General features: G+C 39.6%; 49 protein-coding genes (1 of these 49 running past the window's edge). 19 read left to right on the top strand and 30 right to left on the bottom strand.

All coding sequences use genetic code 11. The features are described 5' to 3' along the window. From SYJ56_RS22455 to SYJ56_RS22435, 5 genes are all read left to right on the top strand, one after another. On the top strand, positions 1 to 660 hold the 3' portion of the coding sequence (locus tag SYJ56_RS22455) for a hypothetical protein (RefSeq protein ID WP_323838144.1). It extends 108 nt beyond the left edge of the window; the window shows 660 of its 768 coding nt (coding positions 109-768); its start codon lies off the left edge, out of view; its stop codon occupies positions 658 to 660. A gap of 113 nt (positions 661 to 773) precedes the next feature. Next, the gene (locus tag SYJ56_RS22450; RefSeq protein WP_323838142.1) at positions 774 to 1,217 is read left to right on the top strand and encodes a hypothetical protein; all 444 of its coding nucleotides are present in this window, start codon (positions 774 to 776) and stop codon (positions 1,215 to 1,217) included. Between the two features lie 471 nt (positions 1,218 to 1,688). Continuing rightward, positions 1,689 to 2,657, top strand: coding sequence for a serine hydrolase domain-containing protein (locus SYJ56_RS22445; RefSeq protein WP_323838153.1), 969 nt, complete (start codon positions 1,689 to 1,691; stop codon positions 2,655 to 2,657). A gap of 210 nt (positions 2,658 to 2,867) precedes the next feature. Continuing rightward, positions 2,868 to 3,170, top strand: a complete 303-nt coding sequence (locus SYJ56_RS22440) for a nucleotidyltransferase domain-containing protein (RefSeq protein ID WP_323838140.1) — start codon at positions 2,868 to 2,870, stop codon at positions 3,168 to 3,170. Between the two features lie 38 nt (positions 3,171 to 3,208). Continuing rightward, on the top strand, positions 3,209 to 3,487 hold the full coding sequence (locus tag SYJ56_RS22435) for a HepT-like ribonuclease domain-containing protein (protein WP_323838138.1): 279 nt from the start codon (positions 3,209 to 3,211) through the stop codon (positions 3,485 to 3,487). 84 nt (positions 3,488 to 3,571) lie between these two features. Here the strand turns inward: SYJ56_RS22435 and SYJ56_RS22430 are convergent, their stop codons facing one another. Next, positions 3,572 to 3,769 (bottom strand): T9SS type A sorting domain-containing protein, encoded by a 198-nt coding sequence (locus SYJ56_RS22430; protein ID WP_323838151.1) that lies wholly within the window; start codon positions 3,767 to 3,769, stop codon positions 3,572 to 3,574. 89 nt (positions 3,770 to 3,858) lie between these two features. Here SYJ56_RS22430 and SYJ56_RS22425 point away from each other — a divergent pair, with 89 nt between their 5' ends. From SYJ56_RS22425 to SYJ56_RS22415, 3 genes are all read left to right on the top strand, one after another. Continuing rightward, positions 3,859 to 4,221, top strand: a complete 363-nt coding sequence (locus SYJ56_RS22425) for a VOC family protein (RefSeq protein WP_323838136.1) — start codon at positions 3,859 to 3,861, stop codon at positions 4,219 to 4,221. 374 nt (positions 4,222 to 4,595) lie between these two features. After that, on the top strand, positions 4,596 to 5,726 hold the full coding sequence (locus SYJ56_RS22420) for a hypothetical protein (RefSeq protein WP_323838134.1): 1,131 nt from the start codon (positions 4,596 to 4,598) through the stop codon (positions 5,724 to 5,726). Between the two features lie 346 nt (positions 5,727 to 6,072). Beyond that, positions 6,073 to 6,783 (top strand): CPBP family intramembrane glutamic endopeptidase, encoded by a 711-nt coding sequence (locus SYJ56_RS22415; protein ID WP_323838132.1) that lies wholly within the window; start codon positions 6,073 to 6,075, stop codon positions 6,781 to 6,783. A gap of 163 nt (positions 6,784 to 6,946) precedes the next feature. Here SYJ56_RS22415 and SYJ56_RS22410 read toward each other — a convergent pair whose 3' ends face one another. Both SYJ56_RS22410 and SYJ56_RS22405 read right to left on the bottom strand, forming a co-directional pair. After that, a complete protein-coding gene (locus SYJ56_RS22410) occupies positions 6,947 to 10,444 on the bottom strand; it encodes a T9SS type A sorting domain-containing protein (RefSeq protein WP_323838130.1) in 3,498 nt (1,165 codons plus the stop codon). Positions 10,445 to 10,525: 81 nt separating this feature from the next. Beyond that, on the bottom strand, positions 10,526 to 11,620 hold the full coding sequence (locus SYJ56_RS22405; RefSeq protein ID WP_323838128.1) for a DUF1573 domain-containing protein: 1,095 nt from the start codon (positions 11,618 to 11,620) through the stop codon (positions 10,526 to 10,528). Between the two features lie 70 nt (positions 11,621 to 11,690). Between SYJ56_RS22405 and trpS the strand changes: the two genes are divergently transcribed. Then, a complete protein-coding gene (trpS, locus tag SYJ56_RS22400; protein ID WP_323838126.1) occupies positions 11,691 to 12,665 on the top strand; it encodes a tryptophan--tRNA ligase in 975 nt (324 codons plus the stop codon). Between the two features lie 303 nt (positions 12,666 to 12,968). Here the strand turns inward: trpS and fabF are convergent, their stop codons facing one another. The 3 genes from fabF to SYJ56_RS22385 all read right to left on the bottom strand — a co-directional run bounded on the left by fabF (position 12,969) and on the right by SYJ56_RS22385 (position 15,818). After that, entirely contained in the window at positions 12,969 to 14,222 is a 1,254-nt protein-coding gene (gene fabF / locus SYJ56_RS22395; RefSeq protein ID WP_323838124.1) for a beta-ketoacyl-ACP synthase II, read from the bottom strand. Positions 14,223 to 14,341: 119 nt separating this feature from the next. Continuing rightward, positions 14,342 to 14,764, bottom strand: a complete 423-nt coding sequence (locus tag SYJ56_RS22390; protein WP_323838122.1) for a hypothetical protein — start codon at positions 14,762 to 14,764, stop codon at positions 14,342 to 14,344. Between the two features lie 73 nt (positions 14,765 to 14,837). Next, entirely contained in the window at positions 14,838 to 15,818 is a 981-nt protein-coding gene (locus SYJ56_RS22385; protein ID WP_323838120.1) for a zinc-dependent alcohol dehydrogenase family protein, read from the bottom strand. Positions 15,819 to 16,024: 206 nt separating this feature from the next. On the opposite strand from SYJ56_RS22385, the gene SYJ56_RS22380 reads away from it, so the two are divergent. Together SYJ56_RS22380 and SYJ56_RS22375 are read left to right on the top strand one after the other, a co-directional pair. Beyond that, a complete protein-coding gene (locus SYJ56_RS22380; RefSeq protein WP_323838118.1) occupies positions 16,025 to 16,792 on the top strand; it encodes an SDR family NAD(P)-dependent oxidoreductase in 768 nt (255 codons plus the stop codon). 21 nt (positions 16,793 to 16,813) lie between these two features. Further along, positions 16,814 to 17,692 carry a 3-hydroxyacyl-CoA dehydrogenase gene (locus SYJ56_RS22375; protein WP_323838116.1) on the top strand — a complete coding sequence of 293 codons (879 nt, stop codon included), beginning with the start codon at positions 16,814 to 16,816 and terminating at the stop codon, positions 17,690 to 17,692. Between the two features lie 93 nt (positions 17,693 to 17,785). Here SYJ56_RS22375 and SYJ56_RS22370 read toward each other — a convergent pair whose 3' ends face one another. Both SYJ56_RS22370 and topA read right to left on the bottom strand, forming a co-directional pair. Continuing rightward, positions 17,786 to 18,823, bottom strand: a complete 1,038-nt coding sequence (locus SYJ56_RS22370) for a carboxypeptidase-like regulatory domain-containing protein (RefSeq protein ID WP_323838114.1) — start codon at positions 18,821 to 18,823, stop codon at positions 17,786 to 17,788. A gap of 40 nt (positions 18,824 to 18,863) precedes the next feature. Further along, positions 18,864 to 21,194, bottom strand: coding sequence for a type I DNA topoisomerase (gene topA, locus SYJ56_RS22365; RefSeq protein WP_323838112.1), 2,331 nt, complete (start codon positions 21,192 to 21,194; stop codon positions 18,864 to 18,866). A gap of 154 nt (positions 21,195 to 21,348) precedes the next feature. Here topA and SYJ56_RS22360 point away from each other — a divergent pair, with 154 nt between their 5' ends. After that, positions 21,349 to 21,816 carry a SixA phosphatase family protein gene (locus SYJ56_RS22360; RefSeq protein WP_323838110.1) on the top strand — a complete coding sequence of 156 codons (468 nt, stop codon included), beginning with the start codon at positions 21,349 to 21,351 and terminating at the stop codon, positions 21,814 to 21,816. 503 nt (positions 21,817 to 22,319) lie between these two features. Here the strand turns inward: SYJ56_RS22360 and SYJ56_RS22355 are convergent. Further along, on the bottom strand, positions 22,320 to 23,093 hold the full coding sequence (locus tag SYJ56_RS22355; RefSeq protein ID WP_323838108.1) for a 3-keto-disaccharide hydrolase: 774 nt from the start codon (positions 23,091 to 23,093) through the stop codon (positions 22,320 to 22,322). Between the two features lie 215 nt (positions 23,094 to 23,308). Between SYJ56_RS22355 and ypfJ the strand changes: the two genes are divergently transcribed. Beyond that, positions 23,309 to 24,196, top strand: a complete 888-nt coding sequence (gene ypfJ / locus SYJ56_RS22350) for a KPN_02809 family neutral zinc metallopeptidase (RefSeq protein WP_323838106.1) — start codon at positions 23,309 to 23,311, stop codon at positions 24,194 to 24,196. Between the two features lie 6 nt (positions 24,197 to 24,202). Here ypfJ and SYJ56_RS22345 read toward each other — a convergent pair whose 3' ends face one another. After that, complete coding sequence (locus SYJ56_RS22345; protein ID WP_323838104.1) at positions 24,203 to 25,567, bottom strand: exonuclease domain-containing protein; 1,365 nt, start codon at positions 25,565 to 25,567, stop codon at positions 24,203 to 24,205. A 379-nt stretch (positions 25,568 to 25,946) separates the two neighbouring features. Here SYJ56_RS22345 and SYJ56_RS22340 point away from each other — a divergent pair, with 379 nt between their 5' ends. Further along, the gene (locus SYJ56_RS22340) at positions 25,947 to 28,253 is read left to right on the top strand and encodes a TonB-dependent receptor (protein ID WP_323838102.1); all 2,307 of its coding nucleotides are present in this window, start codon (positions 25,947 to 25,949) and stop codon (positions 28,251 to 28,253) included. A 10-nt stretch (positions 28,254 to 28,263) separates the two neighbouring features. Continuing rightward, the gene (locus tag SYJ56_RS22335; protein ID WP_323838100.1) at positions 28,264 to 28,863 is read left to right on the top strand and encodes a hypothetical protein; all 600 of its coding nucleotides are present in this window, start codon (positions 28,264 to 28,266) and stop codon (positions 28,861 to 28,863) included. Between the two features lie 65 nt (positions 28,864 to 28,928). Here SYJ56_RS22335 and SYJ56_RS22330 read toward each other — a convergent pair whose 3' ends face one another. Then, complete coding sequence (locus SYJ56_RS22330) at positions 28,929 to 29,441, bottom strand: hypothetical protein (RefSeq protein ID WP_323838098.1); 513 nt, start codon at positions 29,439 to 29,441, stop codon at positions 28,929 to 28,931. A gap of 235 nt (positions 29,442 to 29,676) precedes the next feature. Between SYJ56_RS22330 and SYJ56_RS22325 the strand changes: the two genes are divergently transcribed. Then, positions 29,677 to 32,136: a ligase-associated DNA damage response DEXH box helicase gene (locus SYJ56_RS22325; RefSeq protein WP_323838096.1), complete on the top strand. Its 2,460-nt coding sequence runs from the start codon at positions 29,677 to 29,679 to the stop codon at positions 32,134 to 32,136. On the opposite strand, the gene SYJ56_RS22320 is transcribed toward SYJ56_RS22325, so the two are convergent. From SYJ56_RS22320 to SYJ56_RS22305, 4 genes are all read right to left on the bottom strand, one after another. Continuing rightward, positions 32,133 to 33,578, bottom strand: coding sequence for a TrkH family potassium uptake protein (locus SYJ56_RS22320; protein WP_323838094.1), 1,446 nt, complete (start codon positions 33,576 to 33,578; stop codon positions 32,133 to 32,135). The genes SYJ56_RS22325 and SYJ56_RS22320 overlap by 4 nt on opposite strands. A gap of 3 nt (positions 33,579 to 33,581) precedes the next feature. Next, positions 33,582 to 34,928, bottom strand: a complete 1,347-nt coding sequence (gene trkA / locus SYJ56_RS22315) for a Trk system potassium transporter TrkA (RefSeq protein WP_323838092.1) — start codon at positions 34,926 to 34,928, stop codon at positions 33,582 to 33,584. A 164-nt stretch (positions 34,929 to 35,092) separates the two neighbouring features. Then, on the bottom strand, positions 35,093 to 36,337 hold the full coding sequence (locus SYJ56_RS22310) for a DNA recombination protein RmuC (RefSeq protein WP_323838091.1): 1,245 nt from the start codon (positions 36,335 to 36,337) through the stop codon (positions 35,093 to 35,095). After that, positions 36,327 to 37,337, bottom strand: coding sequence for an alpha/beta fold hydrolase (locus tag SYJ56_RS22305; RefSeq protein WP_323838089.1), 1,011 nt, complete (start codon positions 37,335 to 37,337; stop codon positions 36,327 to 36,329). The genes SYJ56_RS22310 and SYJ56_RS22305 overlap by 11 nt, the downstream gene beginning before the upstream one ends. Before the next feature lie 97 nt (positions 37,338 to 37,434). Here SYJ56_RS22305 and SYJ56_RS22300 point away from each other — a divergent pair, with 97 nt between their 5' ends. Further along, entirely contained in the window at positions 37,435 to 38,664 is a 1,230-nt protein-coding gene (locus SYJ56_RS22300; protein WP_323838087.1) for an Nramp family divalent metal transporter, read from the top strand. A gap of 89 nt (positions 38,665 to 38,753) precedes the next feature. Here the strand turns inward: SYJ56_RS22300 and SYJ56_RS22295 are convergent, their stop codons facing one another. Then, positions 38,754 to 39,308, bottom strand: a complete 555-nt coding sequence (locus SYJ56_RS22295) for a GNAT family N-acetyltransferase (RefSeq protein ID WP_323838085.1) — start codon at positions 39,306 to 39,308, stop codon at positions 38,754 to 38,756. A gap of 299 nt (positions 39,309 to 39,607) precedes the next feature. Here SYJ56_RS22295 and SYJ56_RS22290 point away from each other — a divergent pair, with 299 nt between their 5' ends. After that, the gene (locus tag SYJ56_RS22290) at positions 39,608 to 40,399 is read left to right on the top strand and encodes a hypothetical protein (protein WP_323838083.1); all 792 of its coding nucleotides are present in this window, start codon (positions 39,608 to 39,610) and stop codon (positions 40,397 to 40,399) included. A 128-nt stretch (positions 40,400 to 40,527) separates the two neighbouring features. Here the strand turns inward: SYJ56_RS22290 and SYJ56_RS22285 are convergent, their stop codons facing one another. The 14 genes from SYJ56_RS22285 to holA form a co-directional block, all read right to left on the bottom strand. Next, the gene (locus SYJ56_RS22285; protein ID WP_323838081.1) at positions 40,528 to 41,712 is read right to left on the bottom strand and encodes an MFS transporter; all 1,185 of its coding nucleotides are present in this window, start codon (positions 41,710 to 41,712) and stop codon (positions 40,528 to 40,530) included. After that, complete coding sequence (mgrA, locus tag SYJ56_RS22280) at positions 41,709 to 42,728, bottom strand: L-glyceraldehyde 3-phosphate reductase (protein WP_323838079.1); 1,020 nt, start codon at positions 42,726 to 42,728, stop codon at positions 41,709 to 41,711. Before mgrA ends, SYJ56_RS22285 begins: the two co-directional genes overlap by 4 nt. 166 nt (positions 42,729 to 42,894) lie before the next feature. Then, positions 42,895 to 44,016: a serine hydrolase domain-containing protein gene (locus tag SYJ56_RS22275; RefSeq protein ID WP_323838077.1), complete on the bottom strand. Its 1,122-nt coding sequence runs from the start codon at positions 44,014 to 44,016 to the stop codon at positions 42,895 to 42,897. A gap of 83 nt (positions 44,017 to 44,099) precedes the next feature. Continuing rightward, positions 44,100 to 45,035, bottom strand: coding sequence for a DUF5996 family protein (locus SYJ56_RS22270; protein ID WP_323838075.1), 936 nt, complete (start codon positions 45,033 to 45,035; stop codon positions 44,100 to 44,102). A 49-nt stretch (positions 45,036 to 45,084) separates the two neighbouring features. After that, a complete protein-coding gene (locus tag SYJ56_RS22265) occupies positions 45,085 to 45,783 on the bottom strand; it encodes an SIR2 family NAD-dependent protein deacylase (protein ID WP_323838073.1) in 699 nt (232 codons plus the stop codon). Positions 45,784 to 45,824: 41 nt separating this feature from the next. After that, positions 45,825 to 46,484: a tRNA (guanosine(46)-N7)-methyltransferase TrmB gene (gene trmB, locus SYJ56_RS22260; RefSeq protein ID WP_323838071.1), complete on the bottom strand. Its 660-nt coding sequence runs from the start codon at positions 46,482 to 46,484 to the stop codon at positions 45,825 to 45,827. Continuing rightward, the gene (locus SYJ56_RS22255; protein ID WP_323838069.1) at positions 46,485 to 47,837 is read right to left on the bottom strand and encodes a bifunctional folylpolyglutamate synthase/dihydrofolate synthase; all 1,353 of its coding nucleotides are present in this window, start codon (positions 47,835 to 47,837) and stop codon (positions 46,485 to 46,487) included. Between the two features lie 3 nt (positions 47,838 to 47,840). Further along, positions 47,841 to 48,797, bottom strand: a complete 957-nt coding sequence (locus SYJ56_RS22250; RefSeq protein WP_323838067.1) for an energy transducer TonB — start codon at positions 48,795 to 48,797, stop codon at positions 47,841 to 47,843. A gap of 6 nt (positions 48,798 to 48,803) precedes the next feature. Beyond that, positions 48,804 to 49,193, bottom strand: coding sequence for an ExbD/TolR family protein (locus tag SYJ56_RS22245; protein ID WP_323838065.1), 390 nt, complete (start codon positions 49,191 to 49,193; stop codon positions 48,804 to 48,806). A 4-nt stretch (positions 49,194 to 49,197) separates the two neighbouring features. Beyond that, on the bottom strand, positions 49,198 to 49,884 hold the full coding sequence (locus SYJ56_RS22240; protein WP_323838063.1) for a MotA/TolQ/ExbB proton channel family protein: 687 nt from the start codon (positions 49,882 to 49,884) through the stop codon (positions 49,198 to 49,200). 1 nt (position 49,885) lies between these two features. After that, on the bottom strand, positions 49,886 to 50,659 hold the full coding sequence (locus tag SYJ56_RS22235; protein WP_323838061.1) for a hypothetical protein: 774 nt from the start codon (positions 50,657 to 50,659) through the stop codon (positions 49,886 to 49,888). A 68-nt stretch (positions 50,660 to 50,727) separates the two neighbouring features. Continuing rightward, positions 50,728 to 52,443, bottom strand: a complete 1,716-nt coding sequence (locus SYJ56_RS22230) for a TonB-dependent receptor (protein ID WP_323838059.1) — start codon at positions 52,441 to 52,443, stop codon at positions 50,728 to 50,730. A gap of 3 nt (positions 52,444 to 52,446) precedes the next feature. Beyond that, positions 52,447 to 55,434 carry a tetratricopeptide repeat protein gene (locus tag SYJ56_RS22225; protein WP_323838057.1) on the bottom strand — a complete coding sequence of 996 codons (2,988 nt, stop codon included), beginning with the start codon at positions 55,432 to 55,434 and terminating at the stop codon, positions 52,447 to 52,449. Positions 55,435 to 55,541: 107 nt separating this feature from the next. Beyond that, a complete protein-coding gene (holA, locus tag SYJ56_RS22220; RefSeq protein WP_323838055.1) occupies positions 55,542 to 56,570 on the bottom strand; it encodes a DNA polymerase III subunit delta in 1,029 nt (342 codons plus the stop codon). A 247-nt stretch (positions 56,571 to 56,817) separates the two neighbouring features. Between holA and SYJ56_RS22215 the strand changes: the two genes are divergently transcribed. Continuing rightward, positions 56,818 to 57,558, top strand: coding sequence for a tetratricopeptide repeat protein (locus SYJ56_RS22215; RefSeq protein WP_323838053.1), 741 nt, complete (start codon positions 56,818 to 56,820; stop codon positions 57,556 to 57,558). Positions 57,559 to 57,671 lie beyond the last annotated feature (113 nt).

The following is a 57,671-nucleotide window of genomic DNA, read 5'->3' as shown; positions in this document are numbered from 1 at the left end:
TACGATACTTTAAGCAAAGATCCATTCAAAACAAACTTTAAGGAAGTCCTGCTTGAAGAGCAAAATAATTTATGCTGTTATTGCATGAAAAATCTATCTAATAACAATACTACCACCTTAGAACACATAATTCCACACAAATCAAAAAAAGAAGAGTTTGATATATACAACCATCCTAATTTAAATGATAACGTTTTACATATGGATGAATTTAGAAGAGATTTAAATATTATTCCACCTAATAAATACCCACATGATATTGCCTACCATAACTTGATTGCATCTTGTGATAGTAATACACACTGCAATCACGGGCGAGGAAATAAACCAATTAAAGTTTTAATTTATAATCCTAACATTCATGATGAGATCGAATACAACAGAAAAGGGCATGCATATTCGGAAGAATATTTAGATGACTTAGCAACATTAGGAATTTCAACTAACAAGAATTTGATTTTGTATAGAATGATATGGTCAGAAATTGCAAATAACACAACCATTAACCCGAAAGATCTGACAGATAATAAAATAGAAGAAATAATTTTGAATATGGATTATGCTGACAACTTTTCAAAAGTTATTGATATTTTCTTTGACAGCCCATCAAAAAAACCTGAACTCTTAAAATATATTTGGTTCTTTACATATTATAAATAAATTATCTTATAAATTGGATTAATTGTAGCATTAATTAAACTCGTACAATTACTTATAAATATAGCATATTTGATCTTTAGACAAGACCCTCCACAAATTTAAAACACCCATAAATGAGTGATATAAAACAGATACTAATATTGAAAGAAATAGATCAACTCGATTCAGCGATTCTTCAATTCTCTAAAAACACATTAGCTACTAAAAAGATTTGTGCATCTCTATTAGCTGGAATTGCAGCTCTGATACTTAAGTTAACTGATAACCATCTCGACATTTCCATTTTCATAAGTAGCTTTACCACACTCCTAATTTTTTGGACAATTGATTCTAATTCTTACTATTATCAAAGAAAATTAAGAATTAGAATGACTGAAATTGTTAACGAGTTAAAAGAAAATCAATTGGTTACAAATGGGTATGGCATGCCTTTAGGCAATAAAGACAAATCATCTAGGGTAAGATCTTTTTTTAATGAATCTCAACTATTTTATCTACTTGGAGCAAGTATAATGATCATATTAATATTTATTGATTTGGCGGGATGGATTAAATGAAAAAGATAATGACAAAAATATTTGTGAGTTATACTATTAGAGACGGGAAAATAAATATAAGTTTTCTGAATATGCTTTTGAACTCCATTCGAAGTATTTGTGTCGTCTATATTGACATGATTCATAATGATTCCGTACACAAACAAGACCGAGTTATAGATGAACTAAATAGCTCTGATTTCATCTTTCTTATCAGAACTGTAGATATTGACAGCTCTGAATGGGTTGACAAAGAAATATCACTAGCAAAAAAAAGAAACATTCCCATAATAGAATTTGAATATGAAGACCTCTTGGAAAAAAATTTCCTGCCCATTCAACAAGCTATCTATGATATCAACTTACAGAATGACACTTTAAATAACTGATTTTTCAATCTAAATTTTTACTCATTCCAAAAAAACCGTACCCAAAACCAAACAAACCCTCCGAATCCTATTTATTCTTGCAAGCATAGGTTCGTTGTATTTTGTGCCTTGGATTTTGGTGAAGGCTTGGATCTTACCCCTACCCGATACCGTTCAGGAACAGTTGGAAGATGGCATTGCAGATGGGTTTGACGGCATGATTGTTTACGTGGATCAGGGAGGGAAAGCACCTGAGTTTTATGCTGCTGGTTGGCATGACCGAGAAAAGAAAATACCTGCTTATCCGCAAGCTTTGTTTAAGATTGCCAGTATCACCAAGCTTTATGTGGCTGTTGCGACCACGAAACTAGTCAAGGAAGGTCGTTTATCCTTGGATAAAACTCTGGCTGAGTACTTTCCTGAATTGGCAGGTAGAATAGAGAATTCAGATAGAATCACCCTAAGAATGATGGTGCAGCATAGATCGGGCATTCCTAATTTCACAGACCATCCTGATTACTGGATCAAGCCACCAACAAACAAGCAGGAGACTTTAAATTACGCATTAGATTCACCAGCAGACTTTGAACCGGGTGAAGGCTATGGCTATTCCAATACGAACTACATGCTGATCTCTGACCTGATTGATAAAACGGTAGGCTATCCCCATCAGCAATATATTCGAGAAGAAATTTTAACACCACTTGGGCTAAAAAACACCTATACTTCGCTGAGTGAAGTCGACATGGATGAGGTCATGAGCGGGTATTATGTGGGGATTGACAAAGACTTCAAGACGGAAGACACAGGCTTAATGCTTGCCACCGCTGAAGATGTCGGGATATTCCTACGGGCGCTAAATGATGGTTCAATTTTCGATGAAGGGGAACAGGAGATCTATTCCTCCATTTACGCTTACGAACATACAGGTTTGCTTCCTGGCTATCAGAGTATCGCCAAGTACCATAAAGACATAGATATGGTTGTAATCCAGTTTAATAACACCACCAATTTTGATGGGTACGACTGGAACTTGGCGGAAATCATTTATAACCGTGTTGTTAAAATTGTGAAGCGGGGTAGAGAGAAATAAGCCCCNTCCAGTTTAATAACACCACCAATTTTGATGGGTACGACTGGAACTTGGCGGAAATCATTTATAACCGTGTTGTTAAAATTGTGAAGCGGGGTAGAGAGAAATAAGCCCCCTTAGTCTTATAAAGCTATTTGTTCATTAAGCCAATTCAATCCACCAAATGCATGAAAAAATCAGAGGATAACAAATTTTAAGTATTTTTGGAAGATGAAAATAAGCGACAATAATATAAACCTTATCAAAAAACTTTGCGAAAAATACAGAGTTCGCACATTTTCAGCATTTGGCTCAGTAACTCGCGATGATTTTAGTGATGATTCTGATATAGACTTTGTTGTGGATTTTGATGAAAATGACCCATTCAAATACACCGATTTATACTTTGAGCTCAAAGAAAATCTTGAGGATTTACTAAAACGCCAAATTGATCTAATTGAAGAAAGGGGAATAAAAAATCGATTTTTTAAAAAAGAACTTGACGCAACAAAAGTTCTAATTTATGGACAATAAGATTAATGCTTGGCTGGAGGACATCAATAGATCTATCGATGAGATTTTCGATTTCCTCCCAGAAAAAAAGAGATTTCTTCGAATATCAAGCTGACTTAAAAACGAAGAAAGCAGTCGAAAGAAATATCGAGATAATTGGAGAAGCCATAAATAGGATTTCTAAAAACAAGAGTAGTCAAATTGAAATAAAAAACGCTCAGAAAATAATAGGAACAAGAAATAGGATCGCTCACGAATATGATAATATTTCGGATGAACTTATCTGGACTATTATTTTAAGAGAGTTACCCAAGCTTAAAAAGAAGTGGTTGGATTAATTAAATAAGCCTTTCAAAATGTCTTATTATATAGGCTATGACTTGGTGTTTCCTCAAGAGTCTTTTGCACCTGATACCCTACCCTCACCGCTTTATCAACTTCCCAACAAACTCTCTGTTATCAGGACTTTCTATCGTAATCAGATAAGTTCCGGCAGCAAGACGACTTATTGCCAAAGTCACTTTACTTGGGCTTTGATGCACTACCTCCACACTGGAGCTGACTTCCTTGCCGTCGGAATTATAAATGCTCATAGAATTCTCAGCAAATTCTAAATCAATTAGATATGAAAAATAAACAACTGGCTGCGTATATTTAACTGTTGGCGTTAACTGTCAAGAAACTCACTAAAATTTTAAAATCTTAGTATATGACTTTTGAAAAACTAGTTCCAAATATTTTTTATGCAAATATTGCCGATGGATTGAAATTCTTTGTCGACTGTCTGGATTTTAGCATAGGTCATGATGAAATAAAATCTTCCCAACCATTTTGTGTAGTGGAAAAAGACGGGTTACGTATAAATCTTTTTGAAAATGCAAAACTGGCTAAAGAGCATAATCCTGAGTTTAGGCTAGTGACTAAAAATATTGAAGAAGTTTATGCTAAAGTTTCTAAGTCCCATCCCCAATTTCTTCATCCAAATCTTAAAGAAATTACCCTTCGTCCATGGGGTGCGAAGGAATTTGCTTTGAAGGATAACCAATTGGGAGTTATTATTCAACAATGGTAAACTTAGCAACTATCGATAATAGGAGTTGAATCAATTTGAGGTTGACATATAATTTTCATAAGCGGTTCGCTCTCATCAAATTCTCAGCTAATTCCAAATGTCCCTGAAATTGGTATACGCTCATCTACATGACTTATTCATAGCGACTTAGTATCATTGGTATTTATAAATACTTCGTGTTTCGCCCATTGGATCGATCATCTTTTTGGTCTATATTCACTATTCAAGACACACACGGCATCTATCCAAAATGGCGATTTAGTGGTTAATCCATTTTTATACTTCTGTGAAAATTTGCGCCTGATTTAAAGTGAAAATCTAAATCGTCACCTGCGGGGAAGCCAAATCATTATAAACAATTAAAACTTGAAATAATGGGACTTGAAATTGAAAAAAAATCTTTAACAGATGAGGAAAAAAAATGGTTAACCAATGAGTTTTGGCCGGTGCCTAAGTGGTTGGAAAAAGATGAGAGTTCCGTTCAACTAAAGGATTATGATTCGTACTATAAGTATAACTTGAGAACAAGATATTTGGAATTAGAAGGAGATTTCAGGACTGCATATAACAATTTTTATGATAAATATTTTTTCGATATTGTCACAGCAAGCAGGATTGTTGATTTCTTGCTTATTGCAAAAAAAGCATTAGAGGGCAAAGATGTGAATTTGCTAAACGTTGCAAATGTTCTTGACCTAATTGAGAGGTATTTAATATGGATTTTTCCTCATTATGTGGTTCGGCAAAGAATAATTATTAGGGCAAATAAATTGAAATCAATCAATGCTGATTACTCTTCTATTTTAGAAGATACAATAAAGAAATATGATAATCCAGATGAACTTGGCTACTTAAGGGCTATATATGATGAGGTTACTGGAGAATTAAATAGAATTACAACACAAAATCATATTAGCTTCGGCCTTCAAATTGAAAGGTTGTCTTTATTAAGATTTTGGGGAATCTTTATCTTATTAATTTCTATACTTGTTTTGCCATTAGTAGTAAATTTTGATGAATTATCAATAACAGGAACTTTTTTATCCAACATATTTAATGCGTCATCATCAGATACAATTTCCCTTTTTATAAATTGGGTATTATTACTTGTATTTGTTTTAATGGGGGCAACTGGAGGATTTATTAGTGGCCTTCTACAAATAAGAAATACAAGGGTTAATTTAATTGAATTTAGGGAAAGTCTTTTAAAATTTCAGCTCAAGCCCATAGTCGGTGGACTTACTGCAGCTCTCATAACAGTTTTACTTTCTTGGCAAATTCTTCCAGGCATAAAAATAGAAAGTATTGGATCATTCTTATTAATAGCTTTCCTAACAGGTTTTTCAGAAAGATACTTTTTAAAATTGTTAAAGATTGAAAAAGAGGATAGCCTTCAATCAAATGAAATAGAAGACATAAGGGATTTAAAAATGTCGAAGAAAGATTTAAGTGAATTGCCTGATCCAGAAAACCAAAAGATCGATCACCAATCACTAACCAAATAATTCAAATACTTATAATCGAAAGACGGCCTCACTAGAATTTATGACAAGGTCAGTCAGATAACAGATTTTCCCGATTTATTATGGGAACTCACACCCCTTAGGGACTTTAGTCATGAAGTATTGGTACCAATGGTATTTATGATTACTTCGTGTTTCACCCATTGGAACGATCATCTTTTTGGTCTATATTCACTATTCAAGACACACACATTGCTTTTTAGCTTAGGTTGACTGGCTCAAATCAAGATTTTCAGGTTTAGTCAGATTTGTTTAGAGTGGAAAGTTAAGGGGGCTGAAAACCGCCTTAAGCGAGACAGTTAGCCATCATTTTATAAACAATATGAAAATGATACAACATTCAAAACTTAAATCTATTGTTTATCACCTTTATCCAGGTATTCTGATCACCCTATTTTTTGGAGTGACAACCCCCTATTTTGTGACAATGGGTTTCCCACCACAACTTTCCATGTTGATAGCAATAGTGGTAATAGTAGTACCAATTATTTTATTTCATCTGAATAATGCAAAGAAAAACGAAAATGTAAAACGCATATATGATTTGGTAGAATATACAGAGACACTTCCTACCTATAAACTTATTTTATATACACTTGGACTGATTATTTTTGCCTTTCTAGTCTATGGTTTAACACAACCTATAAATGAGATAATCACAGACAAATTCCTCTATTGGCTTCCTGATTGGTATAAAGCCCGTGATTTTGAAGGATATTCAAAATCAATAATTCTGGTAACGTTAATTGTGAATTTAATTCTCAATGGCTTATTAGCCCCATATTTAGAAGAGTTATATTTTAGAGGATATTTATTGCCAAGAATGAAAACTTGGGGAAAATTTGCTCCCTTGATGAGTGCAATTCTATTCTCATTATATCACTTTTGGCAGCCACAGATTTATTTGACTTTAGTGATAGCATTATTCCCAATGACATATTTAGTATGGAAAACAAAAAATCTGAAGCTTGCAATATATACCCATTGCGGATTAAATATTGTAGGGGCATTATTATCGTTTGGAATGATTAACCAGTGACGGATGGTAATCTATTAGGTAAAGGGGAATCTACCCCTAAACCTCTCACATAACCGCACATGAACCTCTCGATTTATACGGCTTATGATGCTATCGGTTAGTATAGGCCATTGAGCAGGACTAATTTGCACCTTTACTCTCATTGATAGAATACAAAATATTTTTACCGCTTAACCAGCTTCCCAACAAACACTCTATTATCCGGACTTTCTATCATAATCAGATAAGTTCCAGCAGCAAGACGACTTATTGCCAAGGTTACTTTATTTGGACTTTGGTGTACTACCTCCACACTGGAGCTGACTTCCTTGCCATTCGAATTATAAATGCTCATGGAATTCTCAGCAAATTCCAAATCTCCCAACGCTTGTATTTCAACTTCGGAGGAAGCTGGATTTGGATAGATTTTCAGTTCCTCAGAGATCAGAATACCTGGATTGAAAAGACCTGATATTGTCACGGTTACTGCTGCCAACCTTGCCATACAGCCTGCTTCGTTGATCAATTCTACTGCATATTCTCCCATTTGATTCACTGTCAGCGTTCTTTGGGTGGCATCATCAAGTTTATCCCCATTTCTAAACCATTGGTAAGTGAAATTACCCTCAGGGGCCCTAAGAATATTTCCATCCTCTTCGATTTCTCCGCTAGGTTTAGCAAGCGATTCCACCTCGAATTTGGCCGTTTCAAAAAGACAACCTCCAGCATACCTGACGATGGCATGATAGCTCCCACCCTCTTCTATCGCCAAGGTTTTGCCAGTTGCGCCATTGATCTCCGTTCCATTCCTTCTCCATCTTACTACTTCAAATTCAGCTTCTGACTCCAGCGTGAGTGTTTGATCATTACCAATACAGATAGATGCAGGGCCACTAACTGTCACAGGCCTAGAGTTGGTAGATTTCACCGTCACTTTTGCTAGTCTCTGCATGATATTCTCAGCCTTGTCTACAGCTCCCACTTCTACTGTTATTTCCTTTCCTATATCTTCACAGCCCACAGACTGTCGGCTTAAAGTGATTTCTTTGATTCCACAGTTATCCGTGAGAGAAGCTATAAAATCCTCCGGGTTCAAATCTACTTTCCCAATAGACAAGTCAACAACCACCTCCACATTTTTGGTGACTAGAACTGGGTTTGATTTATCCCTAACTATCACCTCAATTTCCTTTTCTTCAACTGTTCCCTTTGAATCAGTTATCTTGACAACAACAATATTTGACCAAAGGTCATCGCAGGTAAAATCCGATTTGCTCAATTCCACGGTGAATTCAGAACTAATTGGCCACTTCGTAAATACCTGCTCAGGTTTTAGAGTTGCCTTCCCCTCTTTAACGAGCTCCATCTCAATTTTATCTTTCACCACAGGCCATTCAGCAGCATCTTCGAAGGTCACTTCAATTGGTTTTGAAAATACCTCACAGCCGTTTACAGGCTTAAGCTTAGCTTTATACACACCTGATTTGGTCACTGTAAACTGCTTATCTGAGCTGGACGATAACAGCTCTTCTCCTCTATACCAACCTAACACTTCAAATGCGAACTCTGAGCCTAATGATAATTTTACAGGATCTCCTTCTTGGGATTCAGAATTAGCAGTCAACGAAACCTTGACAGATTCAATGACATTGAGTGTGATGAATGAGCGTACTGTGAACTTATTTTTAGATTGATCCGAAACAGTGATATCAACATCCAGTCTTCCTTTTTCATAATATTCCTGCAAATCAGCACAAGTTATAGTCGTGGATCTACCAAATGTCATTTCAAAATCTCCTGCACAATTATCCTGAATATCAATACCTGCAAAGTCATCCTTATTGAATTCAACTTTGCCAACCACAGGATCAAATTCAAAAGTTTTTGATATTGAAGTGAAATAAGGTTTGATAGTGTCCAGTACAAAAAGTCTGGTTTCATCCTCCCATTTATCTCCTGAAGCTGAGTTTGTAGAGGTAATGGTGATTTCATTCAACCCCAAATTATTGCAATCAAACTGAAATCCCTGAGAAGATGCAAATGTGAAATCTGTTCCAGGTTGTTCATTTAAAAAATCAACTGAAGTCAGATAGGCTTCTCCACCATTATTAAGGTATATCGCCACTGAGTCTTTTACATCTGGCCGCTTTGTCTCTGCTACTTTCGAAAATTCTAAAATAAATGTTCCGAATGTTTTATCCGTATGCTTTACCTGATGTGGCATATTGCCCTTTGGTTGCAAGGATTTGGTCCAATTCATCGGAAATGGAATCATATTTCCATTCGTTTTAGCAACGACTCTCTGTTCCTGATCAAAAGGATTTTGAACATCCCTTATTACATAATCCTGCCCATCTGTTATCCCATATTCAGAAAAATCTAAATCTATAATTTCCTGATTACTAAGATTCAGGATAGTCACATAGTATTGATTGGGGACATATTTATTCTGAACTACAAGGGTTTCGATTGGTTTCTGAGCTACAGAAAACAGCTGACTATCACTATCAAAACCATATGTTTTTTTCCAATCTGTAAAGCTTAAACCATCAAATATTGATGTATTAGAAGAAAAATTAACGTAAGTATTCGAATTCCAATTTGCCTTCGTATATGTTTTATCTGAACCTAATAATTCAAAGAATTTACCACTTATCTTGAACAGAAGATTCTTCCTAAACTCTAAATTACTGGTAGACAGGAACTCCACTTGGTTTCGTCCCCCATAAACTTTATTTTCTAAAAACTTCAAATTGGCGTTTGGAAAATATGTTCTTCCAAGGGTAACATTGCTCACCTGAGATGGCTCTAGTCTTCCACCCTGCAAATCAGAATAAAACATATTGTCACGTACCTCCACTTCACTGCTGACGTTATTCTTGGAACCAATTGTCAAGTTATGAGGAGGGCGAAAAAGAATCGGATTAAAATTCGCTATAACTCCTGTATTAAAGGACACATTGCGATCTATAATCATCCCACGATTTACAGGATTCGTTGTATAAATATTTATTCCTTGAGATGCATTTTGAAAAACAAAGTTATTGACAATCTGCTTCGGAGAATTGATATCGTCATGTTGGATATACATACCATGGCCATGACCGCGTAAAGCATCTTGCGATCCATTGTTAAAAATTATACATCCATATACTTCAAGATTCAATCCAGACCTCCACAGCTCCAATCCTCCCCCCACTACATTATAAACCCAACAGTTTATAAGTTTATTATTATTTCCATATACTGCAATGCCTGATTCATATGTCACAGGGGCATTTCCATTGCTATCGTCCGATTGCCTAATTGCGTCAGAAGAAGTGACATGTATTCCAATAAACCATGTATTATTTCCATTAACAATAATCCCGGATCCTGCCGCTCCATTTATTCCAATGTCAATAATTGCCTTACCTGTGGTCATAGCCATGATTTTAATCGGATTGGCCGCTGATCCATTTACTTCTGAAATATAATTGCCCGGATATACCCCGTCTGCTAATATCAATGAATCACCTGGACTCAAAGGAGATGTGGCTCCAAGTGCAAAAGAAAGTGACCAGGCTTCCATAACGGAGCTTCCCGAATTTGAAGAACTTCCACTTGGCGATACATATTTTTTGGCTGCATATGATGGCAGTGTAAAAATCAAAAAAATTATAATGAGTAGTTTTCTTTTCATTTCAGTTTAGGTGTAAAAAATGATCGCTATGAGTATGTAGTCGCTTAAATTAAGGCTAAAATCCGGAAATTTATGAGTGTATTATTCCACCCTACTTTTAAGCAAAAATAATTGCACTGGATTTACTGGATCATTACTGAATATGTAAATATTCCGCTGGTCTATTCCTTTCCTTCCTTTGGGATCAAAAACTACTTTAAGCTGAATGGATTCTCCCGGATCAAGTGAAGTTTTTGGTAGCTCAAGTTTCAAACACTCACAATTCCCCTGGACTTTTTTTATATCCAAAACTTGCTTTCCTCTATTACTCAACACCACATTCTCCACTTGGATTGCACCAGATTTGATGGTTCTCAGATCAATTTCTCTAGGGTCCACGACTAGTTGAGGCACTAGATTCAAGTTATCCTTAGAAAAAGGTGCGTAATACTCAAATACATCTGCTAACACATTCAAAGAAATATAGGTGGTACTATCCTGCCAGTTTAGTGAGATTTGATCCTCAAAATAGCCAAGATCATTTTTCATTGCTCCATCATAAAATAACTGAATCAATCCACGGTCCTTTGGCATAATCGAATCCGTAAGCTGATTCACTTGGATATATTCAGGTCCGGCATACATCAGACTATCTTTGTAAAAAGGCTTGTCACCAAAATTGTAAACCTCCACTTGCTTCAACTTTGGTTCATTTGTAAAAACCTCTCCTACGTTTATCTTGGCAAGACGAAAGCCTAAATCACCTTTTCGTATTGTGTAAGTTCCTTCAGGATCACTTGCTCTTGGGATGGCATTTCCCTCAATATACAGTGTATCCTGAACGCCGAATAAATTGCCCTTCACCACTATCATTCTGGAGAAAAAACCAGCACCGGAAGATGGGTCAAATGAAACCTGCAATATCCCGCTTTCCCCTACCTGTAAGGTATCCTTAGTATATTCTACTGTGGTGCATCCACAATCTGTCACGACTGTTTCTATAAAAAATAAAGAGTCCTGCGTATGGGTAAATTGAAATTCTGCTACCTGTGGCCCCTGCTCTTCCAAGACAGTTCCCAAATCAACCTTATTCACTGCCCAGATCAACTTTGGAGTTATAGGTTCTTGAGCCAGTGCAAGTTGGGATAAAAAATAAAGGAATAAGAGGATATAAAGGGTTTTTTCAATTCTAATCATGCCCGCAATTAACGCATAATTTCAAACGTATTATAGGCTGATTTACTTAATTTGCACCAAAATCAGAGCAATGGCAAGAGTATTAACAGGCATTCAAAGCAGCGGCAGACCACACTTGGGAAATATCCTAGGAGCGATCATCCCTGCTATTGAATTGATAAAAGAAAACAAGGAGGAGTCATTCATTTTTATTGCAGACATGCATTCACTCACTTCTTCCAAAGACGGTGAGGTACGCAAGCAAAATACACTCGCAGTGGCTGCAGCATGGCTTGCCTTTGGGTTGGACATAGAGCATACTACCTTTTATCGCCAGTCCAGAAGACCTGAAGTAGCAGAATTGACTTGGTATCTGAACTGTTTTACTCCTTTCCCTATGCTGGCAAATGCGCACAGCTTCAAGGACAAAGCTGAACGATTGGCAGATGTGAATGCAGGACTCTTCACATATCCCGTATTGATGGCATCTGATATTTTGCTGTATTCAGCTGATTTAGTCCCTGTGGGAAAAGACCAGATGCAGCATCTAGAGATGACACGTGACATCGCTTCTACTTTTAATAGAATCGTTGGTGAAGATATTTTGACAATCCCAGAAGCTAGAATAGATGAAGTTGTAAAAACAATTCCGGGTACTGACGGCCAGAAGATGAGTAAGTCTTACAATAACTTCATTGATATTTTCCTTCCTGAGAAAGCGTTGAAGAAAAATGTAAACAGCATTGTGACGGATAGTAAAGAATTGGAAGAGCCAAAGGATCCAGATACAGACAATACATTTAAGTTATACAGCCTGATAGCCTCTGCCGAGCAAACTCAGCAAATGAGAGCAAAATATGAAGGTGGGAATTATGGCTATGGACATGCTAAAAAGGAATTTCTAGAGCTGATCCTGGAAAAATACCGTAAAGAGCGGGAGCTATTTGATTTCTACATGAATCATCCAGAAGAAATCGAAATGAAGCTTGCAGCCGGTGAAGAAAAAGCGAAAGCCGTGGGAGCTGAGATTTTGGCAAAAGTTAGGGTGAAGTTGGGGTTCAGGTAAGATTTAACTACTTCTCGCTCCCGACAGCTGTACGGGAGGCGCGGCGACGCTACGTTTGGAGAAAATAAGTTCTTCGGGTCCCGATAGTTATCGGGATGCAATCCCGAAGCTATATCAAGGGATTTATAATCCGAATAAAATGGCTCAATCTAAATGAAGGAGCCATTTTTGATTAAGTCATATCCTGAAATATTCAGCAGATCCTAAAAAAATCTCTGTGAAATACTTTGCGCTCCCTGTGACTTTGTGGTAGAAAGCATGAAAAACCTTCGGGGTATTATAAACCCCAAAGGTTAACGAATATTATTCAAACTCCTTAAAGATCACTGTGGCATTATGTCCGCCAAAACCAAAGGTGTTACTTAAAGCAACCTTAACTTTTTTCTCGATGGCATTTTTGGTGACGATCTGTATTCCTGCTGGGATAGCTGGATCCAGATTTTCAGTATTGATGGTTGGAGGTACAACTCCTTCATTGATCGCCTTCACACAGAATATCGCTTCAATAGCTCCTGCCGCACCAAGCAAATGCCCTGTCATGGATTTAGTAGACGAGATGTGCAAATTATCATTACCGCCATCCATAAGCCTTGTGAGAGCTTTAATCTCACTCAAGTCACCTGTAGGAGTAGAAGTGGCGTGTGCATTCAGATAATCTACATCCTGAATACCCAAACCTGCTTCTTCCAAAGAGAACTTCATACACATGTAAGCTCCTTCACCTTCAGGATGCGTGGCTGTCAAATGATATGCATCAGCTGTCATCGCTGCACCTACCACTTCCCCGTAAATTTTGGCTCCTCGCTTTTTCGCATGCTCATATTCTTCCAGAATTAAAGCTGCAGCTCCCTCTCCCATTACAAATCCATCTCTATCTACATCAAAAGGTCTTGAAGCAACAGTAGGATCTTCATTTCGTGTAGAAAGTGCTTTCAATGCGTTGAAACCTCCCATGGAAGCTTCGGTGATCGGAGCATCCGAACCTCCAGTAATAATCACTTTAGCTTTTCCCCACTTGATGTAGTTGAAAGCATCCATGATTGCACTATTAGAAGAGGCGCATGCAGTCACAGGTGTATAGTTGATTCCCATAAAGCCGTACTTCATGGAAATAACCCCAGAGGCCATATTCACCAAATATTTGGGAAGGAAAAAAGGATTGAATCGTGGGCTTAGATCATTTCCAATAAACTCCTTCATCTCCTTTTCGAAGGTATTCATACCACCTTGGCTAGTGCCCCAGATCACTCCCGCATCAAATGGTGATTGAAGTTGGGAGACATCCAAACCCGAATCTTCCATAGCTTCAGCGGCAACGTATAGTCCATATTGGGTATAAAGATCAGCTCGCTTAATCTCATTTCTATCAAGTTTCAACGTAGGGTCAAAATTCTTGATTTCGCTGGCAAATCGGGTTTTGAATTTCTCAGCATTGAAATAGCTGATGGCACCAGCTCCGCTTTTCCCTTCCTTCGCGTTTTGCCAGTTGGTTTTTACATCATTACCAAGAGCAGATAAAGCTCCTAACCCGGTTATAACTACTCTTTTTGTATTCATTGCCTATTTCTCGTGGAAAGAAAAAACCTAGCTATTCACCAGGTTTTTCATAATATTTATGTCTTTAATCTAGAATTTTAACTCTAAAATCTTTGTACTAACGTCTTGCTACTTCTTAACTATCTACTTCTCCAAAGATCCTTAAGCTGCTTGCCATTGATCAACATGACGAAACGCGCTGGGTTGGGAATCAAAACGATGCGAACATCCTGCTTGTCAAATTGCTCTGATTCGATTGGCACGCCTTGCAGTCCACCAACTTCATAGCTCACGACACCATTGGCGTCAGGAAGAAGTGGCTTGTAAGCATTAGCTATGTATGCTGTTGGAAGTAAGATATCAGTGTCAGACTTAAGTTTATCCTGAATTTTTTCAATTTCAGTTTCAAGTCTATCCTCATAGTTCTCGTTGAAATCATCTTCCAAGTCATGAAGCTCTTCTTCTAGGTCATCATAACTTTCGTCGCTATAATCCATAGCGGCAAGTTGATTTCTTTTTTCTACTATTTCGGTAAGCTCTTTATCCAGCGTATCCCAATTCATTCCGTTCAGTTTTGTTGATTTGAAATGCAAAGATGGGGAATCCCTTTTTTTATGAAGAACTATTTCAAAGAAATTAACTCACCAAAAGGATTTTTCCATTTCTCCCTGGTTTGTTGTATGCTTCAATTGCGGCCTTAATTTCAGTAAGCGGAAACTTCTCAGCTACTTCTGCTTTGGAATCATCCCTCATCAAAAAGGTCTGAGTTTCTTTATAAAGCTCAGCTCTCTCTTCACTACTAATTCGCTGCAAAACGCTACTCAGCCAAAATCCCTCAATAGTCACTTCCTTGAAAATCATCATTCCCGTATTGAGCGGCATATTCTGCAAACTCAATACTCCGAAAACATACATTTTCCCGAATTGCTTGATACAAGCCAGAGCCTTGGCTCCAAGTTCTCCACCTACTGCGTCAAAAACCGCAGAAACTCCTTCCTTTGAGACTTCTGTGATCGCCTTTTTCAAATCTTCTTTCTCCGTATTAATTACCAAATCAGCACCAAGGTCAGTTAAATACTTTTTCTGCTCATCGTGGCGAACTGTACAAGCCACTTTAATTCCTTTACTCTTAGCTACCTGTAAGGCAAATTTTCCAAAAGCTGAAGCGCCAGCGGTAAGTAAAAGCCATTCTCCAGCCTTCAACTCAGATTTACTGACCATGGCTACGGCAGTTACAGGATTGACGAAAGCCTGACAAGCTACTTCGAAAGTCATACCTTCCGGCATAGAAAAAACTTGCTTTGCTGGTAACGTAATGTATTCTCTCCATGTACCCGTCGCGGTTCCCTGAGCAGTAAACATTACTCTAGTTCCCACAGGCATTTTACCATCAGCATCTGACTTACTTACTATTCCCGCCGCTTCAAAACCAGCACTACTTGGCAAGTTAGGCTGGATTCCATACCGACCTTGAATAAACATCAGGTCAGAAGGATTGATGTTTCTCGCCTTTACTTGTATCTGAACTTCATGCGGTTTTGGTTCTGGGGCTGGTGATTCTTTTACCTGCAATACGTCCTCCGGCATTCCTGTTTTTTCAAAAATTACTTCTTTCATCTGTTTGTAATTATTTTTCAATGGTCATATGGAATCTCGCATCACAGATAATCATTCCTCAGTGTGACTTTTTAGTAATGTTCGATTTCATAGCTTGCTAAGATTTCACTTTGCCAATTAATATCCTTTTAACTTGGAATAATACGCATTCGTTCAGGCTTAATCTTTATCTTTTGATAACTTGAAAGTAGAAAATAAACCTACTTATGGATCTCTCCTCTTTATTCTCCCTAGAAAGAAAAGTCGCGCTCATAACCGGAGCCAGCAAAGGAATCGGTTTTTGCATTGCAGAAACTTTTGCAGCAGCTGGTGCTAAAGTCGTGCTTTGCAGTAGAAAACAAGAAGCTGTAGATGAAATGGCAAGTAAGCTTCGGGCGAAAGGATATGAAGCAATCGGCATAGCCTGTAATGTAGGAAACACGCAGGAACTCCCACAGCTGGTCGAGAAAACTATTGAAGCATGCGGCCAACTTGATATTTTAGTAAATAATGCAGCAACAAGCCCTGTTTTTGGCCCAGTTCATGAAACAAGTTCGGAAGCATTTGATAAAATTATGAATGTAAATGTCAAGGCTCCATTCGAACTCTCAAAACTTTGCTGGCCATATCTAAGAGAATCTTCCAATGCCTCAGTGATCAACATCAGCTCTATTGGTGGTATTTCTCCTGAACATGGATTGGGAATCTACAGCGTAAGCAAAGCAGCTTTGATCTCCATGACCAAAGTCTTGGCAAAGGAATGGGGAGAAGCTGAAATCCGGGTGAATGTAATCTGTCCAGGCTTGATCGAAACCAAATTCTCCGAACCGCTATGGTCTAATGAGAAGATAATGAGCATGGTCATGAAGAAACTTGCTATCAAACGCATAGGGAAAGCACATGAAATTGGCGCTATGGCTTTATTCTTAGCATCCCCTGCGGCCTCATACACCACTGGATCAGTCTTCACGGCTGATGGCGGTTTTACTATTTAATTTACAGAGAATCAGATCTTAATGATTATTTCTACTATTGGTATTATAGGCGCTGGTAACCTAGGAACCAGAATTGGATTGCAAGCTGCAATTTCAGGTTATCAGGTGAACATATATGATATTCAGGAGAAAAGCCTGAAAAACTCTTTGTCCACTATGAAAAAATTAGTGGTTCAATTAAGTCGAGCTGAACTTATAAATGAAGAAAAAGGACTTCAAGCTCTGGAAAGAATTTCCTTTACAAACGATCTTAAAGAAGCTCTGCAACAGGTAGATCTAATCAGTGAAAGCGTCACGGAAGATCCCGACATTAAAACTAAGGTTTGGAATAAAATAGGTAAACTGGCTGCAGAACATACGATTTTCACAACCAACACCTCTTACCTGCTTCCTTCCCAATTTGCAGAAGTGTCTAGTAGACCTGAGAAATTCTGCGCTTTTCATTTTCATGATGTTTTTCACTCCAGAGTCGTTGACATTATGCCGCATGCAGGCACATCAGCAGCCGTCGTTACTATTTTAGAAGATCTTGGAAGAAGGCTCCATCAAATACCCATATTAGTCAAGAAAGAACATTCAGGATACATTTTCAATACGTTACTAATCGCTTGGATCGATGCAGCTGGACGACTTCTTACTGGGGAAATCGCTGAAGTAGAGGCGATAGACAAATCATGGATGGTGAATTTCAACATGCAGGCTGGACCTTTTGGAATCTTAGATAATGTGGGTTTGGATACTGCTTGGCACATCACTAACTCACGTAGAAACCCCGCATCGCGTGCTTTTGCAGCCCTTCTAAAAACCTATGTGGATCAAGGGAAAGTGGGAATCAAATCGGGTGAAGGTTTCTACACCTACCCAAATCCCAGCTACAAACACCCGGATTTTTTAAAGTAAGGCGTACCATAAAAGTGATCTACTGCTCTTCTGCTTAAGGCTCCACTTCGGGATAATAGTCGATAGGAAGTAGATCACCGACTCGTTCCCAACCTATATAACCTCCACCACCAGCCCAAACGGATCTGAAAGGCTACCATTCTCAAAAACCTCAAGATGTTGGACTGTTAGTCTTATAATTGAGGTTTGATAATTACGAATTCCTCTGCCGAGCCCCATAATATAGTGAGGGCTTTCTCTTTCATTCAAGTAGGTAATTAGTAAATGCCCATCGAATTCCAAATACTCTCTTCTTTCCCTGTTTTTTCGAATATCTATTGAAGTAATAAGGTCCGTAGCTACACTATCAATTTTTCCTGAGTGAACCGGATCATCCTTGCGGAAAAGTCTTCTTATCTCAAAGCCTTCAGATACTGTTGTACCAGAATATACTGCACGAAGGAAATGCTGCAAACTCCCGTAATAAGCTTCCAACCGATTCTTTTCTACCCTTCTCTGCTTTCTCCTTGAAAGAGTAGAGTCTGGAGTAAAAAGCGGATACCCCCCGTAAGTGACAAACCCTTGCTTATAGTTAAAGCGGAAATCATTTAGCAGATAATCAAGCCTATAACCTAGATTAGGATTTTCTATTTTAAGAATATCTCTTGAAGAAGCTATCAGTGAACCTGGTTCGGATTGATCATCCAGAATCATGGACAATTCATTTTCTATCACACAGGCTTTTCCATTTAGTGAAGTGCCTAAGAAGTACTTTTTGAAATCGGCCAAATTCCTATACCAAACAGGATCACGTTTGTCATTTACATTTAGAGTACTTAATTCTTCATCTATAGGAACAAGCATAAATTTGTATCCTTGCGGCTTTACTATAGCTGCAGGAAGATTAAATGTTAAGCCTTCATAGCCTAGCATACGGATAATCACTTCATAATTCCCTTCAGACAGGTAAATAGAGAATTTTCCTTCTTCGTCTGTAGATGTGCCAATGGTAGTATTTGCTAAAAATACTGTAGCGAAAGGAATACCTTTACCCGTTTCGTTATCGGCTACAGTTCCTTTAAAAATTGCCTGTGCAAAAGAAGAGAAGCTGCCTAAAAATAAAAACAAGCCTAAAACAATCCTTTTTAGCATTGATTTAGACTTGTTCATAACTATTCAAATAGTGTTCGAGTTACTTACTTTTCTTGGCAAACCGCCCACCTTTTTTCTTTGGTTCTGGCTGATTTTCAATAATATGAATGGTCTCTTCATAAGATAAAGTTTCAGCCTCTTTATCCTTAGGGATTTTATAATTATTCTTACCCATCTTGATGTAAGGACCCCATCGACCATTCAAAACCTGAATCTCCGGATTCTCATCAAATGATTTAATATGCTTTTTCGCATCTGCTTCACGCTTATCTTTGATCAGCTGTATCCCTTCCTCTTCGGTTATGCTCAGTGGATCCATTTCCTTTGGCAAGGAGACAAAAGACCCATCATGGCGCACGTATGGACCAAATCTACCAATTGCAGCCACCATTTTTTTATCCTCAAACATCCCGATATCGCGCGGCAATTTGAATAACTCAAGCGCATCCTCCATTGTGATATTTTCAATGAATTGCCCTTTTTTCAAGCTTGCAAACTGCTTCTCTTCGTCTTCGGAATCACCAATTTGAACCAATGGACCAAATTTCCCTAACCTAGCTATCATTGGCTTACCACTTACTGGGTGGTTGCCAAGTTCACGGCTTGAGTTGATATCTTGTCTAGAAACCTGTTCTGTGTCTTCTACATTTTTATGGAAGTCCCCGTAGAAAGAATCCAGCATATCCTGCCAAACCTGACCTCCTGCTGCGATATCATCAAACTCCTTCTCTACTCTAGCTGTGAAGCTAAAGTCAATCACATTTGGAAAATGCTCTACCAAGAAGTCATTTACCACCATTGCAATATTGGTAGGAAACAGCTTTTGCTTCTCTGCTCCAGTATTTTCTGTTTTAGTAGCATCTTTGAATTGACCTTTGGCAATGATCATCTCTACATAATCCCTAGGCGTTCCGTCTCTGGATTCTTTGATCACGTATTCACGTCTCTGAATTGTAGAGATAGTCGGCGCGTAAGTAGATGGACGGCCGATTCCCAATTCCTCCAATTTCTTTACTAATGAGGCTTCGGTATATCGTGGAGATGGTCTGGAGAAGGTCTCACGCCCTTTCATTTCCTGAAGACTCAAGTTTTGGCCAATAGTCAAAGGAGGTAGTAATGCTTTACCTTCAGTGCTATCATCCTCTTCTGGTTCGTCATCAGTATCTTCAAGATAAACTTTCAGGAATCCATCAAACTTGATGATTTCTCCGGTAGCGACAAGGTTTTGAGGCTGATTGGAAATATCTATAGTAATGATAGTCTTTTCCAATTCTGCATCAGCCATCTGCGAAGCAATAGCACGCTTCCAGATCAGCTCATATAGTCGCTGCTCGTTGCGTTCTCCAGCGACTTGAGAATTGGCAAAGTCAGTAGGCCGGATGGCTTCGTGAGCTTCCTGAGCACCTTCAGACTTGGTTGTGAATTTTCTTGATTTATGGTATTTGTCACCGTATGAATCCTTAATTGCATTTTTGGCGGAAGCCATCGCATCATCTGATAGATTCACACTATCTGTTCTCATATAGGTAATCTTACCAGCTTCATAGAGTTTCTGAGCTACAGACATGGTCTGTGCCACTGAGAAATAAAGTTTTCTACTTGCCTCCTGCTGAAGTGTAGAAGTAGTGAAAGGTGCAGCTGGAGATTTCTTTCCAGGCTTCTTTTCTAAGTTAGCTACAGAAAAATCTGCTTCAAGGCATTTCTTTAAGAATTCCTCAGCTTCAGCTTTTGTATCAAATTTCTTTGGGAGTTCAGCTTGGAAGGTTTTCCCTTCTACCTCGAAAATCGCTGTGATTCTATAACTGGATTTGGCTTTGTGCTGCTCTATTTCCCGCTCTCGATCTACGATAAGGCGAACCGCTACTGACTGAACTCTACCTGCAGAAAGTCCGGTTTTTATCTTTTTCCAGAGAATAGGAGAAAGCTCAAAACCTACCAATCGGTCCAAAATCCGTCTTGCTTGCTGAGCATTTACCAAATCTATATCAATTCCCCGCGGGTTTTCAATCGCTTTGGTAATCGCGTTTTTAGTAATTTCTCTAAAAACAATTCTTCGGGTATTTTCATCCTTAAGCTTCAATACTTCTTTCAGATGCCAAGAAATAGCCTCTCCCTCACGGTCATCATCACTCGCAAGGTAGACAGTCTCTGCATCCTTGACCAGAGCCTTAAGATTCTTAATCACGTCTTTTTTATCGGCCGTGACTTCATAAGTAGGATTAAATCTATTTTTGATATCGATTGCTTTATCGCCTTTTGGAAGATCCCGAACGTGACCGTAGCTGGATGCTACCTTATAGTCCTTGCCCAAGTATCCCTCAATGGTTTTGGCTTTGGCTGGTGACTCGACGATAACAAGGTTTTTTGACATAAGAGGCGGTTTTTCTGGGTTTTCAAACCCGATACGAAAAGCTAAAAATAGACGGCATTGTATTCTCGTCCAAATATTTAAAATTCACTGGACCCGATTTGGAGGGATTTTTGAGTAAAGTATGGAACACTTTCAAGGGTGTAAAACACTTATCATGAAGCAATTGTTTTTACTTAGGCACGGAGAAGCAGGTTTTTCCCAAGGTTCAGATTTTCAAAGGCAACTCACAAAAAAAGGTCGAGAAAACCTAATTCGTATGAGTGGAAGCCTCTGCCAATTGTTCAAATCTGTTGATTTGATGTATTGTTCGTCAGCAGAACGCACCAAGGAAACAGCCGAATTGATAGGAAAGTACATTACTATTAAGGAGTCAATTTTCACACGAGACATCTATCAAGGCGACCTGGGCAATATGATAGAGTTGCTGGAAAAAACTTCAGATGCAATTGAAACTTGCCTTTTTGTAGGACACAATCCTACCATCAGCTTACTTCTATCACATATTTCCAATGAGAATTATCTTGGATTACAGCCCGGAATGATGGCTGTAATTGACCTGGAAATATCGGATTGGAAAATGATTGGATTTGGAACAGGAACTTTAAGAGAGATTATCCAATAAATCAAACTAAATACTGACAACTCAACAGGTATTAAAACCACTTTTCTAATTTTTGTCAATAATATCAGCAAACACATCGAATAGTAAAGCCTACTTCCTTTATATTCGCATAATAATTCGGATAAATAAGGTGATTAACAATCACCCTAGTCAATTTCTCCAATTACATGTCCAAGTAAAAATTCTCAAATTCCGGAACTTTACCCTGAAGCCTAGCCCAAAATATTCTTATGAATCCATTGCCAAGCACACTTTGATTATAAATCAAATGGCTAAAACATTGAATACCCTTTGAAAGAATATATACCCAAATTGCGATTACCCGATTAAAGCTCTAGAATGATAAACTCAGACGTTTCTGAAAATTATAGATTGCTTTACTCACCCTGAGTTTAGATTTAGACAGAAAAATAGTTTTCATCTTTTCTAAGAAGCAGAAAGAAAATTAAATGCAAAAAGCCCTGAATCCTACAATTCAGGGCTTTTTGATGCTTTATATTTTCTTAGAAATCAGTCGATTTGTCGTCTAAGTCCAGCTTCTTTATCCACACATTTCTGAAAAACACATCATGTCCTTCCGCTTGCAACTTCAATCCGCCTGGAGTATCGGTAATTCCTTTGCCTCCATCATTCCCTCCGTCAAGACCTGAATTTGGACCTCCCCAAACTTGCTGTATTTCTTTGTCTTCGTGAATTTTAACCCCATTCAGATAAACTGTTGCGCGAGGTTTAGCCACAAGTTTACCGTCTTCGAAACGAGCTGCTTTAAATTCAATATCATACGCATTCCACTTTCCAATGCCATAATACTCTTCAGAAGCTGGGACATGTTCATTGATCAAAGCAGCCATGCCATGATCTCCATAATCTCCATCGAGGATCTGAACTTCATACCGATTCTGGAGATAAACCCCTGAGTTTCCACCTTCGCTTTTAACAAAGAATTCCACGTGCGCACGAAAATCTTTGAATTTATCTTTAGTGACAATATCTGCCGCACCATATAGACCGCCAGCTCCCGCAGGATCATTGCTACTGATTACAGTACCGCCATCTACAGGGTCAGTGACTTCAGGCCATTTTATCGGCATTTCCGCTGCAAACCTCGGACCTTCCCAATACACCCAGTTTTTTTCAAGTGATTTTTTGGTTCCATCCAAATACATTTTGGCACCTTTTTCTGGTTTCACACCCACTCCAGTCTGAGCTTGGACTAGCGTAACGGCACAAACTAAAGCAAGGCTTAGTGATAGTCTTTGGAAAAATTTGTTGTTCATAGGTTATGGGATTAAGTTATTTTTTCGAAAATAAATAAAGGACAATGTCCAATCGTCCAATTTGGTTAATTTTAGACAAAATCAACCTTTTTATGCCATGAAATCGAGCATTACCTTGTCTCACTTAGGGATGATTAGAAGACCTGCAAGTTTCCTATCAATAGCTCACGATAATTATCTGGACGCGATTACATTTAAAAGAATATTATAATCATATGAAATGGGAAGGAAGAAGACGAAGCTCCAATGTAGAGGATAGACGGGGCAAGGGCGGTGGCGGTGGATTTAATCCCATGCTTATTGGACCCCTGATTAGGATTCTGTTTTCCAAAACCGGGCTGATCATTGTCGGGATAATAATTGCCATTTCGGTAATTACCGGCACCAATCCACTTACTTTCTTGGGAAATTTCATGGGAGGCGGTGGGCAGGGATTCACCACAGAAACCAGCTATACGCCTACCGCAGAGGAGGACAGACTGGCGGCTTTTAGTGAAACTATCCTTGCTGATACTGAGGATGTGTGGAACAAGCAATTAGAAAATTACCGAGAACCTACTTTGGTCCTATTCAGCGGGCAAGTTTCTTCCGCATGCGGGATGGCATCAAGTGCGACAGGCCCATTTTATTGCCCGGGCGATGAAAAACTGTATATAGATCTCAGCTTTTTTCAGGAAATGGAAGTGAAATTAAATGCTCCAGGTGATTTTGCGCAAGCTTACGTCATCGCACATGAAGTTGGTCACCATATCCAAAAGATCATGGGAATCACTGATCAACTGAACAAGCTGCGTAGTGAGGTAAGTGAAAAAGAATACAATCAGTATTCTGTAAGATTAGAACTTCAGGCCGATTTCCTAGCCGGAGTCTGGGCACATCACAGCCAAAAGTCCATTGGATGGATGGAAAAAGGGGATTTGGATGAAGCGCTGAATGCCGCTAATGCAATCGGAGATGACCGCCTCCAGAAGCAATCCTCAGGTCGCGTAACACCAGATTCCTTCACGCATGGCACCTCTGCCCAGCGTATGAAGTGGTTTAAAAAAGGATTTGAAACAGGAGATATCAATCAGGGTGATACATTTAATACACCCAACTTATAGGTGATCTTAGTTAGTTTCCAAAACCATAATCTGCTCAGGGCTGATCTGATGGATGTATTGCCGGAGGATGTAATACGTCTCAGGCACCTGCGTCACAAGTTCTAATTGGGATGGAATATCTTCTGTAACTTGATCATTACCTAAGTAAGCAAATCTGCTCAACATTCCACTTTCAAACATGCAGTAGGCTGTCTCATTTGTATTTCGCCCAACTAGTCTGATCAAGATTTCCTTTTGACTTGCTTTGATCTTCCCCGTAAACTCCGCTACTCGCTTATTGTATTCATTTGGTTTCTCTGTGAAACCACATGCTCCATCGCAACTCATTTCCTCTTCTGGATCACAATTCACTTTTCTTAGACCGCATAACTTGGGGCAAAGACCATAGGTATTTATTCCTGTTTTGAGAAAAGCATTGGCCTCCTCCATGGAGAAAAATGATTCGATCGGCTTGAAAAACTTGGTAATCTTTGAAACCTGAAATCTCCCATAGCCTGAATTATCCTCATAGTGAAATAAGCCATACATACGCTTAGGAAGCTTCAACGCAGAATTATACTTTGGCCATAATCTTTTGATTTCCAAAGTTTCAAATAGAAGAGCCATAAATTCACTTCCGGTAAGTTCCCATTTCAAATCAAAGACTTCAGTCTTAAGTTTTTGCTTCAGATTTGGAAGTAATTGTCCAGAAAAGTGATTCTTAAACCGTTCTCTAATATTTATAGCCTTACCTACATAGATGGCTTTTCCATGTTCATTGAGCATATAATAGACGCCGCATGAAGTTGGAATTTCCTTGAATTTGGAATGTGGAAAATTAGGAGGCAAAAAGGCTTCACCCGTATTCTTCTTCAGCGATTGATTGATGATCTGATAGTCGGACTTGATCATTCGATCAAACAAAATAGCAGTAGCCTTAGCATCTCCCATTGCCCTGTGCCTAGCTTCAATCAGTATTTTTTGGCTTTCACATAGCCTACCTAAGCTATATGATTTCATGCCTGGATATACTTTCCTGCTTAGCCGTACAGTACATAGTTTAGGAGTCTTGAGCTCCTTCCCCACTTTCAAAAATGCCTCCCGAAGAAAACCATAATCAAAACTAACATTATGAGCAACGAATACTCTGTCATTTAGTAATTCCCAAAGTTCCTCATGTATAGCGGCAAAGGTTGGCTCATGCCTCACCATAAAATTGTCTATCCCAGTCAGTCCAGTGATGTACGTCGGGATCGCCTGCTCAGGGTTGAGAAGGGTCTGATATTCCCTGATAATCGATTCTCCATCATGAATCAATACAGCTACCTCTGTAATACCACCATATTTCGGCGCACCGCCGGTGGTCTCAATATCTACTATGGCAAATTCCATAAGCTAAAAGTAAGTATTTGAATTTTCAGAAAAGAAACGATGTCAGAGATTGACAAAGAATCAATACGATTTGGATTTGGGTAAGACTGATAATTCATAATCATTTATGTATCCGCTTTTCTACCAGTAAAGGGACTAAAGCAATATAGGCTTTGGTCAATAATAGCATTGAGAGACTTCGGTCACCCGTCTTCGGTCATCCGACCGGGTGAGCAAAGAAATTTTGGCTACTGGCATCGTTGCGGATAAACCATATAATCATTAATCCAATCACAAGTTAAAGGATCGATTCCTTTCAATTTTTTACCATTTATCCTATAAATGCAACTTTGTTTCATTTATTTTAGTTTATAAATCCAACGCATTCTATTTTTGCATTGTGAATTTGAAAACGGGAATCCTACTTACATTTATTTTACTGCTTGGTTTTAAAATCCAAGCTCAAAATTGCAATTTTTCCATTCGGGGAAAAATCATCCATCTGGAAAATAACGAGCCAATTGAGGCTGCTTATGTCTGGATAGTGGAGGCTGCGGAAGGAGCCGTAAGTGATCAGAATGGAAATTTCACGGTCAAAAATCTTTGTAGTGGTACCTATACCATAACCATCCAATATCTTGGACACAAGAATATAAGTGACACCATCATATTGGAATCCAGTTCTTATAGCAAAACCTATAGACTGGAAGATGAAGCTTTTGAGCTAGGCAGAGTAGATATTCATGGTCATCGTGATGCGGTACAAACGACTACTGCTGTATCGGCTCTTTATGGAGAGGATCTACTCGAATCCAGAGGTGAAAATCTCGGGGAAAGTCTCAAGAGAATCTCTGGAGTATCCACTTTTTCTACAGGAAACAGCATTGCAAAGCCAGTAATCCACGGAATGCACAGTAACAGGATAATGATCATGAATAATGGTATCCGTCTGGAAGGCCAGCAATGGGGTGCTGAGCATGCTCCCGAAATTGATCCTTTTCTGGCAGATGAGATCACGGTGGTGAAAGGTGCAGAAACAGTGCGATATGGCCCAGAAGCGATGGGTGGGGTGATTTTAGTAAATCCAGCCCCACTCCCAACTAAAAAAAGTAGCATAACAAGCCTAAACCTAATCGGTGGAACTAATGGAAGAATGGGCAATATCAACTTGGTGCATGTAGGTGGTTCAGACAAAATCAAAGGTCTGGGATATCGTATCCAAGGCTCCGCCAAAAGATCAGGAAATGTAAAGTCACCTGGGTATTTTCAAGAAAACACTGGCGTGAGTGAGCTCAATCTAAGCAGCTCCCTTGGATATAGCAGTTCCAAACTTGGAGTGGAAGCATACTACAGTCTTTTCAATACTGAATTGGGGATACTGAATGATTCACACACTGGAAATCTTTCTGATCTAGAAAATATTATTGAAAATGGTCGCCCATTCTCAGATGGGGAATTCAACTACGATATCGTCAATCCCAAGCAAAGAGTAACTCATCATCTCGCTAAGTTAAAGTCTCACTATCATATTTCTGAAAGCTGGAAATTGAACTTTCAGTATGGTTTTCAGCTCAATCACAGACAAGAATTCGATAAAAGACGTGGCGATCTGAATGAAAAAGCAAGTTTGGATTTAGAGCTTTATACCAATACTGTTGATCTCTATGTGAACCATACTCATGAGAATGAATTGAGCGGGACATGGGGTATAAACTTCATCCAGCAGGCAAATAGCAATGTGCCTGGCACCGGAGTTACTCCTTTGATTCCAAATTATGACATGCTGAATACTGGTCTTTATGCCATGGAAAAATATTCCAAAGGTCCATTGGAAGTAGAGGCTGGAGTAAGGTATGACTTCAGAAATGTGAGCACTGCCAGATACATTAATGAAGAGCTTAGGACTACTGATCTTGACTATAATAATTTTTCGGCATTCTTAGGTGGACTTTATCATATCACCCCAGATCTGACTTTTAATTCAAATATTGGTTCTGCATGGCGACCACCGAATGTCAATGAGCTTTTCAGTGAAGGGCTTCACCATGGTGCGGCTGCGGTGGAAATCGGAAATCCTGATTTGGAGTCGGAAAAATCTCTTAAATGGATCAACGAACTCCAATACGATGGCAAAAGAACTCATTTAGAATTAACTGCCTATCACAATCCTATACGTGATTATATTTATCTGAATCCTACGGGAGAAGTCTATGTGAGCCTACGAGGCACATTCAATGTGTATGAATATTTGCAGGCAAATGCATTGTTCTATGGTTTTGACTTTGCCGGCAGCTATGAGTTCACAAACAAAATCAATGGCTACTTAAAAGGTTCTATTGTACAGGCAAAAAACACAAATGACGATAACTATTTCCCCTTTATTCCTGCCAATAGAATGGATTGGGGGGTGTCTTATGATTTTTCAAAAGTTTCAGATTCACGAACGAATAAAATCACATTAAGCAATGTACTGGTAGCTAAGCAAAACAGAGAACCTGATTTTGATATAGCTCCCCCTCCATCTGCCTATGCCCTCGTTAACCTTGCATATTCAAAGCAAGTGAATATTGGCGAAGACAAGCTAAATCTCGCACTTCAGGTACAAAACCTATTTAATACCAGCTACAAAGATTATATGAACCGCTTCCGATACTTTACCTATGATATGGGAAGAAATGTCCTTCTAAAAATCAATTATGAATTCTAACCAATAACTTATGAACACAACAAACAAACTTTACCTTATCGCGCTAGCAGTAGTCTCGTTCGCATTTTCAAGCTGCGACAGCGAAGACCCTGTTCCAGAAAATGATGGGGAATTGATTACAGATGTCACACTCACGTTTCAGGAAATTGACGAAAGTGGAAATGCAGTAGGAAGTGCTTTTGACTTCACTGCTTCTGATTCAGAAGGTATAGAAATCGGTTCAGCTCCTGATGTGGAAACTGTAACGTTGACCAAAGGCAAAACTTATCAGATGTCTATAGAAGTTTACAATTCTATTGCCGAAGAAGACATCACGGAAGAGATACAGGAAGAATCAGATGAGCATCAGTTTTATTTCCTAGGATCAGCTTTCGTAGGTTCTCCCATAATGTCTTATGAATATGACGATGAGGGCGGTATCTCGCTAGGGTTGAAAGGAATTGTGACTGTAGACGAAAATCCTGTATCGAACAACGCGAATATGCAGATCTTACTACGTCATGATCTGGATAAAAACTTTCCAGGAGCAAGCAACCCAAATTTCGTAGAATATGCTCAAGCTGGTGGAGAATCAGATTTGGATATCACTTTCCCAGTTGTGGTTGAGTAATAATCAATCTCCTTCCAAACACAAAAAGCAGCTAAAAAGCTGCTTTTTGTGTTTGATGTCTGATTCTAAAAATTCGGTAAACAAATAGTCATTTGAGAAGCGTCAAATTCTGCGGCTTCATCAACATTAGAACCTATATTTCCTGCAACTAAAATAACCTTGTAATCTGGACCCTCGCTAGCTAAATGTACTTTGACATGTCCATCGAAAGTTTTCATGTCCTCAAAGCTCAACTTTGTTCCATTCATCAAAGGACCAAGCACTGTTTTACTGTGAAGATCAGATCCGCTCACTGGTGTCAGCATAAATGCCATTGGCGCTTCTGAATCTGTGTAATCTCCATAATGCAAATGTGCTGGAAATGTAGTTGCAGAAGTACTACTCTGGCCGACCATTTGTAAACTCAGTTCCAGGTTACCGTCTGTCAATTCTCTGACAGTAAGCGTCCCGTTATAGTCGTATTCACTAGCTTTATACAACTGATATTCCAATTTTTGTCCCGTATAAATATCCGGATCAGTCTCACTGCACGATCCAAAACTAAGCAGAACTAGAAGAGCAAAAATCGCATTTTTCATAAATAAGTTTTTTAAACCAAACGGAAAAAGACTGGTTCCGTTCTATATTCCTAAAATTATCAATTCATTTGAAATACTTCACCTCCTTTACCAATTCAGCAGGCCAAGACATCACAACATAAAAGTATCTCTAAAGTTATTCTATGAAATCGAGCATAACTCAAGAGTCACATACTGGAATGATTACAATGCAAGCAAGATTCCATATGACCTTTAAAAGACAAATTATAAACAGATGAAAGAAACACGTCTGGCTATTGGTTTGGAATACTTTCAAAAGAAAGGTTGGACACTTTTCCCCTTTCAAAAGCAGACTTGGAATGACTACCTCGACGGGAAATCTGGCTTACTCAATGCTCCCACCGGCTCTGGAAAAACTTTCGCACTCTGGTTTCCAGTCATCTTAGAATACATCCAAAATAGTCCAGAAACTTGGCGAAAAGCCAAAAACAATGGAATTCAGCTAATCTGGGTCACTCCACTTCGTGCATTGGCTCAGGATATACAAAAAGCGATGCTGGAGGTATGTGAAACTATCGGATTGCCTTGGCAGGTAGTGGTAAGAAATGGAGATACAGATGCCAAAACCCGCGCTACTATCAAGAGAAGACCACCAGAATGTCTCATTACCACACCTGAGACACTACATGTTCTGATTTCCCAAAAAGACCATGCAGAGCTCTTCCAGACAGTTCAAGTTGTTGTGGTAGATGAGTGGCATGAATTGGTGGGAAACAAGCGCGGGGTGCAAGTACAATTGGCATTAGAATACATACAATCCATTTGCCCGAGCACCTTTCGAAGATGGGCTGTCTCAGCAACTATCGGCAATCTAGAAGCTGCCGCAAAGACACTTTTAGGAGAAAAACTACCGATACATATTGTAAAAGCTGACATTAAGAAGCAGATAATTTTGCAATCTGTAATCCCCCATGAAATAGAAAAATACCCATGGCATGGCCATTTAGGTATCAGAATGATGGATCAGGTAATCCCGATTATTGAAGAGGGGCGCAGCGTTTTGCTCTTCACCAACACCCGTTCACAGACAGAAATTTGGTATCAAAAGATCCTCGAAGCTAGACCAGATTGGGCAGGTTGGATTGCGATGCACCATGGTTCTCTGGATATGTCTGTACGTGGATGGGTGGAAAATGCCCTGCATGAAGGCAAATTGAAGTTAGTGGTCTGTACGTCTAGCTTAGACTTGGGAGTAGATTTTCGGCCTGTGGACCGTGTGATCCAAGTAGGAAGTCCAAAGGGTGTTTCGAGATTTATGCAGAGAGCGGGACGCGCTTCACACCAGCCGGGTTTACCTTCAGAGATATTTTTTGTACCCACCAATTCTCTCGAGTTAATCGAAGCAGCTGCACTCAGAGATGCTATAGAGAAAGAGGAAATGGAGTCACAATTCCCTCCTATCCTTGCCTACGATGTCTTAATACAATTCTTGGTCACTCTAGCTGTAGGAGATGGATTCCATGAACAATCAATTTATGAAGTAATAAGAAAGTGCCATTCTTACACCGGGTTATCCATAGCAGATATGAAGTGGGTTATGGACTTTATCACCAAGGGAGGTGCTTCGTTGCGGAGTTACGAGGATTTTTTAAAAGTGGTTCAAACGGAGGATGGACTATATAGAGTTACCAATAAAAAGATCGCCATGAAGCATAGACTGTCCATGGGGACGATAGTTTCAGACGCTATGATCCATGTAAAATTCAAAAATGGTGCTTACCTCGGCACAGTGGAAGAATCCTTTATTGCCAAAATGAAAACAGGTGACCTTTTTTTCTTTGCTGGAAGAAGCCTGGAGTTACTGAAAGTGAATGGGCTGACAGCCTCCGTAAAATTATCAGAAAAAAAGACCAGAAATGTAGTGAGTTGGTTGGGAGCACGGATGTCGCTTTCTTCAAGGCTAGCCGAGAAAATCCGTGAAATCCTAGAGTTATTCAATCAGGGCATTTACGTATCGGAAGAAATCATCCAGGCTACACCAATTCTAGATCTTCAAAATCGCCTCTCGATTGTCCCAAATCGGGATACATTTTTGATCGAGTCTCATCAGACCGACCAAGGATTTCACATTTTCTTTTATCCCTTTGAGGGCAGGGCAATTCATGAGCTGTTAAGTGCTTTGATTGCCTACAGGATCAGCGTCAGCTATCCGGTGACTTTCAGTATGGCAATGAATGATTATGGATTTGAATTACTATGCGATAGCTATTTGAATATCGAAGAGATACTAGAAGAGGATCTTTTTTCGCTCAAAAATCTTCGGGAGGATATTCTTCACTGTGTAAATGAGACAGAAATGACACGTAGGAAATTTAGAGAAATTGCTAGTATTGCAGGCTTGGTTTTCCAAGGGTATCCCGGCAAACCCACCACTTTCAAGCATATCCAGGCTAATGCCAGTCTGCTTTTTCAGGTGTTTGAGCAATATGATCCTGACAATTTACTACTGAAACAAGCACATGGAGAGGCTATAGATCAGCAGATGGAAGAGGATAAAATGATCCATGCCTTGCAGAAAATCAATCATCAACACATCATTGTAAAGCATCCGGTCCAATTTACTCCATTTTCCTTTCCTATCATGGTCGATAGACTGAGCAGAACTTCCATCAGCTCAGAGTCTATAGAAGATCGTATTGCCAAAATACAGGCGCAGTTCCAGGTCGTGGATTAATTTGCTCGCCAGAAGAAGGGAGTAAATAGAATCAATATGGTATAGAGTTCAAGTCTTCCTAGAAGCATAATGAAGGATAGGAAAATTTTAGCCGTAGGTGAGAAAAATGCAAAATTATCAACCGGTCCCACCATACCAATTCCAGGACCTATATTTCCCAAAGAAGTAGCTACAGCTCCCATTGAGGTAGCCAAATCATATCCCATTAGAGAAAGTGCCAATCCTCCCAATACAAAAATGAGCAGATAGATCAACAAGAAATTCATAATATGAGTGATGATCCTACCTGTGACCCGATCACCATTGATCATTAAAGGAACAATTGCCCTAGGATGAACTAAGCGCTTGAATTCTAGCCAAGAATTCTTTATAAACGTCAGATGACGGACAAACTTAATTCCTCCTGCGGTAGATCCCGCACAGCCTCCCATAAACATAAGTAAGAAGAAAATAAACGTAACTCCTTGGCCATATTGTGTGTAATCATCCGTGACATATCCAGTGGTAGTCACCACTGATACCACCTGAAAAAGAGACTTCCTAAATGCCAGTTCAGGATTTGCAACGGTGGCTGAAATTGGGAAATAGAGAATGACGGAAATAGACAAAAGTGCCAGTCCATATATTTTAAATTCATCACTCTTCATCACTCTTTTAAACTTACCTATTAGTCCAAAATAAATAATTGTAAAGTTCGTCCCTGCCAGAAACATAAATATAATGGCTACATATTGAATAAATGCAGAATCATAATAGGCCATGCTGGCATTCTTGGTAGAGAAGCCTCCCGTAGCCAAGGTGGTCAGCGCATGGTTAATCGCATCGAAGAAAGTCATCCCACCAACCCAATAAAGCAAGGTCGCGAGCACAGTAAGTCCGACATAGACATACCAAAGTCGCTTGGCTGTTTCGGAAATTCTTGGGTGCACTTTGTCAGAGGTTGGTCCAGGAGATTCAGCTACAAACAGTTCAATCCCACCTATTCCCAACAGAGGGAAAATTGCTACCGTCAAAACAATAATCCCTAACCCTCCAATCCACTGTGTCATACTTCTCCAGAAAAGCAAGCCTTTTGGCATCGCCTCTATATCAGTCAATATAGATGCCCCTGTAGTAGTAAGCCCAGACATAGTCTCGAAAAGTGCATCTTCAAAACTGACAATTTCATTACTCAAAATATAGGGAAGCATCCCAAAACCCGCCATAAACACCCAGCTAAGAGCTACAATCAAGTAACCCTCCCGTTTTCTGATATTCTGGTCCTGCTTAGAAAATGAAAAGAAAAGTGTCACTCCGATAATCAACGTGATCACAGCAGCACTCAATATCGCCCAAGGATCTTCATTAAAATAAAGGGAAAACCCAACACCAGGAAGCATCAGGAATGCTATTAGCACCAAAAGAGCCCCCATGATCTTCCCGATTTCTTTGAAATGAATCATGCTTTAATGAAACAATTTTTCCAGTGCATTCTTAGCCTCCGGCAAGGCCAAAACAATTGCTTTATCATTCAAATCAAGCTGAAAATCACCGTCAGGTATAAAAACTTTTTCCCCTCTTATCACACCCGCTACTATAGCAGAATCAGGGAAATGCAAATCTCTCAGTGGATTATTAACTAATCTATTATTCTTGCAAACTGAGTACTGAATAAACTCTGCATCGACTCCATAAATACCCGAAACAGCCTCTACTGTCCCTTTCTTCAAATATCTGGAAATCTCATTTGCTGCTACCAGCTTTTTATTGATTAATGAATCTACTCCTATACTGTGGGAAATATGAATGTACTCCCGGGTATCAACGTGAGCAATTGTTTTATACACTCCGTGATTTTTGGCTGTCAAACTCGCAATAATATTCGTCTCAGAAGATTCTGTCAATGCAAGAAATGCATCCATCTGCTCCAATCCTTCTTCAATCAGTAACTCTACATTTTTGTAATCACCATTAATGACAAGGGAGTTTTTGAGATTTTCGGCAAGCCACTTGCAGCGCTCCTTATCTTTATTGATCAAGGTGACACGGAAATGATCTTCCAATCTGAGTGCAGTAGTCAATGCCATATCATCCCCACCTATGATCATTACATTCTTGATGGTGACTTTCACCTGTCCCAGCACCTCCATAATACTTTGGGTGTTTTTCTTGTTGGAGATAAAAAACACGTGGTCATTATTACGGATGATCGTGCTACCACGAGGTATTATCGTTTTTTGATCTCTAAGAATCGCGATGATCCGAATGTCTTCAAATATAGGATTGGACTTCGTGTCCATGATCCGCTGATTGACTAGAGGATTACTTTGGTCAAGCGTAATACCTACAATATTCAGTTTTCCACCTCCAAAATCAAAAACCTCCGTAAAGCTGGAATTCTCAATCATATTAAAGATTTCACGGCTACAGAGCATCGTAGGGGAAATCAGATTATCAATGCCTAGATTTTTAAAATAAGCCAGATTTTCAGCATCCATATAGGAGTGATTCCTCACCCTAGCCATGACACGCTTTGCTCCTAGTTGCTTAGCCAAAACAGCCGTGACAATATTGGTCTTCTCAGAAGTAGTCACCGCAAGCACCATACTTGCCCTATTCACATTGGCGCGTTTGAGGATCTCAAAAGCGGTAGCATCCCCCTGAACTGTCAACACATCAAGCTTGGAAGAAACATAATCCAAGACTTCTCTGTCAGTATCGATCAGCGTGATGTCCTTATTATCGAAACTTAATTGCTCAGCGAGGTGGTATCCCATGTCTCCAGCACCGGCAATCACTATATTCATCCCCATAGAGGTAATTCAGGTGATTTTTGAATTGGCAAAAATAATAGCTTTCCAAATGGTAATCAGGTATTAAGCTATTTCTTTTGCGACTGATAGGGCTAAGTAACAAAGCTAAAATCTAAAATTTCAGTTTTTCGGCAAGTTTTTTCCGACTCATTTTCTGCAATCCCTTATTCATCAAGAAGCTTGTTACTCTCTGCTTCAGGCAATTCCTGTATATCTTTTAGCTTCCGCTGAATCACACGAGTTCTCGCGCCTACCAGCTTATCCAGTTCGGAATTTGCCTCAGTAAGCTTCTTCTGCGTCTTTTCGATCAACTCTCCAAACTTCCCAAACTCAGTTTTGATTGCCCCCAAAATCTGCCAAACCTCAGAACTTCTCTTTTGTATTGCCAAAGTTCTAAAACCCATTTGAAGACTGTTCAAAATCGCGGAAAGGGTTGTTGGCCCAGTTACCAAGACTTTATAATCTTGCTGGATTTGTTGTGTCAGGCCTGGCTCACGAAGGATTTCGGCATATAGACTTTCTACTGGGAGAAAAAGAATGGCGAAATCTGTGGTGTAAGGTGGATGAACATATTTGTTCTGGATATCCTGAGCAGCCTTTTTTATTGCTTTGAAAAGTTCGCTGCGGTTCACTTCGATTTCTGATTTGGATGCGATTTCATAAGCATCTACTAATCTCAAATACGATTCCTGTGGAAATTTAGAATCAATCGGCAGCAAAATAGACTCGCTCTGGCCAGGCATTTTCACTGCAAACTCCACCCGTTCTCTGGTTCCTTTTCCTACCTCAGCATTCAAAACGTATTGATCCGGAGAAAGTAGACTCTCCAATATTGCCTGCAATTGATATTCTCCCAATACTCCTCGGCTTTTCACATTAGTCAGCACGCGCTTCAAATCACCTACGCCAGTGGCAAGGTTTTGCATTTCACCCAAGCCCTTCTGAACTGCCTGAAGTTGGTTGCTTACCATCTCAAATGACTGTCCAAGACGGGTTTCCAATGTTTTCTGTAGTTTTTCATCCACTGTTTCTCGGATTTTCTCTAACCTCAATTCAGTGGTTTTCATCAGGTCTTCCTGACGTCGGTTCAGCTCTGAGAACTTTTCCCGCTGGAGCGTATTGAAGTCTTGGACATTTTGTCGAAAAACCTCACCAAAAGTTTTTAAAGCTTCATTTTGATCTTTTGAATTGGCACGAATACTATTGAAAACTAACTGAAACTGATTGGTCAGATTCTCACTTGCCTCACGCCTTGATTGCGCCAAAGCAAGCTCAAGTTCTTTACTCATTCTAGCCAGTTCAGTCTGCAGAAAGGCTTTTTCCTCGCTGGAATTCTTTCGTAGGAAAAATAAAAACAGTAAAATCACTTGGAGAAAAACTACAAAAATCAGTAAATAATCAGTCGGCATAAGTCATTAGATTGGGTTCGTGAAAGTAGTCCTTTCGCACTTCCACCCCTAAAAATGAAAGATATTTAGCGACAGATTCCGTCGGTATTTCTTCCATAGGCACGTGGCCTGCATTGTCAAAAACCACTAATTGGGAATCTGGAATCGCTTTTTCTAATGCATAAGCGTGATTTACAGGAATCCAGGAATCATCCTTTCCCCACATAATCAAGGTAGGCATAGTTAGCCGATTAAAGTCAATTCTCGACTCTCTTGGTGCTCCTAAGCGATCCAAAGTCGCCCGTCTATTTCCCTCGCTGAGCATCAATTCATAATAGCGAGTAAGTATCGGCTCGCTGATTTTTTCGGGATCAGAATAGACTTCTCTTATAATCATCCCAAACAAAAACTTCGGGGTACACTTGAGTAGTATTGATGAAAAAACCGGTTTCTTGGCTAATTTGAAGATCCAAGCTTCGTTATTCATTGATTCTTTTTCGCCCAAGTTTTCATCATCGGAAGACGGTGCTCCTGCAGCATCTATAAGATTCAGCGAAAGAATTTTATCTGGCCTGGTAGAAGCAACCTGCATAGCCACAGCTCCACCCATAGAATTCCCCGCCAAATGAAACTTATCAATGTTCAGCTTCTCGGATAATTGCAAAACCAGTAGAGAATAATCTGTCAGACTATAACGCTTCTGCACATCTGGTCCAGTAAGTCCATGTCCTGGAAAATCCAAGGAAATTGTCAGAAAATAAGGGCTCAACTCTTGCTGCCAGGTATCCCAAGTATGAAGTGAGGAAAAACTGCCATGCAAAAGAATGATTGGTTCGCCTTCTCCCATTATCCGCACATGCACATTCATACCATCCACTGAAATAAAGTGAGATTCTGGCGTAACATATTTTCGCTCTATCTCCTCTGATTGAATATCTCTTCTAAAAAGTAACAGTAAAAAGAAAACACACGATAAAACAATAACCGTTAATACTTTTAAAATTCGTTTGATCCAAAGCATAAAATTCGGCTTTTTTGAGTTTGAGTTAAATAGAGCCTGATTACAAAAAGTACAAAAAATCTACACTTTTCTCTAGCTTGGCCTTTAAAGATAAACCTTGAGTCTTAAAACATTTTTCAAAAACCTAGGGCCAGGACCCATTATCGCCGCCGCATTTATTGGTCCGGGGACAGTGACAGTGTGCACACTCGCCGGTGTCAATTTTAGTTTTTCACTATTGTGGGCGCTGGGATTATCTATACTAGCGACCTTAGTATTACAGGAGATTTCAGGTAGGCTTGGACTGGTAACAAGCCAAGATTTAAGCCAGTTGATTCGCAATCAAAATGGAAATCCAGTCTTCCGCTACATTTCTATGGGATTGGTTTTGCTGGCAATAGGGCTGGGAAATGCCGCTTATGAATCTGGTAACATCTCTGGCACTAATTTAGGATTGCAGGTTTTCTGGGAAGCTCCAATCATATTTCTTGCAGGATTTGAAATATATACTGGAAATCTAATTTTAGGTGTTTTCGCTTTCATTTTGTTGTGGCTGGGCAATTATAAAACCTTGGAACGCGTGCTTGTCGGTTTGGTGATATTTATGTCTATTGCATTTTCAGTGACAGCCATCCTCACCAAGCCAGATTTGTCAGCTGTATTTGCAGGCTTTATTCCAAGTTGGAATGATGCTAATCTACCTACGCTGGTTGCATTAATTGGGACAACTGTAGTTCCGTATAATCTGTTTCTCTATGCCAGTTTAGCAAAGACAAGATGGTCTGGGTCTTCGGATATTACTTGGATGCGAAGAGATATTGCAATTTCTATCATTCTAGGTGGCTTGGTTTCCATGGCTATTTTGATGGTAGGCGCTGGTAACTCAAGCAGTGAAATCACAAGCGCAATTGATGTCTCCAAAGGGCTGGAAGGAGTTTTCGGGAGTTTTGCCAAATACCTTATGGGATTTGGATTGATGGCTGCAGGACTTACATCCAGTATCACGGCTCCATTAGCAGCAGGACTGGTCATCTGTGGAATAATGGGCTGGAATCAAGAAATCCGCTCTCGATCTATGCGTATGTCCATGGGAATAATCGTGGGACTTGGATTGTTCTTCGCTTCCCTTGGGATCAAACCTGTTCAATTGATCACTTTAGCGCAATTGGCTAATGGCGTCTTGCTTCCTTTGATCAGCGGTTGGATTATCTGGATAGCTTCGCAAAGAAAGGTCTTGGGGGATTTCCGCAGTAAACCTGGTTACACTGTACTAGCAGTTTTGATTTGGCTTTTGACTTTGATCCTGGGATTGAAAAGTATCCTGGCAGTGCTGGGGATTGGTATTTGAAAAAAGTAAATCTCGCTGCGACTCAATGGCCGAGTGATCAGGGAGCTAAGATAAAAAAACTCCTAACCTAATAGGTGGATGGAAGTCTATTACACTCCTCTACGAATTGCTTCCCACTCACTCTCCAGCACACTATAATAAATAGTATCACGCCGTCTTCCTTTAGTCAGTAGCGTGTGACTTCTTAAAATCCCCTCTTCCACCGCACCAAATTTCAAGAGAGCTTTTCGGGCAGGTATATTAAGCACATCTGTTTTGATTTCTACCCGCTTCAGTTTAAGCGTGTCAAAGCAATACTCCAGCATCAGTAACTTCATTGCTTGATTGATTCCTGTTCCATGAAACTGTCTTCCAAGCCATGTCCAGCCTATCTCTATGCGCTCATCTCTGGGCGAATAATTCCCGAAAGCAGTACTCCCTACTACTTGGTCTATCTTTTTGTCCCAAACTAAAAATTGCAAGCGCTGACCTGCTAGTGCTGGCATTGCCCATTCTTTAAACTCATCTGGGATGCTCAGGTCATAGGTGAAATAACTCCAGAGACTTGGGTCATTTGTCAAAAGCATCAAACTTGGTAAATCTTGCTCGGTAATCGAACGGAGCAATACCCTGTCATTTTCCAAAATCAAATTCCGATCTAACATCATCTATTATTCAAAAGACAACTAAAATTCAACTTTATCACTAAAACTAACACAAAAATACATACTATTTTGGCGCCAAGTATCTTGCAAATCCATTGAATATTCTTCTGTTTGTTTGACAAAACGCTAAGCTTTTTGCCCTTGGCTTATAAATACAGCATTTTAATCAACACTTTATTAAAATTAGATTTTATCAGGTTATTCCTAAGAAAATAAAATTATCTCTCTTAAATAAGGATATCAACAAAATATTTTTTTAAATTAAACAAAAGCGAAATTAACCCTAAACCCTAATATTCATGAAAAAGCTATTATTTTTCTTGGTTTGTGGGATGCTTTGGGTAGGTAGTCTCAAGGCTCAGCAAACACAGTACATGGTATTCGAATTTGTCAAGGTTGAAAACGATCAACTTTTCGATTATATCGAGTTCAAAGATCTAATGGAAAAAGTGTACAGGCAGGCACTAAACGACAATCGAATCAAAGGCTGGGACTTTTGGTCTCTGCAATCAGGAGGTGACCAATCAGATTTTCAATACATCATGGTCACCTACTACAATGATCCGGTTCAAATGATGAATGGCCTTGATGAGCAATCGATGATGGAATACACTAAAATTGCCTACCCTCATTTGAACAGCACGCAGGTAGGTAAATTATTCCAAGAATCACTCTCCATGCGAGATATGCCCATGAGATTATATATGAAGGAAATCGCAGAAACCAACGACAATTTTCAGATGAAACCTGGTGTCTTGGCTTCTTTTGATTTGATGAAAGCAAATGAAGGTCAGTTTGACATTTATGAAAAGGCTGAATCAGAGGTTTTTAAACCCATTCACCAAAAGTATGTAGAGCAGGGCTTAATGGGTCATTGGAGTTTATTGAGAACTGCATTGCCTCTTGGTTCAGAAGCCAAATCCACGCACTTGACCATGAATGTTTATAAAGATTACATGCAGTTCTTCAATGCTCAATCCTATGAAGACATGAATCAAACTGAAGCTCAGCGTCAGGCAGTTAATGAAGGTTTAAACTCCAGAGATCAAAAATGGGTTTACCTAGCTACATTAGAAAACGTAGTTCGATAGTCCGGTTGCAACTTACGTGGAGAGGCTTTGAAAGAAGCCTCTTTTTTTATTTACAAAAGCTTTACCTGTTCTCAAAAAAGTCCTATCCTGCTTGTTTCCTATGGTTTTAAAAATATGCCTGAGATTTACTACACCTTAGCCATTTCACTGGTATAAAATCTGAAAAGAAAAAGCCCAACCACTGGACCAACAAATAGCAAAGCCAAGACTTGATCAATTGTAATCCAGTATAGAAGAAACTGAGCTAACTGAATACTTACAATTGAAAGAGCAAAGCCCAACGAATTAACTAAAGTCAATGCAGTACCTCGATATTCTGCGGGGACACTTTGAGCGACAAGAGTGGAAAACTGTGGAGAATCAGCGGTAATTAATATCCCCCAGATAAGCAGCAGCCCTATCCATATCCAGCTTGACAACCCACCAGCAAACAATACTAATACACAACAAATACCTGAGCCCGCAAGAGCCACTTGTGCGACCATCCTACTGCCTAGTCGCTTAGCTAATAGTCCTCCTACAGCGCATGAGATCCCTCCTATCGCTATTACAAAAAATGAAAGTAAACTGTCATTGGTTTGCATCACTTCATTTTCTCTAAAAAAAATAATCAGAATCGGTACGAAAGCCCAAAAAGTGTAAAGCTCCCACATATGTCCAAAATATCCCGAAGCTGCACTTTTCAGCGCTTTAATCTTCGATAGTTTTGGCAAAAGTTGGAGATCAAATTTCGAATTGACTTTATGATATGGGCCATTTGGAACAAAAAAACCTACAACAAACCCTCCCAAAATGGCTAAACCTGAAGTACACCAAAGCACTAGCTTCCAAGATAGGTTCAAATCCAAGCCTTTTAATAGATGAGGAAAAGCTGTTCCCAAAACCAGTGCGCCAACCAAAAATCCTAAAGCAGCACCCAATCCTTTTTGAAAGTAATCCGCCGCAATCTTCATTCCGACAGGATATATTCCAGCGAGGAAAAAGCCAACCATAAATCTACAAATTAACACCACTGTCAACTGCATGGGTAGAATCACAATCAACAAATTTAAACAGGCCGCCAGAATAGAGCTGAAGAAGAATACATCGCTTGGTGAAAAGCGGTCTGGAATAGAAAAAACAGCAAATAATAATGTCCCTAAAATAAAACCCAACTGGACTACCGAAGTAATGCTTGCCAAAATCCCAGGTAATTCGAGGATTTGACTGATTTCAGGAGCTACTGCATTTCCGGCAAACCAAAGCGAAGTACTCAAAAATTGAGCAATGACGATCAAAATCAGAGCACTTCGAGATGTTAATTGGGATTTCACGCTCCCAAGATTCGCCTGATAGTAGTTACTTCATCGGCACTGAAAACAGAATTCTTCACCGCAGCTACATTATCGTCCAACTGCTCTGGCTTGGAGACACCAACTAATACAGAGGTAATTCGCTGATCCTTCAGTAGCCAAGCTATTGCCATTTGTGCCAGAGTTTGTCCCCTACCAATTGCAATATCATTTAGTTTAGATATCATACTGATCTTTTCATCAGAAATCTGCTCAGCTTTCAGGTATCTACCGTCCTTAGCTGCACGGGAATCTTTTGGAATTCCTTTCAGATATTTATCCGTAAGTAAGCCTTGCTCCAACGGAGAGAAAGCTATACTACCTACTCCTTTTTCTCCCAAGACGTCCATTAGGCCATTCTCTACCCATCGGTCGATCATGGAATATCTAGGCTGATGTATCAATAGCGGTGTTCCCAGTCCTTCCAAGATCGCATAAGCTTTCGCAGTATCTTCAGCACTGTATTGAGAAATACCCACATATAGTGCCTTTCCTTGTCTTACCAAAAGATCAAGTGCCCCCATTGTTTCCTCTAGTGGGGTGTCTGGATCAGGTCTATGATGGTAGAAAATATCCACATAATCCACTCCCATTCTCTTGAGGCTTTGGTCACAGCTTGCTACCAAATACTTTTTAGAACCGTAATTCCCATAAGGTCCAGGCCACATATCCCAACCCGCTTTAGAGGAAATAATTAACTCATCTCGTAAAGTAGAGAAATCCTTTTTTAGAATTCTACCGAAGTTTTCCTCTGCAGACCCAAAGGGGGGGCCATAATTATTAGCCAAGTCAAAATGACAAATACCGAGATCAAAAGCTCTGCGAAGAATAGATCGGCCAAGGGTAAAATCTGAATTGTGCCCGAAATTATGCCAAAGTCCTAGGCTGATTTCAGGTAAAACTAAGCCACTATTCCCACATCTTCGGTACTTCATCTGATGATAGCGATCCGTTTCTGGTTGATAAGGTAAAAGTGGTGAATGATCGTTAATGTCCATTATTTCAGGTTTGAGTGTGCAATTATACAAACCAAATTAGAGCGATTAAAACTGATATCAAACCTAAACTTATATGAACTATCCATCTTTTCCATTTGCAAACTACCAATGCAATACGTTTTTTTGGATGGTAGTTAGTTTGGATCGAAAACCTAAACCATTTTGATCAGCGAGAAATATAGGCTATCACCTGATTTGCAATTTCAATTCTGAAATCATCCTTATCTCGGGAATTTGCAAATAGAAAAATACCAATTTCTGCTTCTTTGGAATAGAATAAAAGGCTAGAATAGCCTGCTTGACCTCCAAAATGACCTATCCAATCACTGCCATTGATTTGAGTTTTCTGGAAACCTAAAGGCACTTCCATATCATCAATTGTGAGCCAATCAAGTGCTTTTTCATACACTCCCATTTCTCCTCTCATCAAAAGGGTCAATGCTAAACTCATGTCTTTAGTAGTAGTAATCAGACCAGAGGAAGGAGAAGGAAGAATTAAAAATTTGATTCTTTTTGGTTCAATCCTTTTCCAAAGAAAGGTTTTCTGATATCCGGTAATCCCATTTTCCTCGGCTGGCCACGCAGATACAAACTCAGAACTCGTCATTCCAGAAAATGCTAATACACGGCTTTGAATAAGCGATGGGAAATCATGGTTTTCAGATTGGCTAAGCAAAAATCCTAAGAAGTCGTAATTAGAATCAGAATAGTGATAGCCGATAGAATCTGAATGATAGGTAGAGGGATTTTTCAAAAACTCTGTACCCCATTGATTCAACTTTTTAGATTTTGAAAAAGAAAAAATCATCTCAGAAAAACTCTTATCCCGAAAACCTGCTTGATGTGATAAAAGACTTTCAATGCGGATCTTGGCGAGAGTAGATGAATTGAAACTCTCCCCCAATCCAAGTGAATACAAAGAATCATTAGCATTTATGCCTTTATCCAGAAAAGCATTTGCTACTCCTAATGCTGTAAATATTTTGGAAACAGAAGCAACTAAGATTTTGCTTTCTATCGATAAAGAGTCCTTTGTTTTCAGGTTTTCATATCCAAAAGCATTCAAATAGGACACCTTGCCATTCTTTACTATGGCAACAGAAATACCCGGCAAAAGATAGGTTGACATGGCTTGATGTAAAATGGAATCAATGCCTGCGCTTTCGGATGTCGCTTCTGAGATAGGATTAAAACGGACTTTGGGATAACTATGCCACCATTCCCAAGCTATAAATAGAGCTACCCAGAAAACCAAAACAGCCAATAAGATTTTGATTTTCTTACTCATAGAAAAAACTTTAGTCAAGTAGGACTTAACATTTAATGACGAGATTTTCTAGTCAGCAAAGGCGACGAATGTAAGAGCTTCACTTACTTTTTATCCAGGTGTGAGAAATCGCAATCCAGATCTTCCCGATTCCAATTTCCTGACTTGGCAGCAGCTTCATAGGTGCTTTGCAGAAATTCAAGGAGCATTTCATTGGGAGATGAAGACTTACGAACCTCATCGTAACTCAGCATAAACTCACCCATATCTTTGCTCCAATAGGCACTATCAGGAGATATTTTGGCATTCTGAAAATCAGGATAATTGGGGTAGCAATAAGCATAGAAAACAGGAGTTTTAAATGCCTCACTTCCTGGCCAAAAACCAACACTGAATACTTCGTGAGAATATGCCTCCTGCATTACCGATAATGGAATATTCGGAACTTGACCTGAAAATTCTGGTGCTTTATTTCCTGAAAAACGAGTATACGCCAAATCAAAGGAACCCCAGAAGAAATGGACTGGGCTACTTTTGCCTGTAAACTTCGTCCTGAAAATCCCAAATACACTCTGAATCTGTACTAATGCCTTCCACAGACTTTGTGCAGCATTTGCCTGATACATAATGCGCTTCTTATTCTTAGGAAAAGGAATTGGATCAGGAATTTCATTAGGACTTTCGTGGATTTTCACCTCAATCCCTAAAAACCTCAGCTTTTCCATCAATTGCTCATAGAAGCTGGCGACAGTTTGTCCACCTAGAGCAAATCGATCTCGGGTACCATTACTGGTTTTTATTCTCAATTCGTGATGAATGAAATCAAATATGATATCAAAAACTCCATTTTCATAAGGGATCAAACCAGTAGTAAGTCCCTGTGCATCCACATAAAGTGAAACATGCCATGAATGATTCTGCCATGGCGATTTTTTGAGCCGCACTTTGCCCACAATCTGCGTCCACTGATGCAAGAGATAAATGGTGTCTTTATTCTCTTCAAATTGAAATACTGGCCAAGAATTCTTTTTTGGTGCCATAATTAAAAGTTTAACACTCAATTTATAGGTTTTCCACGCTGAACAAAAATTAAATCTCAGACTTTAGCATTTTTTCAAGAGTCTTTATGCCATATGTTGCATTTTCCAAGATATAAATAACCTTTTTATCTAAACGAACCTTTGGATTTTTTGTATCGATCAAATATATCTTGCTTGTAGTCGGTACGAAATCAACTAGTCCAGCAGCAGGATAAACTTGTAGTGAAGTTCCTATTACTACGAAAACATCAGCTGTAGCGACAATTCCCATTGCTTCATCCATCATTGGAACTTGCTCACCAAACCAAACTATATGAGGTCGCAACTGACTTCCTTTTTCGCATTTATCGCCATCTTTTATCTCCCAGTGATTCAAGTCATAAACCAAACTTGAGTCCACAGAACTCTGAGCCTTATTGAGCTCTCCATGAAGATGAACCACAGTTGAGGACCCGGCTCGTTCATGTAAATCATCTACATTCTGAGTGATAATCGAAACATCAAAGTCCCTTTCCAAATCAGCTAAACTAAGATGAGCCTGATTCGGCTCGCATTCGAGTAACTGTTTTCTCCTCTGATTATAGAAATTCTGTACGAGTTGACGATTTCTTCTCCAACCTTCTGGTGAGGCTACTTCCATTACGTCATGTCCTTCCCAAAGTCCGCCCGAGTCCCTAAAAGTCTTGATGCCACTCTCAGCAGAAATACCGGCACCGCTGAGAACTACCAAATGCTTCTTTTTACTCATGGATAAATTTGAGCTGAATCAACTCCAAAAGCAAGTTCAAATCAAATAAACCTACATTTAAGGTATTTGATTTTTTCTCCTTTGTCAGAAAACATCTTTTCGTAACGAGTCTGTATCCCAAAGTGATCATCCCTCCATTCGCTTTGATAGAAATCATGCGTGAACCCAATTACATCGATATCTTCCCTACTTTGAAAAAGCTCCAATGAATAATTGAAAAGATCTGTATTGTCCGTTTTGAAATGAATAATACCATTGCTTTTTAGCATGGGCTTGTACATATCCAAAAAGCGTGGTGAGGTTAGCCTGCGTTTTTCGTCTCCATCTCTTGGAAATGGGTCCGGAAACGTGATCCATAATTCAAAGATTTCATCTTCAGCAAAATATTTATCTAAAAGTTCGATTTGTGTTCTGAGGAATGCCACATTGAGAATCCCCTCGGCTGCTGCCGTTGAGCTACCTTTCCAAATTCTACTTCCTTTGATATCAACGCCAATAAAATTCTGATTGGGAAAATTACGCGCCAAGCCCACGGTGAATTCACCTCTACCGCATGCTAACTCTACGATTATTGGATTTGGATTGCGAAACTGTTCTTCATTCCAGTTTCCTTTGATTGTTTCAAAAATTGGCTTTCCAGCCTGGACTACATTTGGGTTCTCTTCGTTTTCTTGGAAACGAACCAGTTTCTTTCTACTCATCTAAAGTTCTTCAATTTCTGCAACCACAAAAGTACTCCCTCCCACAAAAATCAAGTCATCTTCCTCTGCATTTTTTCTCGCAAATGCTAAGGCTTCATTTATATCCGGGATGATTTCACCCTTCAATCCTAAAGAAAGTGCTTTTTGTGCCAGTTGTTCAGCTGGTAGCGCTCTTGGAAGTTTAGCTTCGCAAAAAACATAGTTTGCAGATTTTGGAAGCATAGACAGTACTTTGGATATATCCTTATCCTGTACCATCCCCAAAACAAGCCAAAGCTTCGTAAAAGTGTAAGTTTCCAGTTGGGAAAGGATCTCACGAAATCCCGCTTCATTGTGACCGGTGTCGCAGATTACCGTTGGGTTAGAAGAAAGTGTTTGCCATCTTCCTTTCAATCCTGTGAGTTGGGTGACGTTTTCTAAACCTTCTACAACAGCCTTATTTGGCAAATCCCATCCCAATTTCCGCATTTGAGCAATTGATTCCAGAATACCCGGAAGATTATATTTCTGATAATTCCCATTCAGTCCGAAGGTCAGATGGGAAATACCTCCATATAGTGCCCCGGTTTGTGTCTTCACAAACCGGTTAAATCTAACTTTCGAATCAATTGTTTTATCACTGCTCTTAATCGTGTAATTCGCCTTGCCGTCCTCTTCAGATTCTTTACTGGCTTTCCAGATTTCATCCGCAAAAGTGATTGGTGCATTCATCTTTTTAGCCTTCTCGATGAAAACCTCAGAGGTTCCCTTTTGAGTTTCGCTGATCACCACTGGAGTATTTTCCTTAATAATACCGGCCTTCTCCCCTGCGATCAACGGCAAAGTATCCCCTAGAAACTGCACATGATCAAAGCCGATATTGGTGATCAATGAAAGTTCGGGAGTGATAATGTTGGTACTATCATAATTGCCGCCCATTCCTACTTCCACTATGGCAATATCCACTTGCTGTTTATCGAAGTGCCAAAAAGCCATACCAACCGTCATTTCGAAGAAACTAGGCTTTAATTCATCCAGAAAATTTTTGTTTTCTTCCACAAATTGAACTACCAGATCAGGGCTGATCTCCTGTCCGTTTATTCTGATTCTTTCTGTAAATGATTTGAGATGTGGTGAAGTGTAAAGTCCAGTTTTATACCCAGCACATTGAAAAATTGCCGCTAAACTATGGGAAGAACTTCCTTTACCATTTGTTCCTGCCACATGAACTGATTTGAATTTACGCTCAGGATTTCCTAAATGATCACAAAGTAAAATAGTACTTCGGAGATCTTTTCTGAAAGCTGAGGCTCCCACTCGCTGAAACATAGGAAGGGAATTAAACAAATAGTCCAGCGTCTCCTGGTAATTCATTGCTTAATCTACCTTAATGACAAACGTGATTTTCCCTGTAGAAAACTCAGCTGCGGCGCCACCTTGTTTCTTAAAAGATATCTGATTTACAACCTGACGATAATAAGCCAACACTTCATTGGAGACATTATATTCCAAAGGAACTGCCTGCACCACTCTTCCCAAATCATCAATAGTGATTTTAAAAACAATTTTACCATTTCGGGTAGAAACTCTGTCATTGATATTGGGACGTTGCGCAAAATCCCAGCCTGCAAGATCTAGACTATATCCATCACCAGAGTTGGCTCCTTTTCCAGAGCCCACACCCATAATAGCTCTTCCATCTACCGTGCCTTTAGGATCGCCTTCGTCACCTTTTTCATTGGAAGTACCTTGGGCTCCGCCTGAGGCTGGCTTGGTACCTTTCCCTGATGTACCACCAGCGCCAAAGATAGCCCTTTGATCTATAGTTGGTTTCTCTGGTGCTTTTTGTACAGTTTCTTTCTCTTCAGCTTTTGCCGGTGTTTCTACAGGCTTAGCAACTTCTTTCTTAACTGGTTCAGGTTTTTTAGTCTGTTCTGTAGCCTTTTCCTCACCTCTGATCGGAGATGGTTTGGTAGTTACAGCTTTATTGACGGAAGGCTTAGGTTGCGCAGTAGGCTTAGCAGTTTCTGTTTTAGGGCTTGGTGCTGGAGTCGCTGGCTTAGTTACTTCTTTTGCTATTTCTCCTGGAGCTGCTGCTTCTACTACCGGGGTTGGAGTTTCTGATGGAGCAACTGGACTATTCCTTTCACCAGAACCAGTCGGTGTGAAACCAAGATTAAGCTCCAAACCGAATGTAGGTAAAGGTGGAACGGGTTGCTTCCAAACCACGATAAAATAGAGCGCAATCAAAAGCAACACGTTGAAGATAATGGTGATTATCCACGATTTCTTTTTGCTTTCGCTCTCTATTTTCTCTGCATTCCAGTATTCCATTTCTTTTTAGAATGGTTTTGTCGCTATAGATACATTTGCCTCAAGTCCTGCTGCAATTCCTCCGATCTCCACCAAATACTCTACGGGAACATCTTTATCAATGTGCAACACTACCTGACCTTTCTTATCTTTTAGTAGAGAAGTCAATTCTCCCTTAATTTGTTCCCTTGGGACGATCCTATCATTTACAGAATACTTAAGATCCTTAGTCACTGTAACGGTAACTTCCTGCATAATGATGTCTGAAGTCTCGCTGGAAGGTAAATTCACAGGCAAACCTGAAGGCGTGATGAAGGAAGAAGTAAGCATGAAGAATATCAACAACAGAAATATAATATCTGTCATCGATGACATGCTAAATGCTGGATCTACTTTATTTTTAGCCTGAAGTCCCATAGTATTAGTCTTGAAGCAAGTCTATAAATTCTATCGAAGAATATTCCATATTATGTACCAACTTCGACACCTTCGATACTAGATAGTTGTAACCCAGGTAAGCAATAATACCTACCACAAGTCCTGCGGCAGTGGTGATCATTGCTTCATAGATACCTTCTGAAAGAAGTTTTGGAGAAACCATTCCTTCCTCTTGTGCTATGGCTATAAATGCCTGAATCATACCTGCAACGGTTCCCAAGAAACCAATCATAGGCGCTGCACCTGACACAGTAGCCAAGAGATTCAAGTTTTTCTCCAACTTATAAATCTCGATTTTACCAACGTTCTCGATAGCAACTTCAATATTCTTAAGCGGGGAACCAATACGATCTACTCCCTTGGCAATCATATTTGCAACCGGTGTATGCTCTCCCGCACATAGGATTTTCGCTTTTTCAGTCTGACCGCTTTGAACCAATACTTTTACCTGATCCATGAGATATGAGGAAGGTTTGGAAGCTTTATTGAGTGTGATCAATCTTTCTACAAAGATAAAAATTGCAAGAATGAACAATAAGTAAAGCGGAACCATCATGTATCCGCCTTTGATTAAAAGATCAAGAAGACCAATGTTATCTTTGGTGGCACCCATCGCTAGGTTGTCTGCTGCAGAAAGAGTATCTGTAGAGAGCGTTTGAAGTAGAATCATATTAATATTTCAAAATCCATAAATCTTCCGTGTACTGGTCTTTGACACGAGCAAGTTCTTCATTGATGGCTGTCCAGCCTCTTGAAGTCCCTATAGCCAAACGATAATTAGTAGCATCTTCGTATGGCAAAATCAGGTAAATGGTCTCCGCCCTATTCTTATATTGCTCTGCTTCCTTCAAAGCCATAGCTTCATTGGGAAGGCTTCCCACGATAATATAGAATTGAGGTCGATCCGCTTTTTCTGTAACTCGAACCAAAGTCCCAGACTCCGTAGACGCAATAGTTGTACCAGTTTGGGCTGATTCAGGTGTCGTAGAAACAGAACTTAGAGAATCTGAAATAAATTTTTGATTATCAGGCATTTGCGTTTCTTCACTTGGGGTAGAATTGATGGTTATTTCATCCTTTTCCTCACTTGACAAATCTTCTAAGGCTACAACCTTACCAGAAGCAGGAACTACAGACTTATTCATCTGCCAGATAATCACTGAAATTACAGCTAAAGCCAAGATAGCCGCTATCCAAATCCAGGAATTACTGGATTTCTTAGCTTCTGATTGGGGTTTTGCTGAAGCAACCTTTTCAGCTCCAACCACTGTAGGTTTTGCAGCCTGTATAGTTCTCTTTTTAACTTCAGCTACGTCTATTGGGACTATTTTTTCCTCCTCTTTCTTTGGTGCCCCGGCTTGAGCCAAAGGAACAACTTTTACATATGGAAGTCCATAATCTTTAGGATCAGTCCAATACTTATCATCTGCGGGTTTACCATTCATTGCTTTCGGGGAATGTTACGAAACTAAATGAATTGAGCTTAAACCCCAACCCAAAACCTCAAACAATCTTAAAATTTAAAAGAAGCTCCTCCTATAAACTGAATACCTCTTACAGGATAGTTTAGCCAACGCATGTTTTTGCCGTTAAGGAGATTATTGCCTTCGGCAAAAATGGAGATTCTATCTGTGATGCCGTAATCTGCTTTAAGTTGCAAATCAGCAATGGTTTTTAATTTAACTACATCATAAGGCCCAGGATCTGTTGTGTCGCTGAAATCAGTCCCACGGGCTTTTATTCCGCCCATCAAGTTAAGATTTGCCTGTACGATTAATCGTTCAATTGGAGTAAACTGATTATTTACACTCAGTTCCCAAATCGGTCTATTCCAAGCTTCAGCCTGAGTGCTCAAATCATACTGATATAAATCCAATCTTCCATTAAGGGAGTACATATCCGAGAACTTATACCCCAACTCTGCATTGATATTATAGACCGTGGTTTTATCATCATACACTAGGCTAAATCTTGCAGAATCCGTCGTCACTAGGTTATTGGTATAATTATTAACAAAGAAGTGCATCTGATTGTAACGACTCACATTAACAGCAGCTCTATAGCTGAATGCCCCTTGAAACTGACCTTCTATCCCACCTTCAATCTTGTAATTCTGAACTGTATTAAGCAGTTGCTCGCTTGGGCCCAAATATGGATTTTCATTCACAAAACTATAATAGGTATTTCGCTGAACATCACCAGAAAATTCTCCGAAAAAGCCAAATTCTTCAGCGAATTGATAGCTTGCTTTGAGCACAGGAAAAACATGAAAATCACTTGATTTATTCTCTAGAGAGTCATTTTCTGAAACCAGATTTAAGCCAGCTGTGAAATTAAACGCTTCGTATTTGTAAGAAATTGTTGGACGGACAGCAAAATAAGTTCTCTTTAATGAATAGGTCAGATCTTCTGGATTTGTAGTAAAATAGGATAATCCAACTTTTCCGGCCCAATCAACTGTAGGTCTAAATGTCAGGCTTGCTTCTGCTCCAAATTGATTTTCCTTAACCATGTAGCTATCCGTGAAGTTTCTAAAATTCAATTGACCTTCATAAGAGATCGGCCCTACTTTCTCAAGCTCGCGAATTCCAGCTTTCACCTCTATTGCACTAAGTACATTACCATCAAATCCAGTAAACTGACCATTATCATCTAGGAGATGATTTGGATCTAAGCCATAGAACTGGAAACTATCCTGATTCCATTTGATTCCACCAAAGACCTCAAAAAGATCAGTAAAGTAACTTCCGTCAAACCCAAGGTTAGTGTGGGATTCCTTTGATTCCTCTGCTAAAACAGGGCCTTTACCATAGCTCTGATGATTTAACTGCAAGGAATAATTGAAGTCTGCGATGTCTATCCCCATGTATCTAGCCTCCAATAGCGGAGAAGCAAAATTACCATAGCCAGCTCGGATATAGCCAGGATATAGGTCAAGTCGCTCAGGGCTGTAGACTTTCTGTGAGGGTTCCGCCTTCAAATCCAATGGTTTCAGATTCAAGGGGTAGCTTGTCACCAGGTAATTATATTCATTCAACTCTGTAGGCTTGGGTAGCACTGGTAATTTCTCATACATCCTAGGTTGAACCGGTACAGTAAGTACGCGATCTTTTCGGATCACAAATTCCTGATCGGTGACAGCTCCTCTTTGTTGGGTTTGGGAAAAAGCCCATCCGGATGTCAAACCGATAATCCCTGTCAAAAGGATAGTTTTCGCTAACTTTTTCATGGTCTAGTTAAGGGTTTGAAGTTTGGATTGTGCCATTTCTTTGATTTCAGCATTGGTAGAATTCTCTACGATAGATTCCAAAGTCGCTTTCGCCTGGAATTCCTCCCCGCTTTTCACGTAGTTGTCTGCCAAAAGCAAGAAGATCCTCCCATACCAATAGTCATAATTGACAAATGGGCCTGACTGATCAAATATCAGTTCATTGGATTGGGTCACTTCACCCTTTTCCTGCAACGCGAAGGCTAATAAATAAAGCCCCTCAGCTCCCTGCTCTGTTTTGTAATCATTGACCAAAGCTGTCAAAGTCAGTTCAGACTGTGGCTTTTGATTCAATTCACGTTGTGATTTTGCTTTAATAAGCAAGGCTTTAGGGGAAGATTCAGGAATAACACCATCCAGTGTAGCTAAACGCTCAGCCTGTGTAACTGCCTGCTGGTATTTTTTGGTTTCAAAATTGGCAATCATTAACCCTTGCACAGCCTCTGCTTCTTCAGGTTTGCTGCGGGCATTTTGGACAGAGGTTTCTAAATATGGGATGGCTTGCGCAAAATTTCCTCTTTCCAGTTCTATCACCCCTATCTTCTGCATAGCACGAATTCGCTGAGGAGAAGCAGGCTCACTTTCCAGTGTTTTGAATTGTGCTAAGGCTTTATCCGTCTCACCAGCCTGCATGTAGCTATCTCCTAAGAAGTAGAGTGCATCCGCTCGTTGGGCTGACTGAGGATAATTTTTCAAGTAATTTTCGAAGCCTCGTATTGCCTGAGTGTAATTCTTATCAAAGTAGGTTCCTTTCGCAGCTTCAAACTCTAAGGATTGAACACTTCCACTGCTCGGGTTCGCCCCTTTGTACTTGGTTAAATAGTCAGAAAACTCTCCAGATCTTCCTTGAAGAGCCAATGTTTCTTGAAGGCCTTTTAATGCAGTTTCCGAGTTCTCGGAATTCGGATGGTTATTTAAGATCGTACTGTAATCTTGAATCGTCTGGTCATAATTTTGAAGCGAAAAATTTGCAACAGCTCTACCTTCTAGTGCATAAGGAACAAATGGACTATTAGGCTTACTAGTTAATAAATCTGAGAATGAAACAGAAGCCGCCTGATAGCTAGTCTCTTCCATATAAATCTGTCCACGCTGATAAAGTGCATCTTCCAAATACAAACTATTCGGATAGCGCGAGATCAGCACATCCAATTGTCCTAAAGCTTCCTGATTTCTGGACTGGAAATTTTGTACTACTGCCAATCGGTAATAAGCATAATCTACTCCTGAATTCCCTTCATTGATTGCTTGCTGGAAAGTGGAAGCCGCTTCTCCAAATTTCTTTTGAACATAATAGCAATCCCCCAGCCTCAATATCGCATCGTCGTATTGCTGCTTATTGGCAACAATTTGTCTGTTTTCAGTGAATTTCCTGAACTGCTCCTCCGCTTTTGGATATTGCTGGGAATTAAAGTAGGCATAGCCAAGTCCGTAATAGGTTTTGGTCACAGTGCCATTGGTGCCTGATGGACGATTGCTTAGAACTGATTCGTATGCCTTGATCGCCTGCGGCAAATTATCTGAAGCAGAATTGATTTCCCCCTTCCAAAAATAAGAGTCTAAAACCAAGCTTTTATCTACAGGAAACTTCAGTGATTTATCTAAATAAGCCAAGGCTGGATTCCATTTCTGATCACGATAATACACCATAGCTTGGTAAAAAGCCACTTTCTGATAAGCATCTTGAATTCTAGGTGACTTATTGGATATTTTATCCATCTGCTCTATAGCACGAAGGTAATCGTTGGTATTTACAAGAGCTTCAGATAGCAAATTCTCAGCTTCTACCCTATATTTTCCTGAGGGATAGGATTCTACATACTCATCCAAAGCAGTAACCGCAGACTGGAAACTACCTTTCTGAAGATTCACTTTAGCATAATTGAAAATGGATTCTTCCTTAATGGATGGATTAAAGTCAGATTTAGAGGCTGACTGGAAACTTGTGGAAGCGAACTGATAATTCTCCAGCTTCAAATATGCTTGAGCAAGGTAATAACTAGAAGCTTGGCCTATTTCATCAGTTGCGGATGCGGATACTTTAAGGTAATCAGTAGCCCGTTGATAGTTTTTGATTTCAAACTGGGAAATCCCAGCTTTATAGATTTCCTCTCTTCCCAATTCCCCTTTGCGGGAATTGATGTAAGCATCGTAGTTTTCTGCCGCTTTTGGAAAGTTCTTTTTCGCATAATAAGCTTCAGCCAAATACAAATAGATCACTTCCCTTTTCTCAAGATTTTGACCATTTGTCAATTTGGGCTCAGCATAACTTATCAGCTCATCATAACTGCCTTGCTTATAATAAAGGGCAGCCAATAGATAAGGAACCTTATTGGCATAGTATGGAGATTGTGATGCAGTCTGAAGATCTGAAATGGCTTTTGAGGTGTTCCCATTTTCCATTGCGATAAAGCCACTGTAGTAATAGGAATCAAAACTCGCCTGTTGGTTTAGCGCTTTGCCCGCATCGAAATAAGGAGCTGCTTCCGCATACTGGTTGAGCTGAAAATGCGAATAGCCTTGCTTGAAAAGCACCTCAGCCTGGTTTTCCACAGGAAGTTTTTCTGCATCGACCAACTTATAGCTATCAATTGCCTCTGCGAAATTTCTTTTGAAGAAAAAATGATCTCCCAGATACAATCCTGCCGTGGTCACTGAAGGATCATTTCCATGATCATAGATATACTTTTTCATCAAGCCAGGCCCATCAGGACTTTCCAGCTGTAAAGCAGCCATGGCACGATTCAATTCGGCATTTTTTGCTTGGCCAGAGTTTACAGGTTTTTCTAGCAGTCTTGTATTGTCATAAATGCTTGCCGAAAAAAGCTGCTTATCAAAAAGCTCCAGATTGTGATCTAGCTTCTGTTGTGGACTGGTCTGATAGAGGGTAGACTGGGAATACGCCTCCAAACTAAGTCCAAGGCTCGCAAGGAGCACAAGGTGATATTTCATATGTTTATAATTGACTTTCAATGGCCATATGGAATCTCGCAGGATTTATAAACATCCCTCTGTGTGTCGCCTTCGACATGCTCGATTTCATAGAGTGGCTTAGGTAATCAGTGCAAAATCTTGTAAACAAGCTCGCGGAGGTTTTCGGCTTCGCTCAGACTTCCGGAGTCAACTCCTTTGTAACGAAGATCTGCCTCTTTGATGTATGTGAACACATCAATTACCTTGCCCAAATTGTAGTTTCGGGATGCTACCATATATTCTTTGACTACAAAAGGAGGTAGTCCTAAAAGGCTGGCTAGTTGTTGTTCTGTTGCTCCTGATTTCTTCGCCTGATGGATCAGAGCAATTCTGGTAAAGTAGTTGAACATCAGTGAAAACATAGGAATCACAGGGTTCGCCTTGGGATTTTGAATGAAATAATGGATGATTTTATTTGCCTTTACTACATCTTTAAAGCCTATCGCTTTCAAAAACTCGAAATTATTGTAATCCTTATTGATACCGATATACTTGGAAATGTGCTCATTGGTGATTTTCGTAGGATTCTGAAAATTGATCAGCATCTTCCCTATTTCATTGGAAAGCACTTCCAAATTATTCCCGATAGAATCCGCCAGAAGCTGCGCTGCACGATTATCAATGGAGTGCTCAGTTTCTTTGATAAATCCTTCTATCCAATCCGTCAGCTTGTAATCCTTGACTTTATCTGAGCGCACATAGACCGTTTTCTTATCTAGTTCCTTATAAAGTGCGCTTCTTCCATCAAGCTTCTTATACTTATGAGCGAACACCAAAATCGTACTTGGAAGCGGGTTTTGAACGTAGCTGATGAGGAGCTTTTGCATATCCTCTTTTCCCAAATCAGCAAGACTTTGAGCTTCTTTGATGATCACCACTTGTCGGTCTGCCATCATTGGAAATTTTCTCGCATTATTGAGTATCAACCCGACATTTGAGTCTTTTCCATACAACACAACCTGATTGAATCCTCGCTCATGCTCTGCAATCGCATTCTTCTCTATGAATTCTGTAATCTGATCAATAAAATATGGTTCCTCCCCATCCAAAAAGTAAATGGGAGCAAACTTTTTCGCTTTCAGATCTTTAAGTACAGCTTGTGGTTGTTGGGGCATAAATTCAGAATAATCTCAGGCCTTAAAGATAACAGCCCTATCCATTTGCCTGCAAAAACCAAGGAAAGATTCTTTGGTAAACTATTCAGGGCTTAACTTTGTCTTTGTAAGAGTAACAGCTTTTAACGAGCAGTCAGGAGACTGCATTATGATAAGTCCAAGTCTGAAGACTTGAACTAGCCGTAAGAAAAAATTTGCGCCCTCTGCGTTAACCTCCGCGCACTTTGCGGTAAAAAATGAAAAGAATATGAGTTTCGAAAAAGGAATTGAATTATACAAATCAGGGAAATTTGAGGAGGCGTTGGCCATTTTTGATGGATTGGTGAAAGCGACTCCAGATCAGCCACAGATTCATCTAAGTAGAGGACGTATACTTTCCCGACTTGGGAGAACTGAGGAAGCATTGGTGGAATTTGACCTAATTACTTCTTTGGAACCTTACAATACAGACTTCATCTCTGATCGTGCAGTGGTATTGCACTTGCTCAAAAGAAATGAGGAAGCCCTCTCTGAACTTGACAGAGCAGCTAATCTAGACCCTAAAAATCCCTATCGATACAGTAGTCGCGCCTATTTGAAAGATAGAATCGGAGATTTGGAAGGGGCAATTGCAGACTATGAGAAAGCCATTGAGTTAGATCCAGAGGATGCCGTTTCTCATAACAATAAGGGGTTGGTTGAAGAGAAACTAGGATATCAAGAAAGGTCGAAGAATAGCTTTGAAAAAGCGGATGATCTGGTCGGCCATAAGCCCAATGAGGATTCTGTACCAATCCCAAAACCTTCTGAAGAAAGCCCAAAACTTCCTGAGATCGATTCCAAAGCAAGTGAAAAATCTGTTTTCCCAACACAAAAGAAAGAGATGTCTTTTAACCATTTCTTAAATACACTCGGCTCAGTTTTCACTAATCCCAAATCAAGGAAGGAATTTTCGGATTTCTTGAAAGGCAAACTATTGGGAAGAAAAAGCAAGGAAGAAGGGAATTAGGAGTGGTCTGTGCGACACAGAACATGGTGACAGCAGTCGGGAGACTGCCTTATTTTAGGTTCAAGTCTGGAGACTTGCACCAAGTAAGCAAACCCGTGACCTTTGTGTTCGAG

The organism is Algoriphagus aurantiacus (genome assembly GCF_035156405.1).
In the GTDB taxonomy this organism is placed as follows: Bacteria; Bacteroidota; Bacteroidia; order Cytophagales; family Cyclobacteriaceae; genus Algoriphagus; species Algoriphagus aurantiacus.
This window is presented reverse-complemented; position numbering and strand designations above follow the sequence as displayed.

Bases quoted from the DNA above. Each gene is read 5' to 3' on its own strand.
- SYJ56_RS22450 (WP_323838142.1), top strand. From the start codon at position 774: ATGAGTGATATAAAACAGATACTAATATTGAAAGAAATAGATCAACTC.
- SYJ56_RS22440 (WP_323838140.1), top strand. From the start codon at position 2,868: ATGAAAATAAGCGACAATAATATAAACCTTATCAAAAAACTTTGCGAA.
- SYJ56_RS22435 (WP_323838138.1), top strand. From the start codon at position 3,209: ATGAGATTTTCGATTTCCTCCCAGAAAAAAAGAGATTTCTTCGAATAT.
- SYJ56_RS22425 (WP_323838136.1), top strand. From the start codon at position 3,859: ATGACTTTTGAAAAACTAGTTCCAAATATTTTTTATGCAAATATTGCC.
- SYJ56_RS22420 (WP_323838134.1), top strand. From the start codon at position 4,596: ATGGGACTTGAAATTGAAAAAAAATCTTTAACAGATGAGGAAAAAAAA.
- SYJ56_RS22415 (WP_323838132.1), top strand. From the start codon at position 6,073: ATGATACAACATTCAAAACTTAAATCTATTGTTTATCACCTTTATCCA.
- SYJ56_RS22410 (WP_323838130.1), bottom strand. From the start codon at position 10,444: ATGAAAAGAAAACTACTCATTATAATTTTTTTGATTTTTACACTGCCA.
- SYJ56_RS22405 (WP_323838128.1), bottom strand. From the start codon at position 11,620: ATGATTAGAATTGAAAAAACCCTTTATATCCTCTTATTCCTTTATTTT.
- trpS (WP_323838126.1), top strand. From the start codon at position 11,691: ATGGCAAGAGTATTAACAGGCATTCAAAGCAGCGGCAGACCACACTTG.
- fabF (WP_323838124.1), bottom strand. From the start codon at position 14,222: ATGAATACAAAAAGAGTAGTTATAACCGGGTTAGGAGCTTTATCTGCT.
- SYJ56_RS22390 (WP_323838122.1), bottom strand. From the start codon at position 14,764: ATGAATTGGGATACGCTGGATAAAGAGCTTACCGAAATAGTAGAAAAA.
- SYJ56_RS22385 (WP_323838120.1), bottom strand. From the start codon at position 15,818: ATGAAAGAAGTAATTTTTGAAAAAACAGGAATGCCGGAGGACGTATTG.
- SYJ56_RS22380 (WP_323838118.1), top strand. From the start codon at position 16,025: ATGGATCTCTCCTCTTTATTCTCCCTAGAAAGAAAAGTCGCGCTCATA.
- SYJ56_RS22375 (WP_323838116.1), top strand. From the start codon at position 16,814: ATGATTATTTCTACTATTGGTATTATAGGCGCTGGTAACCTAGGAACC.
- SYJ56_RS22370 (WP_323838114.1), bottom strand. From the start codon at position 18,823: ATGCTAAAAAGGATTGTTTTAGGCTTGTTTTTATTTTTAGGCAGCTTC.
- topA (WP_323838112.1), bottom strand. From the start codon at position 21,194: ATGTCAAAAAACCTTGTTATCGTCGAGTCACCAGCCAAAGCCAAAACC.
- SYJ56_RS22360 (WP_323838110.1), top strand. From the start codon at position 21,349: ATGAAGCAATTGTTTTTACTTAGGCACGGAGAAGCAGGTTTTTCCCAA.
- SYJ56_RS22355 (WP_323838108.1), bottom strand. From the start codon at position 23,093: ATGAACAACAAATTTTTCCAAAGACTATCACTAAGCCTTGCTTTAGTT.
- ypfJ (WP_323838106.1), top strand. From the start codon at position 23,309: ATGAAATGGGAAGGAAGAAGACGAAGCTCCAATGTAGAGGATAGACGG.
- SYJ56_RS22345 (WP_323838104.1), bottom strand. From the start codon at position 25,567: ATGGAATTTGCCATAGTAGATATTGAGACCACCGGCGGTGCGCCGAAA.
- SYJ56_RS22335 (WP_323838100.1), top strand. From the start codon at position 28,264: ATGAACACAACAAACAAACTTTACCTTATCGCGCTAGCAGTAGTCTCG.
- SYJ56_RS22330 (WP_323838098.1), bottom strand. From the start codon at position 29,441: ATGAAAAATGCGATTTTTGCTCTTCTAGTTCTGCTTAGTTTTGGATCG.
- SYJ56_RS22325 (WP_323838096.1), top strand. From the start codon at position 29,677: ATGAAAGAAACACGTCTGGCTATTGGTTTGGAATACTTTCAAAAGAAA.
- SYJ56_RS22320 (WP_323838094.1), bottom strand. From the start codon at position 33,578: ATGATTCATTTCAAAGAAATCGGGAAGATCATGGGGGCTCTTTTGGTG.
- trkA (WP_323838092.1), bottom strand. From the start codon at position 34,928: ATGGGGATGAATATAGTGATTGCCGGTGCTGGAGACATGGGATACCAC.
- SYJ56_RS22310 (WP_323838091.1), bottom strand. From the start codon at position 36,337: ATGCCGACTGATTATTTACTGATTTTTGTAGTTTTTCTCCAAGTGATT.
- SYJ56_RS22305 (WP_323838089.1), bottom strand. From the start codon at position 37,337: ATGCTTTGGATCAAACGAATTTTAAAAGTATTAACGGTTATTGTTTTA.
- SYJ56_RS22295 (WP_323838085.1), bottom strand. From the start codon at position 39,308: ATGTTAGATCGGAATTTGATTTTGGAAAATGACAGGGTATTGCTCCGT.
- SYJ56_RS22290 (WP_323838083.1), top strand. From the start codon at position 39,608: ATGAAAAAGCTATTATTTTTCTTGGTTTGTGGGATGCTTTGGGTAGGT.
- mgrA (WP_323838079.1), bottom strand. From the start codon at position 42,728: ATGGACATTAACGATCATTCACCACTTTTACCTTATCAACCAGAAACG.
- SYJ56_RS22275 (WP_323838077.1), bottom strand. From the start codon at position 44,016: ATGAGTAAGAAAATCAAAATCTTATTGGCTGTTTTGGTTTTCTGGGTA.
- SYJ56_RS22270 (WP_323838075.1), bottom strand. From the start codon at position 45,035: ATGGCACCAAAAAAGAATTCTTGGCCAGTATTTCAATTTGAAGAGAAT.
- SYJ56_RS22265 (WP_323838073.1), bottom strand. From the start codon at position 45,783: ATGAGTAAAAAGAAGCATTTGGTAGTTCTCAGCGGTGCCGGTATTTCT.
- trmB (WP_323838071.1), bottom strand. From the start codon at position 46,484: ATGAGTAGAAAGAAACTGGTTCGTTTCCAAGAAAACGAAGAGAACCCA.
- SYJ56_RS22255 (WP_323838069.1), bottom strand. From the start codon at position 47,837: ATGAATTACCAGGAGACGCTGGACTATTTGTTTAATTCCCTTCCTATG.
- SYJ56_RS22250 (WP_323838067.1), bottom strand. From the start codon at position 48,797: ATGGAATACTGGAATGCAGAGAAAATAGAGAGCGAAAGCAAAAAGAAA.
- SYJ56_RS22245 (WP_323838065.1), bottom strand. From the start codon at position 49,193: ATGGGACTTCAGGCTAAAAATAAAGTAGATCCAGCATTTAGCATGTCA.
- SYJ56_RS22240 (WP_323838063.1), bottom strand. From the start codon at position 49,884: ATGATTCTACTTCAAACGCTCTCTACAGATACTCTTTCTGCAGCAGAC.
- SYJ56_RS22235 (WP_323838061.1), bottom strand. From the start codon at position 50,659: ATGAATGGTAAACCCGCAGATGATAAGTATTGGACTGATCCTAAAGAT.
- SYJ56_RS22230 (WP_323838059.1), bottom strand. From the start codon at position 52,443: ATGAAAAAGTTAGCGAAAACTATCCTTTTGACAGGGATTATCGGTTTG.
- SYJ56_RS22225 (WP_323838057.1), bottom strand. From the start codon at position 55,434: ATGAAATATCACCTTGTGCTCCTTGCGAGCCTTGGACTTAGTTTGGAG.
- holA (WP_323838055.1), bottom strand. From the start codon at position 56,570: ATGCCCCAACAACCACAAGCTGTACTTAAAGATCTGAAAGCGAAAAAG.
- SYJ56_RS22215 (WP_323838053.1), top strand. From the start codon at position 56,818: ATGAGTTTCGAAAAAGGAATTGAATTATACAAATCAGGGAAATTTGAG.